General features: G+C 56.6%; 48 protein-coding genes (2 of these 48 cut by a window edge). 28 read left to right on the top strand and 20 right to left on the bottom strand.

Annotated elements, in window-relative coordinates; genetic code table 11:
* A protein-coding gene (gene citX / locus PGS10_RS20115) for a citrate lyase holo-[acyl-carrier protein] synthase (RefSeq protein WP_015368283.1) crosses the window boundary here: on the top strand, positions 1 to 173 show its 3' end. The gene continues 367 nt to the left of window position 1, outside the view; 173 of the gene's 540 nt are visible here — the last part of the coding sequence; its start codon lies off the left edge, out of view; it ends in the stop codon at positions 171 to 173.
* Positions 174 to 235: 62 nt separating this feature from the next.
* Here citX and rluA read toward each other — a convergent pair whose 3' ends face one another.
* From rluA to araB, 6 genes are all read right to left on the bottom strand, one after another.
* Positions 236 to 895 carry a bifunctional tRNA pseudouridine(32) synthase/23S rRNA pseudouridine(746) synthase RluA gene (gene rluA / locus PGS10_RS20110; protein ID WP_063413970.1) on the bottom strand — a complete coding sequence of 220 codons (660 nt, stop codon included), beginning with the start codon at positions 893 to 895 and terminating at the stop codon, positions 236 to 238.
* 12 nt (positions 896 to 907) lie between these two features.
* Positions 908 to 3,814 carry an RNA polymerase-associated protein RapA gene (gene rapA / locus PGS10_RS20105; protein ID WP_045376408.1) on the bottom strand — a complete coding sequence of 969 codons (2,907 nt, stop codon included), beginning with the start codon at positions 3,812 to 3,814 and terminating at the stop codon, positions 908 to 910.
* Positions 3,815 to 3,945: 131 nt separating this feature from the next.
* Positions 3,946 to 6,303: a DNA polymerase II gene (polB, locus tag PGS10_RS20100; RefSeq protein WP_316423387.1), complete on the bottom strand. Its 2,358-nt coding sequence runs from the start codon at positions 6,301 to 6,303 to the stop codon at positions 3,946 to 3,948.
* Positions 6,304 to 6,840: 537 nt separating this feature from the next.
* Positions 6,841 to 7,536, bottom strand: coding sequence for an L-ribulose-5-phosphate 4-epimerase (araD, locus tag PGS10_RS20095; protein WP_047047443.1), 696 nt, complete (start codon positions 7,534 to 7,536; stop codon positions 6,841 to 6,843).
* Between the two features lie 242 nt (positions 7,537 to 7,778).
* Entirely contained in the window at positions 7,779 to 9,281 is a 1,503-nt protein-coding gene (gene araA / locus PGS10_RS20090; protein WP_063447207.1) for an L-arabinose isomerase, read from the bottom strand.
* A gap of 10 nt (positions 9,282 to 9,291) precedes the next feature.
* The gene (gene araB, locus PGS10_RS20085; RefSeq protein WP_316423386.1) at positions 9,292 to 11,001 is read right to left on the bottom strand and encodes a ribulokinase; all 1,710 of its coding nucleotides are present in this window, start codon (positions 10,999 to 11,001) and stop codon (positions 9,292 to 9,294) included.
* Positions 11,002 to 11,337: 336 nt separating this feature from the next.
* Between araB and araC the strand changes: the two genes are divergently transcribed.
* Together araC and PGS10_RS20075 are read left to right on the top strand one after the other, a co-directional pair.
* Entirely contained in the window at positions 11,338 to 12,183 is an 846-nt protein-coding gene (gene araC, locus PGS10_RS20080; RefSeq protein WP_316423385.1) for an arabinose operon transcriptional regulator AraC, read from the top strand.
* Positions 12,184 to 12,311: 128 nt separating this feature from the next.
* The gene (locus tag PGS10_RS20075; protein ID WP_316423384.1) at positions 12,312 to 13,079 is read left to right on the top strand and encodes a DedA family protein; all 768 of its coding nucleotides are present in this window, start codon (positions 12,312 to 12,314) and stop codon (positions 13,077 to 13,079) included.
* Here PGS10_RS20075 and thiQ read toward each other — a convergent pair.
* From thiQ to sgrR, 4 genes are all read right to left on the bottom strand, one after another.
* Complete coding sequence (thiQ, locus tag PGS10_RS20070) at positions 13,066 to 13,767, bottom strand: thiamine ABC transporter ATP-binding protein ThiQ (RefSeq protein WP_047078145.1); 702 nt, start codon at positions 13,765 to 13,767, stop codon at positions 13,066 to 13,068. The two genes, PGS10_RS20075 and thiQ, sit on opposite strands and share 14 nt — an antisense overlap.
* Positions 13,751 to 15,361: a thiamine/thiamine pyrophosphate ABC transporter permease ThiP gene (gene thiP, locus PGS10_RS20065; protein WP_316423383.1), complete on the bottom strand. Its 1,611-nt coding sequence runs from the start codon at positions 15,359 to 15,361 to the stop codon at positions 13,751 to 13,753. Before thiP ends, thiQ begins: the two co-directional genes overlap by 17 nt.
* Positions 15,337 to 16,320: a thiamine ABC transporter substrate binding subunit gene (gene thiB / locus PGS10_RS20060; RefSeq protein WP_316423382.1), complete on the bottom strand. Its 984-nt coding sequence runs from the start codon at positions 16,318 to 16,320 to the stop codon at positions 15,337 to 15,339. Before thiB ends, thiP begins: the two co-directional genes overlap by 25 nt.
* Positions 16,321 to 16,608: 288 nt before the next feature.
* A complete protein-coding gene (sgrR, locus tag PGS10_RS20055) occupies positions 16,609 to 18,264 on the bottom strand; it encodes an HTH-type transcriptional regulator SgrR (RefSeq protein ID WP_047042714.1) in 1,656 nt (551 codons plus the stop codon).
* A gap of 87 nt (positions 18,265 to 18,351) precedes the next feature.
* Here sgrR and sgrT point away from each other — a divergent pair, with 87 nt between their 5' ends.
* Together sgrT and PGS10_RS20045 are read left to right on the top strand one after the other, a co-directional pair.
* A complete protein-coding gene (sgrT, locus tag PGS10_RS20050) occupies positions 18,352 to 18,504 on the top strand; it encodes a glucose uptake inhibitor SgrT (RefSeq protein ID WP_015704385.1) in 153 nt (50 codons plus the stop codon).
* 163 nt (positions 18,505 to 18,667) lie between these two features.
* Entirely contained in the window at positions 18,668 to 19,852 is a 1,185-nt protein-coding gene (locus PGS10_RS20045; RefSeq protein ID WP_047078144.1) for a sugar efflux transporter, read from the top strand.
* A gap of 45 nt (positions 19,853 to 19,897) precedes the next feature.
* Here PGS10_RS20045 and PGS10_RS20040 read toward each other — a convergent pair whose 3' ends face one another.
* Entirely contained in the window at positions 19,898 to 21,208 is a 1,311-nt protein-coding gene (locus PGS10_RS20040) for an MFS transporter (RefSeq protein ID WP_047042710.1), read from the bottom strand.
* A gap of 230 nt (positions 21,209 to 21,438) precedes the next feature.
* Here PGS10_RS20040 and PGS10_RS20035 point away from each other — a divergent pair, with 230 nt between their 5' ends.
* A complete protein-coding gene (locus tag PGS10_RS20035; protein WP_045389984.1) occupies positions 21,439 to 22,335 on the top strand; it encodes a LysR family transcriptional regulator in 897 nt (298 codons plus the stop codon).
* Positions 22,336 to 22,372: 37 nt separating this feature from the next.
* Here PGS10_RS20035 and aroD read toward each other — a convergent pair whose 3' ends face one another.
* The 9 genes from aroD to leuL form a co-directional block, all read right to left on the bottom strand.
* On the bottom strand, positions 22,373 to 23,128 hold the full coding sequence (gene aroD, locus PGS10_RS20030; RefSeq protein WP_045389987.1) for a type I 3-dehydroquinate dehydratase: 756 nt from the start codon (positions 23,126 to 23,128) through the stop codon (positions 22,373 to 22,375).
* A 30-nt stretch (positions 23,129 to 23,158) separates the two neighbouring features.
* A complete protein-coding gene (locus PGS10_RS20025) occupies positions 23,159 to 24,373 on the bottom strand; it encodes an MFS transporter (RefSeq protein ID WP_316423379.1) in 1,215 nt (404 codons plus the stop codon).
* Positions 24,374 to 24,383: 10 nt separating this feature from the next.
* A complete protein-coding gene (locus PGS10_RS20020; RefSeq protein ID WP_047042700.1) occupies positions 24,384 to 25,247 on the bottom strand; it encodes a shikimate dehydrogenase in 864 nt (287 codons plus the stop codon).
* A gap of 11 nt (positions 25,248 to 25,258) precedes the next feature.
* Positions 25,259 to 27,292: an FAD-dependent oxidoreductase gene (locus PGS10_RS20015; RefSeq protein ID WP_063413976.1), complete on the bottom strand. Its 2,034-nt coding sequence runs from the start codon at positions 27,290 to 27,292 to the stop codon at positions 25,259 to 25,261.
* A gap of 369 nt (positions 27,293 to 27,661) precedes the next feature.
* A complete protein-coding gene (gene leuD, locus PGS10_RS20010) occupies positions 27,662 to 28,267 on the bottom strand; it encodes a 3-isopropylmalate dehydratase small subunit (protein WP_045389996.1) in 606 nt (201 codons plus the stop codon).
* 10 nt (positions 28,268 to 28,277) lie between these two features.
* Positions 28,278 to 29,678 carry a 3-isopropylmalate dehydratase large subunit gene (gene leuC, locus PGS10_RS20005; protein WP_047078141.1) on the bottom strand — a complete coding sequence of 467 codons (1,401 nt, stop codon included), beginning with the start codon at positions 29,676 to 29,678 and terminating at the stop codon, positions 28,278 to 28,280.
* Positions 29,679 to 29,680: 2 nt separating this feature from the next.
* A complete protein-coding gene (gene leuB / locus PGS10_RS20000) occupies positions 29,681 to 30,772 on the bottom strand; it encodes a 3-isopropylmalate dehydrogenase (protein ID WP_015368262.1) in 1,092 nt (363 codons plus the stop codon).
* Complete coding sequence (gene leuA, locus PGS10_RS19995; RefSeq protein ID WP_015368261.1) at positions 30,772 to 32,343, bottom strand: 2-isopropylmalate synthase; 1,572 nt, start codon at positions 32,341 to 32,343, stop codon at positions 30,772 to 30,774. Before leuA ends, leuB begins: the two co-directional genes overlap by 1 nt.
* 93 nt (positions 32,344 to 32,436) lie before the next feature.
* Complete coding sequence (gene leuL, locus PGS10_RS19990; protein ID WP_020079614.1) at positions 32,437 to 32,523, bottom strand: leu operon leader peptide; 87 nt, start codon at positions 32,521 to 32,523, stop codon at positions 32,437 to 32,439.
* Between the two features lie 603 nt (positions 32,524 to 33,126).
* Here leuL and leuO point away from each other — a divergent pair.
* The 22 genes from leuO to secA form a co-directional block, all read left to right on the top strand.
* Positions 33,127 to 34,095 carry a transcriptional regulator LeuO gene (gene leuO / locus PGS10_RS19985; protein WP_015368259.1) on the top strand — a complete coding sequence of 323 codons (969 nt, stop codon included), beginning with the start codon at positions 33,127 to 33,129 and terminating at the stop codon, positions 34,093 to 34,095.
* Positions 34,096 to 34,484: 389 nt separating this feature from the next.
* A complete protein-coding gene (gene ilvI, locus PGS10_RS19980; protein ID WP_032706640.1) occupies positions 34,485 to 36,209 on the top strand; it encodes an acetolactate synthase 3 large subunit in 1,725 nt (574 codons plus the stop codon).
* A 2-nt stretch (positions 36,210 to 36,211) separates the two neighbouring features.
* Positions 36,212 to 36,703 carry an acetolactate synthase small subunit gene (gene ilvN, locus PGS10_RS19975; RefSeq protein WP_015368257.1) on the top strand — a complete coding sequence of 164 codons (492 nt, stop codon included), beginning with the start codon at positions 36,212 to 36,214 and terminating at the stop codon, positions 36,701 to 36,703.
* 197 nt (positions 36,704 to 36,900) lie between these two features.
* A complete protein-coding gene (cra, locus tag PGS10_RS19970; RefSeq protein WP_045390003.1) occupies positions 36,901 to 37,905 on the top strand; it encodes a catabolite repressor/activator in 1,005 nt (334 codons plus the stop codon).
* Between the two features lie 638 nt (positions 37,906 to 38,543).
* Positions 38,544 to 39,002 (top strand): division/cell wall cluster transcriptional repressor MraZ, encoded by a 459-nt coding sequence (mraZ, locus tag PGS10_RS19965; protein ID WP_015368255.1) that lies wholly within the window; start codon positions 38,544 to 38,546, stop codon positions 39,000 to 39,002.
* 1 nt (position 39,003) lies between these two features.
* Positions 39,004 to 39,945, top strand: a complete 942-nt coding sequence (gene rsmH / locus PGS10_RS19960) for a 16S rRNA (cytosine(1402)-N(4))-methyltransferase RsmH (protein ID WP_063413978.1) — start codon at positions 39,004 to 39,006, stop codon at positions 39,943 to 39,945.
* Complete coding sequence (gene ftsL, locus PGS10_RS19955) at positions 39,942 to 40,307, top strand: cell division protein FtsL (protein WP_015704398.1); 366 nt, start codon at positions 39,942 to 39,944, stop codon at positions 40,305 to 40,307. The genes rsmH and ftsL overlap by 4 nt, the downstream gene beginning before the upstream one ends.
* A gap of 15 nt (positions 40,308 to 40,322) precedes the next feature.
* The gene (locus tag PGS10_RS19950; RefSeq protein ID WP_045390005.1) at positions 40,323 to 42,089 is read left to right on the top strand and encodes a peptidoglycan glycosyltransferase FtsI; all 1,767 of its coding nucleotides are present in this window, start codon (positions 40,323 to 40,325) and stop codon (positions 42,087 to 42,089) included.
* Positions 42,076 to 43,563, top strand: coding sequence for a UDP-N-acetylmuramoyl-L-alanyl-D-glutamate--2,6-diaminopimelate ligase (gene murE, locus PGS10_RS19945; RefSeq protein WP_045376465.1), 1,488 nt, complete (start codon positions 42,076 to 42,078; stop codon positions 43,561 to 43,563). The genes PGS10_RS19950 and murE overlap by 14 nt, the downstream gene beginning before the upstream one ends.
* Positions 43,560 to 44,918 (top strand): UDP-N-acetylmuramoyl-tripeptide--D-alanyl-D-alanine ligase, encoded by a 1,359-nt coding sequence (gene murF / locus PGS10_RS19940; protein ID WP_063413982.1) that lies wholly within the window; start codon positions 43,560 to 43,562, stop codon positions 44,916 to 44,918. The genes murE and murF overlap by 4 nt, the downstream gene beginning before the upstream one ends.
* Complete coding sequence (gene mraY, locus PGS10_RS19935) at positions 44,912 to 45,994, top strand: phospho-N-acetylmuramoyl-pentapeptide-transferase (RefSeq protein ID WP_004204335.1); 1,083 nt, start codon at positions 44,912 to 44,914, stop codon at positions 45,992 to 45,994. The genes murF and mraY overlap by 7 nt, the downstream gene beginning before the upstream one ends.
* A gap of 2 nt (positions 45,995 to 45,996) precedes the next feature.
* On the top strand, positions 45,997 to 47,313 hold the full coding sequence (murD, locus tag PGS10_RS19930) for a UDP-N-acetylmuramoyl-L-alanine--D-glutamate ligase (protein ID WP_063413984.1): 1,317 nt from the start codon (positions 45,997 to 45,999) through the stop codon (positions 47,311 to 47,313).
* The gene (ftsW, locus tag PGS10_RS19925; RefSeq protein WP_045390013.1) at positions 47,313 to 48,587 is read left to right on the top strand and encodes a cell division protein FtsW; all 1,275 of its coding nucleotides are present in this window, start codon (positions 47,313 to 47,315) and stop codon (positions 48,585 to 48,587) included. The genes murD and ftsW overlap by 1 nt, the downstream gene beginning before the upstream one ends.
* Positions 48,584 to 49,654, top strand: coding sequence for an undecaprenyldiphospho-muramoylpentapeptide beta-N-acetylglucosaminyltransferase (murG, locus tag PGS10_RS19920; protein ID WP_049061606.1), 1,071 nt, complete (start codon positions 48,584 to 48,586; stop codon positions 49,652 to 49,654). The genes ftsW and murG overlap by 4 nt, the downstream gene beginning before the upstream one ends.
* A gap of 47 nt (positions 49,655 to 49,701) precedes the next feature.
* Positions 49,702 to 51,177, top strand: a complete 1,476-nt coding sequence (murC, locus tag PGS10_RS19915) for a UDP-N-acetylmuramate--L-alanine ligase (protein WP_063413986.1) — start codon at positions 49,702 to 49,704, stop codon at positions 51,175 to 51,177.
* Complete coding sequence (locus tag PGS10_RS19910; protein ID WP_316423377.1) at positions 51,170 to 52,090, top strand: D-alanine--D-alanine ligase; 921 nt, start codon at positions 51,170 to 51,172, stop codon at positions 52,088 to 52,090. Before murC ends, PGS10_RS19910 begins: the two co-directional genes overlap by 8 nt.
* A gap of 1 nt (position 52,091) precedes the next feature.
* The gene (gene ftsQ / locus PGS10_RS19905) at positions 52,092 to 52,925 is read left to right on the top strand and encodes a cell division protein FtsQ (RefSeq protein ID WP_015368242.1); all 834 of its coding nucleotides are present in this window, start codon (positions 52,092 to 52,094) and stop codon (positions 52,923 to 52,925) included.
* The gene (gene ftsA / locus PGS10_RS19900) at positions 52,922 to 54,184 is read left to right on the top strand and encodes a cell division protein FtsA (protein ID WP_002888625.1); all 1,263 of its coding nucleotides are present in this window, start codon (positions 52,922 to 52,924) and stop codon (positions 54,182 to 54,184) included. The genes ftsQ and ftsA overlap by 4 nt, the downstream gene beginning before the upstream one ends.
* A gap of 62 nt (positions 54,185 to 54,246) precedes the next feature.
* Positions 54,247 to 55,398 (top strand): cell division protein FtsZ, encoded by a 1,152-nt coding sequence (gene ftsZ / locus PGS10_RS19895; RefSeq protein WP_004857884.1) that lies wholly within the window; start codon positions 54,247 to 54,249, stop codon positions 55,396 to 55,398.
* A 100-nt stretch (positions 55,399 to 55,498) separates the two neighbouring features.
* Complete coding sequence (gene lpxC, locus PGS10_RS19890) at positions 55,499 to 56,416, top strand: UDP-3-O-acyl-N-acetylglucosamine deacetylase (protein ID WP_015368241.1); 918 nt, start codon at positions 55,499 to 55,501, stop codon at positions 56,414 to 56,416.
* Between the two features lie 322 nt (positions 56,417 to 56,738).
* A complete protein-coding gene (secM, locus tag PGS10_RS19885; protein WP_020079609.1) occupies positions 56,739 to 57,236 on the top strand; it encodes a secA translation cis-regulator SecM in 498 nt (165 codons plus the stop codon).
* Between the two features lie 60 nt (positions 57,237 to 57,296).
* Positions 57,297 to 57,671 carry the 5' portion of a preprotein translocase subunit SecA gene (secA, locus tag PGS10_RS19880; RefSeq protein WP_316423376.1) on the top strand. The gene runs 2,331 nt beyond the window's last position, so 375 of the gene's 2,706 nt are visible here — the first part of the coding sequence; the start codon lies at positions 57,297 to 57,299; the stop codon falls past the right edge of the window.

The following is a 57,671-nucleotide window of genomic DNA, read 5'->3' as shown; positions in this document are numbered from 1 at the left end:
TCATTTGTCCGCAAGCGGGGCTGATTAGCCGCCAGGCGCAGGGTGAAGCGATGCGCCGCTGCCTGCTGTGCGATGAGCCGGCCCACGCCTGCGCGCGCAGCCGTCGTCACGACACCGGGCTGGTGGTCGCTCGCGTTGAGCAGATGATCGATGCGTGGTTCGCCCGCGATTAATCGCGTCTGCGTTAGAGATTTCCCCGGCGGCGTAGCGCAACCGGGGGCGTCCGGGTAATGACTTAAAAGTCGATCGGCGCGCGGAAGGTCATCGCGTTGCCGTAGGCGGGATGAGTGATGGTTAACGTTTCGGCATGCAGTAGCAGGCGCGGGGCCATCGCCAGCGCCTCCGGCGTGGCGTAAAAGCGGTCGCCGAGGATCGGATGCCCTAACGCCAGCATATGCACGCGAAGCTGATGCGAGCGCCCGGTAATCGGCTTCAGGCGCACGCGGGCGGTGTTGTCCTCCGCGTACTCCAGCACTTCATATTCGGTTTGCGCCGCTTTGCCGGTTTCATAACACACCTTCTGCTTTGGCCGGTTCGGCCAGTCGCAAATCAGCGGTAAATCCACCAGACCTTCCGCAGGCTGCGGATGGCCCCAGACGCGGGCGATGTACTGCTTCTTCGGCTCGCGCTCGCGGAACTGACGCTTCAGTTCACGCTCGGCGGCCTTATTCAGCGCCACCACAATCACGCCGCTGGTGGCCATATCCAGGCGATGCACCGATTCGGCCTGCGGGAAATCGCGCTGGATACGCGTCATCACGCTATCCTTATGCTCTTCCAGCCTGCCGGGCACGGACAACAAGCCGCTCGGCTTGTTGACCACCATAATGTGCTCATCCTGATACAGAATCACCAGCCAGGGATCCTGCGGCGGATTGTAGTTTTCCATCGCCATTTTCGCGTTCCGTTACTGGTGAGTGACGACGATCAGACGCAGCGCGTCCAGACGCCATCCGGCCTGCGCCAGCGCATCCATCACCTGCTGGCGGTTGCTTTCGATCGCCGCCAGTTCGTCGTCACGGATGTTCGGGTTCACCGCCTTCAGCGCTTCGAGACGCGACAGTTCCGCCGTCAGTTTATCATCGGCTTCGTTACGCGCCGCGTCGATCAGCGCCTGCGCCGCTTTGGCGATCTGCGCTTCGCCCTGTTGCAGAATCGCGTGAACGTCCTGCTGCACCGCATTGACCAGCTTGCTACCAGTGTGGCGGTTGACCGCGCTCAACTGGCGGTTGAAGCTTTCGAACTCCACCTGCGCGGCGAGGTTGTTGCCGTTTTTATCCAGCAGCATGCGAACCGGGGTCGCCGGCAGGAAGCGGTTAAGCTGTAATTGCTTCGGCGCCTGCGCTTCGACGACGTAGATCAGCTCCAGCAGCAGCGTGCCGACCGGCAGCGCCTTGTTCTTCAGCAGCGAAATCGTGCTGCTGCCGGTATCGCCGGAGAGGATCAGATCCAGACCGTTGCGAATCAGCGGGTGTTCCCAGGTGATGAACTGCGCGTCTTCACGCGACAGCGCCACGTCACGCTCGAAGGTGATGGTGCAGCCATCTTCCGGCAGGCCCGGGAAATCCGGCACCAGCATATGATCGGACGGGGTCAGGACGATCAGGTTTTCGCCGCGGTCATCCTGGTTGATGCCGACGATATCGAACAGGTTCATCGAGAAGGCTATCAGGCTGGTATCGTCATCCTGCTCTTCGATGCTCTCAGCCAGAGCCTGCGCTTTTTCGCCGCCGTTGGAGTGGATCTCCAGCAGACGGTCGCGGCCCTGTTCCAGCTGCGCTTTCAGCGCTTCATGCTGCTGGCGGCAGGATTTGATCAGATCGTCGAAGCCATCGGTGGATTCCGGCGCGGCAAGGTAGTTAATCAGGTCGTCGTGAACGCTATCGTAGACGGTACGGCCGGTCGGGCAGGTATGTTCGAAGGCATCGAGGCCTTCGTGATACCAGCGCACCAGCACCGACTGCGCGGTTTTCTCCAGATACGGCACGTGGATCTGGATATCGTGCGCCTGGCCGATACGGTCGAGACGGCCGATACGCTGCTCCAGCAGATCCGGGTTAAACGGCAGGTCGAACATCACCAGGTTGCTGGCGAACTGGAAGTTACGCCCTTCGGAGCCGATTTCGGAACACAGCAGCACCTGCGCGCCGGTGTCTTCTTCGGCAAACCACGCTGCGGCGCGGTCGCGTTCGATAATCGACATGCCTTCATGGAATACCGCGGCGCGAATACCTTCGCGCTCGCGCAGCACCTGCTCCAGCTGCAGCGCGGTGGCGGCTTTGGCGCAAATCACCAGCACCTTCTGCGAGCGATGGCTGGTCAGGTAGCCCATCAGCCATTCGACGCGCGGGTCGAAGTTCCACCAGGTGCCGGTATCGCCTTCAAATTCCTGATAGATCTGCTCCGGATAGAGCATGTCGCGCGCGCGCTCTTCCGCGGTTTTGCGTGCGCCCATAATACCGGAGACCTTGATAGCCGTCTGGTACTGGGTCGGCAGCGGCAGGCGAATAGTGTGCAGCTCGCGTTTCGGGAAACCTTTCACGCCGTTACGGGTGTTACGGAACAGCACCCGGCTGGTGCCGTGGCGGTCCATCAGCATTGAAACCAGCTCCTGGCGCGCGGCCTGAGCATCTTCACGATCGCTGTTAGCGGCCTGCAGCAGCGGCTCGATATCCTGTTCGCCAATCAGATCGCCAAGGGTGTTGAGCTCATTATCGTTGAGCTTGTTGCCTGCCAGCAGCAGGGCGACGGCGTCGGCGACCGGGCGATAGTTTTGCTGTTCTTCAACAAACTGTTCAAAATCGTGGAAGCGGTTTGGATCCAGCAGACGCAGGCGCGCAAAGTGGCTCTCCATGCCCAGCTGTTCCGGCGTCGCGGTCAGCAACAGTATCCCCGGCACGCGTTCGGCGAGCTGTTCAATGGCCTGATATTCACGGCTCGGCGCCTCTTCGCTCCACACCAGGTGGTGCGCTTCATCGACCACCATCAGGTCCCATTCGGCGTCGCACAGGTGCTCCAGGCGCTGCTTGCTGCGGCGCACGAAGTCTAAGGAGCAGATAACCAGCTGTTCGGTTTCGAACGGGTTGTAGGCGTCGTGCTGCGCTTCGGCGTAGCGTTCGTCGTCGAAGAGCGAGAAACGCAGGTTGAAGCGGCGCAGCATTTCCACCAGCCACTGGTGCTGGAGGGTTTCCGGGACCACGATCAGCACGCGCTCGGCGGCGCCGGAGAGCAGCTGCTGGTGCAGGATCATCCCGGCTTCGATGGTTTTACCTAAGCCCACTTCATCGGCCAGCAGAACGCGCGGCGCGTGACGACGGCCCACGTCGTGGGCGATGTTCAACTGATGCGGGATCAGGCTGGTGCGCTGGCCGCGCAGGCCGCTCCACGGCATGCGGTACTGTTCGCTCTGGAACTTACGCGCGCGGTAGCGCAGGGCAAAGCGGTCCATCCGGTCGATTTGCCCCGCGAACAGGCGGTCCTGCGGCTTGCTGAAGGCCAGCTTGCTGTCGAGCAGGACTTCGCGCAGGGTAACATGTTCTTCTTGCGTATCCAGGCGGGTGCCGGTGTAGGACAGCAGCCCATTCTCTTCATTTACTTCGTCAACGTGGAGCTGCCAGCCTTCGTGGCTGGTAATGGTATCACCCGGGTTAAACATCACGCGGGTAATTGGGGAATCGTTGCGAGAGTACAGACGGTTTTCGCCGATGGCGGGGAAAAGGAGAGTGACCATGCGCGCATCCAGCGCTACCACTGTCCCTAGTCCTAGTTCGCTCTCTGTATCGCTAATCCAGCGTTGACCAAGTGTAAAAGGCATATGTGTTCGGCTCTTTGTTCTTTAATTGCAGGCAATAGTGCATCCTCAGCATAGTTATGCTGAGGAATCAAAATTGGGTCCAGGAATGGAAAGGGCGCTATGGTACTGGATGCCGAGGTGTTAGTCACCTGTCAAAATAGCCCCAGTTGCCCTGTCACTATTGTAGCAAAGTCGTCGTTGACGAAGGGAAGGATTCCTTCCGCCACCGGCTGCAATTGCTTTGACAGATAGTGATCGTAATCGAGCGGCGACTGCTGGTAATCCACCGGCTCCGGGCCGCCGGTAGTCCAGACGTATTTAATGGTGCCGCGCTGCTGATACTGCTGCGCCCGCCCAAGCTTCGCGTTGTGTTCATCGGCAAGCCTCGCGGCGCGCACGTGCGGCGGCACGTTACGCTGGTACTCCGCCAGCGGTCGGCGCAGGCGCTTGCGATAAACCAGCTGCTCGTCGAGCTCGCCGTTCATTAGTCTTGCGATAGTCTCCCGTACATAATCCTGATACGGCTGATGGCGGAAGATGCGCAGATACAGCTCCTGTTGAAACTGCTGGGCCAGCGGCGTCCAGTCGGTGCGTACCGTCTCCAGCCCCTTGAACACCATGCGCTGGGCATCGCCCTCCTGAATCATTCCGGCATAACGCTTTTTACTGCCGGTATCGGCGCCGCGGATCGTCGGCATTAAAAAGCGGCAAAAGTGGGTTTCATATTCCAGCTCCAGCGCGCTGGTCAGCTGGCTTTTGCCCAGTTCCTGCGCCCACCAGTCGTTAACATAGGCAACAAGTTTGCGGCCGATTTCCGCCGCCTGCGCTTCGCTATGCGGGCGTTTGAGCCAGACGAAGGTGGAGTCGGTATCGCCATAGATAACGTCATAGCCCTGGGCTTCAATCAGCGCTTTGGTCTGGCGCATGATCGCGTGGCCGCGCATGGTGATCGACGACGCCAGCCGTGGATCGAAAAAGCGGCAGGCGCTGGTCCCCAGCACGCCGTAAAAGGCGTTCATGATGATCTTCAGCGCCTGCGACAGCGGCTTATTATGCTGACGCTTAGCTTCATCGCGGCCGTGCCAGATCTGCCCGACGATGCCTGGCAGGCAGTGCTTTTCGCGCGAGAAGCGGGCGCCGAGAAACCCTTCGGTGCTGTGGCGGTCATCGGGCTGTGCCAGCCCTTCAACCAGACCGACCGGATCGATTAAAAAGGTGCGGATGATCGACGGATACAGGCTTTTGTAGTCCAGCACCAGCACTGAGTCATACAGGCCGGGGCGGGAGTCCATGACGTAGCCGCCGGGACTGGCCTGCGGGGGAACTTCGCCGAGATTCGGCGCCACGTAGCCCAGCCGGTGCATGCGCGGGAAATAGAGATGGCTGAAGGCGGCGACCGATCCGCCGTGGCGATCGGCGGGCAGGCCGTTGACCGTCGCCCGTTCGAGCAGAAACGGCATGATCTCTGTCTTATGAAAGATCCGCGTCACCAGCTCGCAATCCTGTAGGTTATAGGTGGCCAGCGCCGGTTTATCTTCATGGAAACGGCGATCGATTTCGTCCATCCGATCCCACGGGTTGTCGATAGCTTTACCTTCGCCGAGCAGTTCGCGGGCGACGGCCTCGAGTGAAAATGAGGAGAAGTTCCAGAACGCCGATTTTAGCGCTTCAATGCCGTCGATAATCAGCCGGCCGTTGGCCTGGGCGAAAAAGACGCCGTTCTTAAAACCGTGCTCGCGCCACTCCAGCTCGCTATTGCCGCGGCCGAGCTGCAGCGGGATGCGGTAGCGCTCGGCGTGTTTTTGCAGGACCCGCAGATCGAACTGCACCACGTTCCAGCCGATCAGCACGTCGGGATCGTGTTCGGCAAACCAGGCGTTGAGCTTTTCCAGCAACAGCGGGCGGCTTGCGACATAGACCAGGCTGAAGCCCACATCCGGCGGCGTAGCGGGCTCGGGGCCTAACATGTAGACCACCCGCTGGCCGCAGCCTTCCAGGCCGATGCAGTAGAGCTCGCCGTGGCGGCTGGTTTCGATATCCAACGAGACCCATTTCAGCGGCGGGCGGTAATCCGGATTAGGTTTCATGCGCGCGTTAACCAGCTGCGAACCGCGCGTTTCGCCTTCCACCCACACCGGGGCGGTGATAAAGCGCTCCATCAGGTAGCGCTCCGGCGGGCGGATATCGCCTTCGTAAACGGTGACGCCGTTTTCACGCAGCTTTTTTTCCAGCCGCATCAGCTGGCGATGGGCGCGGCAGTACAGGCCGAAAACCGGCTGGCGGTGGAAATCTTTTAACGCAAGCGGGGCCAGGCGATAGCCGTTTTCACCTTGCAATAGGCTTTCAGCCTGCTGCCGCTGCGCTTCGGGGATAAACGCGACGGATTCCTGCGGCGGCAGCGTGACCTGCAGCGGGCCGTTATCGGTCGCCAGCCAGAAGGCCAGTTCCGTTCCCTGCGGGGTATCCCGCCAGTGACGGGTGAGTAAAAATCCTGCTTGCGGCTGCGTCACGCGTGCTCTCAACGATAAAAAACCAGGCCTGATTATAGCCTGGTTTCACGATAGGTGCTGGGGTTTTATACAGGCATTCAGCGCCGCGGTTGCCCCGGATTTCTGCTTGCGCCTCATCCGGGCTACGGTTCGTGCCATTGTGAGCTTAAGGTCTCTACCTTGTACCTGTGGCTACTGAAACTGCCGGTGTTGGTGGCCTCAAAATCGCTGAGACGTTCCCGGAAGGCCGGGGCAGCCCGCATGGATGCGGGCTGAGGGCCGTGATTTGCAAGGACGCTGCCTCGGCCCGACCCGAAGCCTGCAGGGATAAGTCGAAGGCACCACGAAGTGGCGATTTTGGCGGCCAGAGCCGGGGAGTACAGAGGGCGGCGGCGACTGGCCGCCCTCTGTGCGCTCCCTGCGCCATGAGAGACATAACGCAGAAAAATTAATCGGGAGCGCAATATGCTCGGAATTAACACAAAACACACGTTTTTCCCGGACCAAAACAGTTGTAAACCGACAACAGTTTCTACAACTTGGCCCAACCAGCGGCCGTTACTGGCCGTAGTAGGCTTTGGCCCCGTGTTTACGCAGATAGTGTTTATCGAGCAGCGTCTGCTGCATAGCAGGCAGTTGCGGCGCCAGCTGGCGGCAGAAAATTCCCATATAGGCGATCTCCTCCAGCACGATGGCATTATGCACCGCGTCTTCGGCATTTTTTCCCCAGGCGAACGGGCCGTGGGAATGCACCAGCACGCCGGGCATTTGCGCCGGGTCGATGCCCTGCTGACGGAAGGTTTCGACAATCACGTTGCCGGTTTCCCACTCATATTCGCCGTTGATCTCCGCATCGGTCATCAACCGGGTGCAGGGGACCGGGCCATAAAAATAGTCAGCGTGGGTGGTGCCGGTCGCCGGGATAGATTGCCCGGCCTGCGCCCAGATGGTGGCGTGGCGCGAATGGGTATGCACAATCCCGCCAAGCGTCGGGAATGCCTGATACAGCAGGCGATGGGTCGGCGTATCGGAAGAGGGCTTCTTGTTGCCTTCCACCACTTCACCGGTCTCCAGACTGACGACGACCATGTCGTTAGCGGTCATCACTGCGTAATCCACGCCGGAGGGTTTAATAACCAATACCCCTTTGTCACGATCGACGGCGCTGACGTTGCCCCAGGTTAAGGTCACCAGATTATGCTGCGGTAGCGCTAAGTTGGCCTCCAGCACCTGGCGTTTGAGATCTTCTAACATAGTGTGCTCCGAATAGCAGGTGAGTTGGGTTCCCCTCACCCCGACCCTCTCCCAAAGGGAGAGGGAGAAAGATGACACCGCGCCGGTTGGTTCCTTCTCCCCACTCCTCTCCCAAAGGGAGGGGGAAGGTGACACCGCGCCGGGTCGGTTCCTTCTCCCAAAGGGAGTGGGATAAAGGCGACACCGCGCTCGTTCGGTTCCCTCTCCCCGCTGGGGAGAGGGTTAGGGTGAGGGGCGGCCTCTTAGCGTTTTGAACCGTAATAGACTTCATTCCAGCGCAGCGCGTCTTTGAACGACGGCAGGCGGGTATCGTTGTCGATGACGGTCAGCTCAATATCCTGCAGCTCGGCAAACTGGCGCATATCGTCGAGGGTTAGCGCATGGCTGAAGACGGTATGGTGCGCGCCGCCGGCGATGATCCAGGCTTCCGACGCGGTACGCAGATCCGGCTGTGCCTGCCACAGCGCGTTGGCCACCGGCAGCTTCGGCAGATCGTGCGGCGTCGCGACGGTTTCGATGGTGTTGACCAGCAGGCGGAAGCGATCGCCTAAATCAATCAGGCTGGCGACGATCGCCGGGCCGGTTTGGGTGTTGAAGATCAGACGCGCCGGATCGGCCTTACCGCCAATTCCCAGCGGCTGGACGTCGAGGATCGGTTTCTCGGCGGTAGCGATAGTCGGGCACACTTCCAGCATGTGCGAGCCCAGCACCAGATCGTTGCCGTTGTCGAAGTGATAGGTGTAATCCTCCATAAAAGAGGTGCCGCCCTGCAGACCGGTCGACATCACTTTCATGATGCGTAGCAGAGCGGCGGTTTTCCAGTCGCCTTCGCCGGCAAAGCCATAACCCTGCTGCATCAGGCGCTGTACGGCGAGACCCGGCAGCTGCTTCAGGCCGTGAAGGTCTTCAAAGGTGGTGGTAAAGGCGTGGAAACCGCCTTGCTCAAGGAAGCGCCTCATCCCCAGTTCGATGCGCGCGGCGTCCAGTACGTTCTGGCGTTTATCGCCGTGCACCTGCGCCGCTGGCGTCAGGCGGTAGCTGCTTTCATACTCATCGACCAGCGCGTTGATATCGCCGTCGCTGATGCTATTCACCACCTGCACCAGATCGCCGACCGCCCAGGTGTTGACCGAGAAGCCGAACTTAATCTGCGCCGCCACTTTATCGCCATCGGTTACCGCCACTTCGCGCATGTTATCGCCGAAGCGGCACACTTTCAGATGACGGGTATCCTGCTTCGAAACCGCCTGACGCATCCACGCGCCGATGCGCTGGTGCGCTTCTTTATCCTGCCAGTGGCCGGTGACGACGCTGTGCTGCTGGCGCATGCGCGCGCCGATAAAGCCGAATTCGCGGCCGCCGTGCGCGGTCTGGTTGAGGTTCATAAAGTCCATATCAATGCTGTCCCACGGCAGGGAGGCGTTGAATTGGGTATGGAATTGCAGCAGAGGCTTGTTGAGGAGCGTCAGGCCGTTAATCCACATTTTCGCCGGTGAGAAGGTATGCAGCCAGACCACTAATCCGGCGCATTTATCATCGTAGTTGGCGTCGCGGCAAATATGCGTGATTTCATCCGGCGTGGTGCCGAGCGGTTTCAGCACCAGCTTGCACGGCAGTTTTGCTTCCGCATTCAGGCTATTCACCACATGTTCGGCATGTTTCGTCACCTGGCGTAGGGTCTCCTGGCCATACAGGTGCTGGCTGCCAATTACGAACCACACTTCATAGTTATCAAAAATCGTCATTTTCGTATCCTTAATGGGTGAGCGCTGCCTGAGATTGCGGGTCGTTTTCCGCCTTTGCAGCCGAAGGGAGATAGTGTTGTTCCGCGCTGGCCGACCACTGCTGGTAGCGCTGATACAGTTGTTCGAAACGTTGCGCCTGCTGCGCGCGCGGCTGCAGGGTGTTTTCCACCTCGCTTGCCATGTTGCGTTGCGCGGCAGGGATATCCGGATAGACGCCAGCGGCGACGGCGGCGAAGATGGCGGCGCCCAACGCGCAGCACTGATCGGAGGCGACAATCTGCAGCGGGCGGTTCAGGACGTCGCAGCAGGCCTGCATGATGACCTGGTTCTTACGCGCAATGCCGCCGAGCGCCATCACGTTATTGACCGGAATGCCCTGATCGGTGAAGCACTCCATAATGGCGCGGGCGCCGAAGGCGGTGGCGGCAATGAGCCCGCCAAACAGCGCCGGGGCGTCGGTGGCCAGATTTAAATCGGTAATAACGCCTTTCAGCCGCTGGTTGGCGTTCGGCGTGCGGCGGCCGTTGAACCAGTCCAGCACCACCGGCAGGTGATCGAGGGACGGATTGTTGGCCCAGGCTTCGGTGAGCGCAGGCAGCAGCTGTTTTTGACTGGCTTTGATTGGCTCGCGCAATTCAGGGTGCTGTTGGGCCAGCTGTTCCAGCGGCCAGCCGAGGATACGGCCAAACCAGGCATAGATATCGCCGAAGGCGGACTGACCGGCCTCCATACCGATGAAATCCGGCACCACGCTGCCGTCCACCTGGCCGCAGATACCTTTCACCGTGCGGTTGCCCACGCTCTGTTTATCGGCGATCAGGATGTCGCAGGTGGAGGTGCCGATAACTTTAACCAATGCGTTAGGCTGTGCGCCGGCGCCGACCGCGCCCATATGGCAATCGAAGGCGCCGCCGGAAATCACCACTGTCTCCGGCAGGCCGAGGCGCTGCGCCCATTCGGCGGTCAGGTTGCCGACGGGGAGATCCGCAGTCCAGGTGTCGCGGAATAGCGGCCAGGCAAGGTGGCGGTTGATAATCGGGTCGAGTTCGTCGAAGAAGCTGGCGGGCGGCAGTCCGCCCCAGCTCTCGTGCCACAACGATTTGTGCCCGGCGCTGCAGCGACCGCGGCGGATATCCTGCGGGCGGGTGGTGCCGGAAAGCAGGGCGGGCACCCAGTCACAAAGCTCAATCCACGATGCCGCGGCCTGCGCGACGGCGCTATCTTCGCGAGTGACGTGGAGGATCTTGGCCCAGAACCATTCGCTGGAGTAGATGCCGCCGATATAGCGCGAGTAATCTTCTTTACCCGGCGTGTGGCACAGGCGGGTGATGGCTTCCGCCTCTTCCACCGCGGTATGGTCTTTCCACAGTACGAACATGGCGTTCGGGTTGTCGGCGAACTCTTCGCGCAGCGCCAGCACGTTACCGTCAGCATCAATCGGCGCCGGGGTTGAACCGGTGCTGTCGACGCCGATACCGACCACCATCGCTCGTTGTTCTGCGCTTAATGCCGCCAGGACGCTTTTCAGCGCCGATTCCATCGATTCAATATAATCGCGCGGGTGATGGCGGAAGCGGTTATTCGGCCCATCGCAGAACAGCCCTTCCTGCCAGCGTGGATACCACTCTACGCTCGCGGCCAGCTCCGCGCCGGTAGCGCATTCCACCGCCAGCGCGCGTACTGAGTCACTACCAAAATCGAGGCCAATCGCAATTGCCATCTTGTTACTCCATGCTGAAATCATTCATGCAGCAACAGTAGATATCCCCGGCCAAATCCGTCAGGCCGTATTCGCTAATCTTATGGACTATATTGCTGTCACCTCGCAAAGTGTGACGCCGTGCAAATATTCGATGTGGACTTTCCTGCCGTATTTATAGACACTTTTGTTATGCGCTGGATCAACGCGAAATGCGTGCTGGTAGCGCTTTTTTCGCTCACCGTGCGGGTTTTTGTCTAAATTCCCACCGGTATCGCAGTCGCAACGGCGCGGATGGCGATAAAATGATGAATATGGACAATTGGTGTCAAAAATACCTCGTGGAGAACGACGCTTATGGCCGAAACGCAAAACGATCCGCTGCTGCCGGGCTATTCCTTTAACGCTCATCTGGTCACCGGCCTGACGCCGATTGAGGCGCAGGGTTATCTCGATTTCTTTATCGACCGCCCGCTGGGCATGAAAGGCTATATTCTCAACCTGACGATCCGCGGCGAGGGGGTGATTAACAACCACGACGAACAGTTCGTTTGTCGCCCCGGCGATATGCTGCTGTTTCCGCCGGGGGAGATTCATCACTATGGCCGCCATCCCGACGCCAGCGAGTGGTATCACCAGTGGGTCTATTTCCGTCCGCGCGCCTACTGGCACGAATGGCTCAACTGGCCGACGATCTTCGCCCAGACCGGTTTCTTCCGCCCGGATGAACAGTGGCAGGCGCGGTTTGGCGAGCTCTTCGGGCAGATTGTCGATGCCGGTCAGGGGGCGGGACGTTATTCCGAACTGTTGGCGATTAACCTGCTGGAACAGTTGCTACTGCGGCGCATGGAGGCGATTAACGAATCGCTGCATCCGCCGCTGGATAACCGGGTGCGCGATGCCTGCCAGTACATCAGCGACCATCTGGCGGACAGCCATTTTGATATCGCCAGCGTCGCTCAACATGTCTGCCTGTCGCCTTCGCGTCTGTCGCACCTGTTTCGCCAGCAGTTGGGGATAAGCGTACTTGGCTGGCGGGAAGATCAGCGAATTAGCCAGGCCAAACTGCTGTTGAGTACCACCCGGATGCCAATTGCCAGCGTCGGCCGCAACGTTGGCTTCGAAGATCAGCTCTATTTTTCGCGGGTCTTTAAAAAATGTACCGGGGCCAGCCCCAGTGAATTTCGCGCAGGATGTGAATAAAAAGTAAAGAAAGTGAAATGATGACCCGCTTAAATGTCACAGCCAGTAAACTATTAAGACAATTGGTGGCTTGACGACGACGTGACGGCTCCGGAGAATCCGGGCTTCGTTTTTTAACCGGGTACATTATGCAGGCATTGCTGGAACACTTTATCACCCAATCCACGGTCTACTCGTTGATAGCCGTGATGCTGGTGGCATTTCTTGAGTCGCTGGCGCTGGTGGGGCTTATTTTACCCGGCACGGTCATGATGGCTGGCCTGGGGGCGCTCATCGGCAGCGGCGAAGTTAACTTCTGGCAGGCGTGGCTGGCGGGGATTGTCGGCTGCCTGTTGGGAGACTGGATCTCATTCTGGCTCGGCTGGCGCTTTAAAAAGCCGTTACACCGCTGGTCGTTTATGAAAAAAAATCGCGCGCTGCTGGAGAAAACCGAACACGCGCTGCACCAGCACAGCATGGTGACGATTCTGATTGGCCGCTTTGTCGGGCCGACGCGGCCATTGGTGCCAATGGTCGCCGGGATGCTCGACCTGCCGGTGGCGAAGTTCGTGCTGCCGAATATTATTGGCTGCCTGCTCTGGCCACCGCTCTATTTCCTCCCCGGTATTCTGGCGGGGGCGGCGATTGATATTCCTGCCGATGAAAACAGCGCCAGCTTCAAATGGCTGCTGCTGGGCGCGGCGCTGCTGGCGTGGCTGGCGGGCTGGCTGTGCTGGCGGCTGTGGCGGAGCGCGAAAACCTCCGGCGATCGCCTGACCCGTTGGTTACCGCGCGGACGCCTGCTGTGGCTGGCGTCGTTGATGGCGGCGCTGGCGGTAGCGGCGCTAACATTTGTTTTCTGCCATCCCCTGATGCCGGTCTACCTTGAGATCCTGCATAAGGTCATTTCGCGCTAATTCCCAACAGCGCCGAGGCGCTGCTGTTGCCGCTCAACAGATCGTCAGTGGCGCCGTCCCAGGCAATGCGCCCTTCGGCCACTACGATGGAACGAGGCGCAATGCGCGCCGCATCCTCCACGCTGTGCGATACCATCAACAGCGTCAACTGTTGCCGCTGACAGACATCGGCGACCAGCGTCAGCATCTCCTGACGCAGCGCCGGATCGAGCGCCGAGAAGGGTTCATCAAGCAGCAGCACCGGCTGTTGGCGTATCAGACAGCGGGCCAGCGCCGCTCGCTGCCGCTGACCGCCGGAAAGCTCGCCCGGTAGACGATCCAGCAGCGTATCCATTCCCATCTGCCCGGCTATCGCCGTGACCTGCGCGTGCTGCTCGCGGTTCAGCTTCAGGCCGGGGTGGATGCCGAGGCCAATATTCTGCCGGACGGTGAGATGGTTAAACAGGTTGTTCTCCTGAAACAGCATGGAAACCGGACGCTGCGCCGGCGGCGTGGCGTTATGCTTCTCGCCGTCGATCAGCAGGCTGCCGCTGGCCGGCGGCAGAAAACCGGCGATCAGATTCAGCAGCGTGCTTTTGCCGGCGCCGCTGGGACCGAGCACGGCGATGCGTTCTCCGCGCTCGACGCTGAGCGTAAAGCGCATCGGCAAATGCTGATACAGCCAGGTGACATCATTGAGTTTTAGCATCGCGTCCCGGTAGTTTCTCGATCAAAGTAAAAAGGATAAAGCACAGCAACAGTAGCAGGAGCGCGGTGACCGCGCCGTCCTGGCTGCGGTAGGAGCCTATTTGTTGATACAAATAGAAAGGCAGCGTGCGGAAGGATTCATTGCCGAACAGCGCCACCACGCCGAAGTCGCCGATAGACAGCACGCAGGCGAAAGCCAAAGCCTGCGCCAGCGGCCGTTTCAGCGCCCGTAGCTCCACTACCCGCAGCCGGTTAAAACCTTGTAGCCCCAACGACTGACACAAAGCGCCATAGCGGGCGGCAATATCGCGCATCGGGTTTTCCAGCACCTTCAGGGCATAGGGGATTGCCATCAGCGCGTTGGTAAAGATGACGATGCCGTCGGCGGATTCCGGCAGGCCGACGCTGTTATTGAGCAGCAGGAAAAATCCGGTTGCCAGCACAATCCCCGGCATAGCGAGGATGAGCATGCCGCTGAGCTCCAGCGTCTGCCCGGCCAGCGGCAGATTGCGGGCCCGCAGTTCGCGGCTGCTCCATAGCAGCATCATGGTCAGGATAACGCTAAGCAGACCGGCGGCGAGGGCGATACGCAGTGAGGTCCACAGCGCCTGCCATAGCGCGGCTTGGCCGAGCACCTTCGGCAGATTGACGTTGAGGCCATCGACGATTACCGCTAACAGCGGCGGCAGCAACAACAATAGAGCAAGCGCGATCAGCGCGAAATCGCACAGGCGGCTATGCAGACGGTCATCGGGGTCGCGCCAGCCCTGCAGTTGGTTGGCGCCGATCGCCACGGCTTTGCTCAGGCGCTGGCTCAGCAGCACCAGCCCAAGACAGCAGACCATTTGAATAATCGCTAATAGCGCCGCCCGCGCCGGGTCGTAATCAAAGCTTAGCGCCTGATAGATAGCCAGCTCAATGGTGGTGGCCCGCGGCCCGCCGCCAAGTGACAGCACGGTGGCGAAGCTTGCGAAGCACAACATAAAAATCAGCGTAGCCACCGGCAGGATCTGCCGACGCAGCCACGGCCATTCCACCAGCCGGAAGAAGACGAAACCGCGCATGCCGAGCTGTGCGGCGATCTGCCGCTGTTCGCCGGGAATGTTTTCCAGCGCCTGCAGCAGCAGGCGGGTCGCCATCGGCATATTAAAAAACACATGGGCCAACAGGATGCCCTGTAAGCCGTATGGCGAGAAATCCCATTGCCAGCCGAGGGCGTGGAACAGCGCGGCGAGCCACCCCTGGCGGCCATAGACGCTGAGGATGCCGAACACCGCCACCAGTACCGGCAGGATTAACGTCATCGCGCACAGGCGCAGCAACAGCGTGCGCCCCGGAAAGCGGCGGCGATACAGGGCGCGGGCGAGGAATATCGCCGGCACCACCGAAAATAGCGCCGACAAAAAAGCCTGCCAGAAAGAGAAACGAACGACGTGCCAGAGATAGCTATCGCTGAGGATCGTCTGCCAGGGGGCCTGCGGCGCTTCCAGCCACAGCGCCAGAAACGCCGCCAGCGCCACGATGACCAGTAAGCAGGCCGCCGCGGTGCCGGGGATCAGCCAGCCGAAACTTAGCGGCTGACGGCGCGTTGCCATGAACCGATCCAGTTTTGACGTTCAGCGGCGACCTGCTGCGGGGGGAACTGCAGCGTGGTTTGCGGTTTGGTTAGCGTGTTGAAGCCGGCCGGCAGCGCCACCTGAGTTACCGGGTACATCCAGTTGCCGGTGGGGATCGCGTTCTGGAAGCCAGGCGAGACCATAAATTTCAGGAACTTCTCCGCCAGTTCCGGCTGCTTGCTGGCGGCGGTACGCGCGGCGACTTCAACCTGCAGATAGTGGCCTTCGGTAAAGTCCGCCGCGGCGTAATTATCTTTTTTCTCTTCGATGAGGTGATAAGCCGGCGAGGTGGTATAGCTCAACACCAGGTCGCTTTCGCCTTTCAGGAACAGGCCGTAGGCTTCGCTCCAGCCCTTGGTGACGGTGACGGTTTTGGCCGCCAGCTTCTGCCAGGCTTCCGGCGCCTTATCGCCATACACCTTTTGCATCCACAGCAGCAGGCCGAGCCCCGGCGTACTGGTGCGCGGGTCTTCATAAATCACGCGCCATTTCTGCGGGCTCTCGACCAGCTCTTTCAGGCTTTTCGGCGGGTTTTTCAGCTTGTTTTTGTCATACACGAAGGCGAAGTAGCCGTAGTCGTAAGGCACGAAGGTGTCGTTATCCCAGCCGCCAGGTACGGTGACCGCGCTGCCCGGAACGCCGCTTTTGGCAAACAGTTTGCTCTGCGCCGCGGCTGCCAGCAGATTGTTATCAAGGCCGAGCACGACATCAGCTTTGCTGTTTTTGCCTTCCATTCGCAACCGGTTAAGCAGCGATACGCCATCTTCGAGGGCGACGTATTTCAGCTCGCAGCCGCAGTCGGCCTCGAAGGCTTTTTTCACCGCCGGGCCAGGACCCCAATCGGCGGAGAACGAATCGTAGGTGTAAACGGTGAGGACCGGTTTAGCAAAGACCGGGGCGGCGACCAGCGCCAGCAGGGGAAGCAGTTTTTTCAACACTTTGCACCTCAGTATATGGGGAGGCAAAGGATTTTGAGTAGGCCTCAAATCCCTTCGCCGGCGTTATCCGGATCAGGTTCGACGGGTATTTTCTCAGCCCATACGCTTCATCCTTCAAGCCGCATCTGCGTTAGCTTCGCGCGTTCACCCCAGTCACATAGTTATCTATGCTCCAGGGGATTCACCCGCTTGCTGCCTTGATGCAACTTGAATGATATTGCGTATGTTTATTAGCACCCCGTTGAGAACGGCGATAGTGTAATGATTTTGTTAGTTGACGCAAAGCATTCAGGGCTCCGGCGGGGCGAACCAGGCCGATTTAAAGTCAAACCAGCCGAGGGTGTTCATGCGCACGCCGCGCATACTGCGCTGGCCCTGAATCATCAGCCAGTGGTGGATCAGCGGGACAATATGCTGCTTCTCCAGCAGTTGCTGGCTCCAGGTCGCCGGGTTGAACTCCCCTGCGCGCCAGCGGTTGGCGTCTGCCTCCCAGTCGATGGGAATGCAGTGATGCATCAGCGGCACTTCATATAAATAGGCGAACAGGGAAAAATCGATCGGCAACGTGAAATTGACGCTGTTGAGCCAGATATCGCTCACCGTTTCGCCGCGATGCCAGTCATCGTACTCCAGCTCCTGAATGTTCAGCTTTACCTGATGTTCCGCCAGCAGCGCCCGCATGATCCCGCCAATGACCCGATGTTCCACATGATCGCGGTAGTAGGTGAGGGTGACTGACTCGAGGCCGGCTGGTTTTTCACAGGCATGGCTGCGGGCGTGGTGCCAGCGCGGCAGCAGACCGTAGGCCGGAAACCAGTTGCCTTGATAGTGTTCGCCGGCGTGATACAGCAGGTTGGCGGGCTGGAACAGATAACTTAACCAGCGGCGCACGTCATCATTACCGCCCAGCGGGCTGCGGCTATCAAAGAGCAGGTAATAGCACCCCTCTTCCAGGCGGCTCTCTACGGCTTTTTCGCTTTCGGTATTCCCCTGCAGGGTTAAACCGCCGTTGGGTTCTTCGCTAATTTCCGGTAGCACCCAGACGTTAACCTCATCGATTAGCGCCCGGTAGCCGAAGTATTCTTCGAAGGCATGGATTTTCAACTGATTTTGATTATTGCGCGCGACCGCGTAAGGGCCGGTACCGATGGGCATACTGGAAAAATTATCCATCGTGCGCCATTCCTGCGGCAGCACCATTGCCGGGACCTGCCCTAACAGCCAGGGCAGCCAGCGGTCCGGCTGGCTGAGGTGAATATCCAGCGTCCAGGCGGTCGGCGAGACGATGCGCTCAATATGGGAAAATAGCGGCAGTTCGCTGCTGCGCTGTAGCGAAGAGATAACGTCGGCCATCTCCAGCTCGCGGCCATGATGGAAATGAATGCCGGGACGCAGGAAAAAGCGCCAGTGATTAGGCGAAATTTGTTGCCAGTGGTGGGCAATATCGGCCTCCAGTTCCCCATTTTCCTCATTTACCCGCGTCAAAGCGCTAAAAATTTGCCGCGCGATATGGGTCTCCGAACGGCGCAACGCGCTGCCGGGCAGCAGATTTTTCATCGGCCGATAGTAGAGCACGCGCAGGATGTGGCGCCCCTGGCGGAAGCTGCGTCCCAGATGGGAGATCAACATTTGCCTGACCGCCGTTTTATCACCTACCAGTTGTACCAGCTGATCGATGCGATCCTGCTCCAGCAGATCTTCGGCGCGCTGCTGCTGTAGCGCCAGACCGGTATAAAGGAAGGTCAACCTGGAGCGCTTGCCACGCCCGGCTTCAGATTCCCACGCCAGCCAGCCGCGCGCTTCCATCAGATTGAGCAAGGTGCGCATATGGCGGCGCGAACAGCTGAGCATTTCCGCCAGTTCGTTGAGGGTGGTCTGCTGCGACCTGCCATCGCAGCATTGCCACAGGCGGATGAACTGTTGTTGCAGACGGCTGGAAGGCATAAAAGAGGAACTCCTGACGAAAACTCAGCAATTTATGAGTTCCTATATTAAGCCAATAATGAACCTCGATGAAGTAAGGAGATGAATATGACGAGGTCAACCACTAAGCAGTTCTATCAACGGTACTTTTCTGCGACGCAGGGCGCGTCCTGGCTGGCCCGCCAGTTAGCAGGAAGGCAGCAGAAAATGCTGGAGGAATTGATGCAGTGGGGAGTTACGTCGCCGACCTCCGATCGTTGACTTGCCGACATCATGTGTGACTGAGTATTGGTGTTATACTCGCCGTCTTTCAGGCTGCAAGCGCATTGGCTGCAACTCGAAATCCACAGAGTATAGAATCACCCGCCAGCAGATTGCTTCTGCTGGCTTTTTTCGTTTACTTCGCGTGTGTTAAGGATATTTCATGCTGTGGTTGATGACGATGGGGCGACGGTTAAACGGCGTCTACGCCGCCTTTATGCTGGTGGCTTTTATGATGGGCGTGGCCGGGGCGCTGCAGGCGCCGACGCTCAGTCTATTTCTTAGTCGTGAAGTCGGCGCGCAGCCGTTCTGGGTCGGCCTGTTTTATACGGTGAATGCGATTGCCGGTATCCTGGTGAGCCTGGCGCTGGCCAAACGATCCGATAGCCGCGGCGATCGTCGGCGGTTAATTATGTTCTGCTGCCTGATGGCGGTGGGTAACGCGCTGCTATTCGCTTTCAACCGCCATTATCTGACGCTTATCACCTGTGGCGTGATGCTGGCGTCGGTCGCCAATGCGGCAATGCCGCAGCTGTTTGCTCTTGCCCGCGAATACGCTGATAGCTCTGCTCGCGAAGTGGTGATGTTCAGCTCGGTGATGCGCGCCCAGCTGTCGCTGGCGTGGGTCATTGGCCCGCCGCTGGCTTTTATGCTGGCGTTAAATTATGGCTTTACGACCATGTTTTCCATCGCCGCCGGGATTTTTGTCATCAGCCTGGCGCTGATTGCCTTTAAGCTGCCTTCGGTGGCGCGAGTGACGCAACTGCAGGAAGGCAGCAGCCTGCCGGAACTGGAAGGCGGCTGGCGCGATAAAAACGTCCGCATGCTATTTATCGCCTCAACGCTGATGTGGACCTGCAACACCATGTATATCATCGATATGCCGTTGTGGATCAGTAGCGATCTTGGCCTGCCGGATAGCCTGGCGGGGATACTGATGGGCACGGCCGCCGGTCTTGAAATTCCGGCGATGATCCTGGCCGGCTACTACGTTAAGCGTTGGGGTAAACGCAAAATGATGGCGGCGGCAGTCGCCGCCGGCGTGTTGTTCTATGTGGGGCTGATTATGTTCCATGGCCGCACGGCGCTGCTGGCGCTGCAGCTATTCAACGCCATCTTTATTGGTATCATCGCGGGGATCGGCATGTTGTGGTTCCAGGACCTGATGCCGGGGCGCGCCGGGGCGGCGACCACGCTGTTTACCAACAGTATCTCCACCGGGGTTATTCTGGCCGGGGTGATTCAGGGGGCGCTGTCGCAAAGCTATGGTCACGCCAGCGTCTACTGGACAATCGCGGCGATTTCGCTGCTGACGCTGTTTTTGACCAGCCGGGTGAAAGATATTTAAGTCAATCTTCCGCGCCGGCCATGCTGGCCCGGCGCGGAGAGAGCGTTACTTCAGTACGATTCGCTTGATGTCGCCGATGATAAAGATGTAGGCAATCACCCCGATCAGGGCGGTCACTCCAACGTAAATGAGGGCGTAAAAGAAGTTACCGGTGGCTGATATAATCACGCCAATGATGAGTGGCGCGATAATTGATGCCAGGTTGGCGCAGAAATTAAATATACCGCCGGTCAACCCAGCCATATTATCCGGGGCAATATCAGATATTAACGTCCAGCCCAGACCAACCATTCCCTGACCAAAGAAAGCGATCGACATAATAATAATTACCGTCGAATTCGCGCTCACCCAATTGGCGGCGATAATGCAACTGGAAAGCAATAATCCAGAAATTATTGGAAGTTTTCGGCTTATATTGGCTGAGCCCGTACGCTTAAGTAGCCTATCGGAAAGCCAGCCGCCGAAGATGATGCCAACCGCGGCGGCCAGGAATGGCCAGGTGGCGAAAAAGCCCACGTGAAGCCACGGCAAGTGGCGTTCGTTGGCCAGATAAGTCGGGAACCAGGTAAGGAAAAAGACCAGCGTAGTGTTACCAGCAAACTGCCCCAGACTGGCGCCGATAATTTGCCGACAGCAGAGTAATCGTTTGGCATCACGCCAGTTAAATGGAATATTTTCACTCTTATTGGCAACCTGGTCGGCGCCAATATAATCCAGTTCTGCTTTATTTGCCGTTTTCGATTCATGCGGCTCATGATAAAAACGCCACCATACGAAAGTGAATAAAATTCCTAGCCCGCCGGTTAGAAAAAATAAGGTGCGCCAGCCATGATGTTCCAGGATTAAAAATAACAATGGCGAGAAGGCGGCTAACCCAATATATTCGCCTACTGTATAGGTAGCGGTGGCTCTGGCCCGTTCATGCTGGGGGAACCATTTGCTGACGATGCGGCTATTGGCCGGAAAGCAGGGTGCCTCGCTGACGCCTAGCCCCAGACGCAGAAGGAGCAATGATTTCAGCCCCAGCGAGAAGCTTTGCAGCAGGGTAAACAGCGACCAAAAGAAGATGGACAGGGCGTAGGTCAATTTATTACCGAAACGGTCTAAAAACATGCCGCCAGGAATTTGCGCCAGCGCATAAGTCCAGGCAAAAGCGGAAAAAACAATGCCCATCATCGCCGGGTCGATATGGATTTCAGTGGTTAATTTTGGAGCAACGATTCCAAGAATGGTACGATCGAGATAATTAATCATCGTACCCAGCGATAAGAGCGATAAAATAAAAATACGCGTTCTGCTTCTTTTTAGCGCGCCGGGCGATGACGCCAGGCTACCCTGAGAGTCAGGTATACACATATAGATTTCCTTTAAAGTTTAAAATATTTTTGCATGTATTAATGCATGCAGAAATACTCTAATGATTCATAGACTGTGTCTATGAATGGCAACGCCTTGTTACGCACAAAAGAAAATATCAAATAATATTTGATGGGAATCTGATATTGGCTCGTTGTAGCGTATTATCCACCTGCCGCATGGTATATTAGGCGCAGTGGTTTTATTCTTATATTATACGGACAAAAATAATGAACCTGAAGCAACTTTATTATTTTAAGCGATTGAGCGAGACGGAACATTACACCGAGGCGGCATCCAGCCTGTTCATCACTCAACCCTCGTTAAGCCACGCCATATCTGAGCTGGAGAAGGAGTTGGGTGTGGCGCTGTTCGCCAGAAAAGGCCGCAACGTCAAAATTACGCAAAGCGGTAAACGTTTTTTACCCTATGTGGAAGATGCGCTCGCTTCTTTAGAGAATGGGCGCCTGACGCTGCAAAACAATGATAGTGAAAAGAAAGAGAATATTCGTATCGCCTTTATTTATACGATGGGTGAATTTGTTGTTCCGCAGTTAATTAATAAATACACTAATTCACCATCCAGTCACAAGGTGACTTTTTCCTTCACGCAAGGCACTTCACTTTCGTTATTACAAGCATTAAAGGCAGGAAAAACCGATCTGGCGATTTGCTCATATATTGCCGATGAACCAGACATCGATTTTATTCCCATCATTCAGCAGGAGCTGGTGGTGGTGACGGCGAAAGATCACCCGCTTGCCCGATTGTATGAAAATGAGGTCGATTTGGTTGAGACGATTCACTATCCCTATATCTACTTCTCAGAAAACAGCGGTCTGCGGCCTTTTATTGATAATGTCTTCATGCAGCAAAAACTGGTGCCGGATATCGCCTGCTACGTCGATGAAGATACCGCGATGGCGGGGTTAGTTAGCATCGATTATGGCATTGCGATTATGCCGAGGATCTCCGCGCTGGCAAATTATAACGTGCACATTCTGAAAATAAAAAATGAGATTCCCCCTCGTTATATCTACCTGGCAACGATGAAGGAAAGGGTACTTTCCTCAGCGATTCAATCATTTAAAAACGTCATTATTAATGATAGCCAGAGAATCAACTGAGTAAGCGCCCGGAGACTGGCTCCGGGCGGCATGGTTATCAGGACAGTATGTCCATCAGCTCACGCAGCTTTGCAATGGCAATCTGGCCCGGCGCGGAGGCCTGGCCGACGGTGCCAAAGGTCATCGCTGAACCGAACAAGCGACCGGTTACCCGGCTCACGCCGCCGGATTTGCCCATCGACATGGTGATCAGCGGGCGCGTCGCATATTTCTCTTTCATGGTCAGCGTGGCGGAAAGCAGAGTGAGTACGTCCTGAGGCGACTGCGGCATCACCGCGATCTTCGGCAGATCGGCACCCAGATCCTGCATTCGACGCAGGCGATAGATAATATCTTCCTGTGCCGGCGTTTTATGGAAATCATGGTTGCTCATGATCACTTTTACGCCGGCCTGATGGGCGTCGTTCACCAGCGCGCGAATTTGCGCTTCATCGTTAAACAGCTCGATGTCGATAACATCGGCGAATCCGCTTAGCGCCGCCTGGCGGTTAAGTTCAAAGTACGCTTCGTCACTGATTTCCGTTTCGCCGCCTTCTTTCTTACTGCGGAAGGTGAACAGCAGCGGCAGAGCTTTCAGCGTATGGCGGATTTCCGCCAGCGCGGCCAGCACCTGGGGGATTTCCCGGACGTGGGTAAAATGGTCAACGCGCCATTCGATAATATCAGCGCCGGCGTCAACCAGGCCCTGAGCATTAGTCAGCAGCTCATCCAGCGTTTTTCCGATCAGCGGTACGCAAATTAAGGTTTCGCCTTCCTTGAAGGTGATGTTCTTTACGGTTACTGCAGTTGTCATGTAGGTATCCATTATTGTTGTCGTTGAACCTCAGGCGGTGACGGTGGTGCGGGACACTCTTTGCGCCGCGCGCGCCTGAAGTTGACGATAGCCGATGTACAGGGCGATCACAAAGCCGATGACGGCGATCAGGAAATCAAACCACATAATGCTGGCAATGCTAATCTGCGAAAGCCTGGCGGTGATAAGCGGGATCGTGAAGCTCGCGATGCTGCCAGCGGTGTAGAAGATCCCCGTCGCCTTGCCTTTGCCATTCGGAAAGCTCATCGCCATGATGGTCGCTCCCAACTGCAGTACCCCGCCGGCAGCGGCAAAGCCGATGACGAAGGCGAAGCCGGTCACCATCACCGGTGTCGGGAACAGGCACACTAACAGCAGCGAGACCATCGACAGACAGGTATAGATGATCATGGCCACCGCTGAGCTGAACACCTCTTTGACAAAGGCGGCGGTCACGAAGACGCAGACCAGCGAACCGACGGTGTAGATGCTCAGCAGCTTGATCGCCGAGGCATAAGGCATGCCGACCACTAACTGACCATATTGCGCCAGCCATTGACTGACCAGGTAAAAGGTTGCCATGCCGATATAGCCGTACAGGGTAAAGACAACCATATCCAGTTTGTTGGCTTGCGGCTTAGCGGAAGCTTCTGTCTGCGCCGTTGGAGTCTCTTCCTTTTTGGCCGCCTGGCTGTCGGGGAACGGCATCTTGAGCAGATAAATTGCGCTCAGTACAAACAGAGCCGCCGCGATCACAAACGACCAACCGAACCACAGATTCGCCCATATCAGCAGGCTGATAATGAACGGCAGCAGGAACTGCCCTGCGGAAACGAAGGCTTTGATGAGTACGTTAGCGCGGCTGGCGGAGTGCGGGAACGACTCCATCAGCGCCGGATAGGTTCCGGAGTCGAGGAAGCTGTTCGCCAGACCGGCCATGATGCCAAACACGTAGGCCAGATAGATATTTTTGGTCAGCAGAATGCCGACGAAAAAGATCAGGTAGCTGAGGATCCCAAGATAGATAAAGGGCTTACGACCAAAGCGATCCGACAAAAAGCCGGTCACGATCGTCGCCAGCTTACCGATACCTAATGAGGAGATAACGATCGATACGCCAGCGGCGTCTGTTCCCCACTGTTCCTGAAGATGGGCCATGTTGAGGGTGATTAAAAGCACCCCCATGCCGTGGATCAGGTAGTTGAGATACAGCCCTGCCGCAGTAGGGATGTATTTGTTTTTCATCTCTTGCCTCTTAGAACAGAATGCTCTTGACGTAGTCAACCGGCATCTCTTTGCCCGTCCAAATTTCGAACGCGCGCGCGCCTTGCCACAGCATCATTCCCAGGCCGTTGAGGGTCCGGCAGCCTTTTTTCTCCGCCACTTCCAGCAGATGGGTTTTACGCGGGTTATAGACGACGTCGGAGACAATCAGGTCCGGGCGCAGGAAGCTGTCGTTTGGCAGCAGCATCTGGCCTTCGAATGGTTTCATACCGACGCCGGTGGCGTTGGTGAGGATCACGCTGCTGTCGATTTCGGCGTGCAGCTTGTCATGATCGTCGAGATCGAAGAGATGGATCTCGCAGTCGGTGTTGTCGCGGATCTTGGCGACGGTCTGCTCGGCATTGGCGAAGAACTTGTCTTTACGGTTGAAGATCGAGATGGCCTTCACGCCGTCGAGCGCGGCCTGTACGCTGATGGCGGTAGCCGCGCCGCCTGCGCCGAGGATGGTCATCTTCTTGCCAATGATATCGATACCGGCTTCTGACAGCGCGCGCATATAGCCGGTGCCGTCGGTAATGTGGCCGGTTAACACGCCATTATCGTTGACGACGGTATTGACCGCGCCGACCAGCTGCGCCGCCGGCGAAAGCTTGTCGAGATACTGGCAAATTTCGGTTTTATTCGGCATCGAGACGTTGTAACCACGCAGTTTTAGCGCGCGGAAACCCTGCACGACATCTTTTAGCTCCTGGTTATCGACCTCGAACGCCAGGTAGGCGTAATCGAGGCCAAGATGGGCAAAGGCTTCGTTGTGCATGGTCGGCGACATGCTGTGACGAATCGGGGTAGCGATTAGGCCAATCAGTTCGGTATGACCGGTAAGACGTTCTGCCATGATTAATATCCTCAATATGTTAAAAATGGAATCTGTTGCGCTTCGCGATTGCCGAGTACGCCCATGTCTTCGAGTATCTCCAGCACGTTGCGGCCTTCGCGCACGCCGTCGATAATTCTCCGGGCCGACAGGCTGTCGCCGATATTCATGATTTTTACGTTGTTGGCGGCGGCCCACTGGGCGATATCGTCGAGACCTGCGCGGTTGGCGCGCATTCCCAGGCATACAAAGCCATAGTCGAAGGGAATGTCGAACGTGCCGTTGACGGTATTAACGGTGAAATGGTCTGGAGCGACGGCGGTTAATCGGGTCTGCATGTGTTGCTCCACCTGGTGTTCTTCCAGCATGGTCAACATCGCGTTTTTGGTAATAATGTCGAGGTCCTGTCCCGGCGCGTCCTGCATTTCAATCAGCACCGTCTCGGCGCCGCGCGCTGAGAAGTATTCAATGACGTCCAGGCCGACGGCGCCGCCGCCAACCACGACGATGCGTTTACCTGCGGCATCGGCAAAGGCGTCAAGGTGTTCAATCATGCCGGTTATTGAAAACAGGCGGCCACCTTCGGCGTCAATGTTCTCGCGCAGGCCTTCGATAGGCGGCAGCAGAGGAACCGAGCCGGTGGCGTTGACGATGAGCTGTGGATGCAGCGCGGCGACTGAAGCGACATCGGCGCGTTTACCGACCTGCAGCATCAGATTACTGAGCCCGGAAAGGCGGTTTTTCATAAACTGCGGGAAATCGGCGATGCGCTTTTTCTCCGGCAGCAGCGCAATGGTGCTGGCCAGTCCGCCGACGTGGCTTTTCTCTTCCAGCAGCCAGGTGTTACAGCCGACTTCCGCGGCGGTGCAGGCGGCTTCCATTCCTGCAGTGCCGGCGCCGATTACCACAACGTTGGTTTCGCGCGAAACACGCTGCTGCTTGTAAGCGTCGCCGTGGATGATGTCCGGGTTGATCGAGCAGCGCAGCGGACGAGAACGGGCGATGCGGTGATCCGCGCAGCCGATATTGCAGGAGATGCATTTACGCATCAGACGCTCATTGCCGCTTTGTACTTTCTGTACCCATTCAGGCTCGGCAATCAAACCACGACCAATGGCGATCAGATCGGCATCGCCGCTGGCGAGGATATCTTCGGCGATTTTTGGCGAACGAATGTTGCCGGCGATGACCGTCGGCTTATGGAATTTATCGCGTACCGCGCGAGAGAGGTAGCGCTTCCAGCCGTCTTCCAGCGACATCTGGTCGATTTGTAAATTCAGGTTATCGTTCTGCGCGGCAGAGACGTTAATAATGTCGACCTTATCCTGGCACAGCTCGAGGATGCGCAGCGAATCTTCCAGCGTGTTGCCGCCCTTTAAGAAATCGTCGGCGCTGATGCGCAGGCTTATCGGGAAACGTGGTCCAACGCAGGCGCGAACCTTATCGATAATCAGGCTTAATATGCGGGTGCGGTTTTCGATACTGCCGCCGAATTCGTCGGTACGTTTATTAAATAGCGGCGACAAAAACTGGCTAATTAAATAGGAATGGCCGCCATGAATTTCTACGCAGTCAAAACCGGCGCGGCGTACGCGCTCAGCGGCGTCGCCAAATTTGTCTACCGCGTGATAAATTTCCTCGTGAGTCATTGGCCGCGGAATATTACCGTGCTTTTTCGACGGCGTGCTGGATGCCGAAAGCGGCGTCTGCCCATTCAGGCGATAAGCATAAGCCGAAGCGCCCGCGTGATTCAGCTGAATCGCTACGCAGGCGCCGTGTTTATGGAGGGTTTCGGTTAATTTAAACAGGCGCGGAATATATTGATCGTTATCGATACGTAACTGCGTCGTGCCATTGGAGGCGAAGGGAAAATCAATGCAGATATTTTCCACGGTAATGAGCCCGGTGCCGCCTTTCGCCCGCAGTTCGTAGTATTCAAGCTGCTCCTGCGAGACTTCGCCATTCAGAGTGGCCATATTGGTACCCATCGGCGGCATGATAATGCGATTTTTTATGGTCATCCCGTTGATGGTTAGCGGGCTGAATAGATGAGGATAGTGGCTCATTTAGGCTCTCCACAAGAACGGCAGGCGGCCCACGATGTGAGGCAGGCGACGTGACGTATCTAAAGTTAATATTTCTCTGTCAGGAAAGATAACGAGCCGGGGAGGGGAAAAATAATGCTTTTTTTTGTGCTGAGCTATAGGGGTTTTCTATGGAGTTAACTGTTAATTCACATATTAGGCGGTTTGTTTTAAATACTTCTGCTGATTATTTACTTGTCATTGTGGATATAAACAAAAATAGCCCGCTTACGCCGGTATAAATGCATGATAAAGGACGGGAAGAATAAATTTATCTATAAATTATACGTAGTCATGTGCGCCAGAGAGGAGCACAAAGAGAAAGCCCGGCTTGCTCGCCGGGCTTAAAGGTTAGTTCATAAAGGCGGGCTGTTGACGCTCGTAGGCGGAAATCGCCTCTTCATGCTGCAGCGTCAGGCCGATGCTATCCAGACCGTTGAGCATGCAGTGGCGGCGGAAGTCGTCGATTTTAAAGCTGTAGGTTTTATCCCCGGCTTTAACCACCTGCGCTTCAAGATCTACTTCAAAGCTGATGCCCGGGCTCGCCTGTACCAGCTTGAACAGCTCGTCCACCTGCTCATCGCTGAGCGTCACCGGCAGCAGTTGGTTATTAAAGCTGTTGCCGTAAAAGATATCGGCAAAGCTTGGCGCAATCACCACTTTGAAACCGTAATCGGTCAACGCCCACGGCGCGTGCTCGCGCGAGGAGCCGCAGCCGAAGTTTTCACGCGCCAGCAGGATAGACGCCCCTTTATATTGCGGGAAGTTCAGCACGAACTCCGGGTTCGGTTGCTGCCCCTGGTCGTCGAGGAAACGCCAGTCGTTAAACAGGTGCGCGCCAAAGCCGGTACGCGTCACTTTCTGCAGGAACTGCTTAGGAATGATCGCATCGGTATCGACGTTTGCGGCATCCAGCGGAACCACCAGGCCAGTATGTTGGGTAAATTTCTCTGCCATGATGGTCTCCTTATTTCAAGTTACGGATATCGGCGAAATGGCCGGTCACCGCTGCCGCCGCGGCCATCGCCGGGCTGACTAAATGGGTGCGTCCACCGCGGCCTTGACGGCCTTCAAAGTTACGGTTGCTGGTAGAGGCGCAACGTTCGCCGGGATTCAGGCGGTCGTTGTTCATCGCCAGGCACATGGAGCAGCCCGGTAAGCGCCATTCAAAACCGGCGTCGATGAAAATCTTATCCAGACCTTCGGCTTCCGCCTGCGCTTTCACCGGGCCGGAGCCGGGAACCACCAGCGCCTGTACGCCCGGCGCCACTTTACGCCCTTTGGCGATTTCCGCCGCCGCGCGTAAATCTTCGATTCGCGAGTTAGTGCAGGAACCGATAAAGACTTTATCGATCGCGACCTCGGTCAACGGCACGCCGGATTTCAGCCCCATATAGGTCAGCGCTTTCTCGGCGCTGGCGCGTTCGACCGGATCGCTGAACGATGCCGGATCCGGGATAATATCGGTGACCGAGATGACCTGGCCTGGATTGGTGCCCCAGGTAACCTGCGGCGCAATCTCTTCCGCCTGCAGCGTGACTACGGTATCGAAGGTGGCGTCATCGTCGGTTTTCAGCGTTTTCCAGTATTCCACCGCGTCGGCGAAATCCTGGCCCTTCGGCGCGTGCAGGCGGCCCTGCACGTAATTGAAGGTCGTCTCGTCCGGTGCGACCAGACCCGCTTTGGCGCCCATTTCGATTGCCATATTGCACAGGGTCATACGGCCTTCCATGCTCAGATCGCGAATGGCTTCGCCGCAGAATTCGACCACGTGACCGGTACCGCCGGCGCTACCGGTTTTGCCGATGATCGCCAGCACAATGTCTTTGGCGGTAATGCCCGGCGCCGCTTTGCCACGAACCTCGATTTTCATGGTCTTCGCGCGACCCTGTTTCAGGGTCTGGGTTGCCAAGACGTGTTCCACTTCGGATGTGCCGATACCGAACGCCAGCGCGCCGAATGCGCCGTGTGTGGCGGTATGGGAATCGCCGCACACGATGGTCATCCCCGGCAGGGTGACGCCCTGTTCCGGGCCCATGACGTGTACGATGCCCTGGAACGGGTGATTTAAGTCATACAGCTCAACGCCAAACTCTTTGCAGTTCTTAATCAGCTCCTGCATCTGAATACGGGCCATTTCGCCGGAGGCGTTGATATCTTTGGTCTGCGTTGAGACGTTGTGATCCATGGTGGCGAACGTTTTGCCCGGCTGGCGCACCGGACGACCGTGCGCGCGCAGGCCGTCAAACGCCTGCGGAGAGGTGACTTCGTGCACCAGATGGCGGTCAATATACAGCAGCGGGGTTTCGTTCTGCGCTTCGTATACCACATGCGCATCAAACAATTTTTCGTATAACGTCTTCGCCATGATTACACCCCTTCCGCGACATAGCGGGCAATGATATCGCCCATTTCATCTGTACTGACCGCCGCCGTACCGCGCGCTAAGTCGCCGGTACGAATGCCTTCTTCTAACGCGCGGTTGATAGCGCGTTCAATGGCGCTCGCCGCGTCGCCGGCATCCAGGCTATAGCGCAGCAGCAGCGCCAGCGACAGGATTTGCGCAATCGGGTTGGCGATATTTTTGCCCGCGATGTCCGGCGCCGAGCCGCCCGCTGGTTCATACAGGCCAAAACCTTGCTCGTTGAGGCTGGCGGACGGCAACATGCCCATAGAGCCGGTGATCATCGCGCACTCGTCGGACAGGATGTCGCCAAACAGGTTCGAGCACAGCAGGACGTCGAACTGCGACGGATCTTTGATAAGCTGCATGGTGGCATTATCGATATACATATGCGCCAGCTCGACATCCGGATACTCTTTGCCAATCTCGTTGACGATTTCGCGCCACAAGATAGAAGACTGCAGGACGTTGGCTTTATCGATTGACGTCACTTTATGACGACGCTTGCGCGCTGATTCAAAGGCAATACGCGCGATACGCTCGATTTCAAAGCGGTGGTATACCTCAGTATCGAAAGCTTTTTCATGCTGGCCGCTGCCTTCGCGGCCCTTCGGCTGACCGAAGTAGATGCCGCCGGTCAGTTCGCGCACGCACAGAATGTCGAAGCCGTTGGCGGCGATATCGGCGCGCAGCGGGCAGAACGCTTCCAGCCCCTGATACAGTTTAGCCGGGCGCAGGTTGCTGAATAATTTGAAGTGCTTACGCAGCGGCAGCAGCGCGCCGCGTTCCGGCTGTTCGGCCGGCGGCAGATGTTCCCACTTCGGACCGCCGACGGAACCGAACAGAATCGCGTCTGCCTGCTCGCAGCCATCAACGGTGGCTTGCGGCAGCGGCATGCCCTGACGGTCGATGGCGATGCCGCCAACGTCGTACTGGCTGGTGGTGATACGCATTGAAAAACGGTTACGAACGGCTTCCAGTACTTTCATCGCCTGGTTCATCACTTCCGGGCCAATTCCATCACCCGGCAAAACGGCAATATGATAATTCTTCGACATTACACGGTTTCCTTGTTGTTCTCTTTATTCTGAGCTTGGCGTTGCAATTCTTTTTCGACTTCGGCGGCGCGCCAGATGTTGTTCAGCACGTGTACCATCGCTTTTGCTGACGATTCGACGATATCGGTCGCCAGGCCGACGCCGTGGAAGCGGCGACCGTTGTATTCCACGACGATATCAACCTGACCCAGCGCATCTTTGCCGTGACCTTTGGCGCTTAAGCCATACTTCACTAAGTCGATGTTGTAGTCCGTCACGCGGTTAATAGCCTGGTAGATAGCGTCAACCGGGCCGTTGCCGTTGGCGGCTTCGGTTTTGATGTCATCACCGCATGCCAGCTTGATAGAGGCGGTAGCGATATCGCTCGAGCCAGACTGGACGCTGAAGTAGTCGAGACGGAAATGCTCTGGCTCTTCCTGCTGCTTATTGATGAACGCCAGCGCTTCCAGGTCGTAGTCGAAGACCTGGCCTTTTTTATCCGCCAGCTTCAGGAACGCGTCATACAGATGATCCAGGTTGTAGTCGCTCTCTTTATAGCCCATCTCTTCCATACGGTGTTTCACCGCCGCGCGACCGGAGCGTGAAGTCAGGTTCAGCTGTACCTGGTTCAGGCCGATGGATTCCGGGGTCATGATTTCGTAGTTTTCGCGGTTCTTCAGCACGCCATCCTGATGAATACCGGAAGAGTGGGCGAAGGCGCCGGTGCCGACGATGGCTTTGTTAGCCGGGATAGGCATATTGCAGATTTGGCTGACGGTCTGGCTGGTACGCCAGATTTCGTGGTGATTGATGTTGGTGTGCACGTTCATAATGTCTTTGCGCACTTTGATCGCCATGATCACCTCTTCCAGCGCGCAGTTACCGGCGCGTTCGCCGATACCGTTCATCGCGCCTTCTACCTGACGCGCGCCAGCGTGGACGGCGGCGAGGGCGTTACCGACGGCGATGCCTAAATCATCATGGGTGTGGACTGAAATAATCGCTTTATCAATGTTTGGTACGCGTTCATACAGACCGCTGATGATGTTGGCGTATTCGAACGGCATGGTGTAGCCGACGGTATCCGGGATATTAATAGTCGTGGCGCCGGCGCGGATAGCCGCTTCGACGACGCGAGCCAGATCGTCGATCGGCGTACGACCTGCGTCTTCACAGGAAAATTCGACGTCATCGGTATAGTTACGTGCGCGTTTCACCATGTAAATAGCGCGCTCAATGACTTCATCCAGCGTACTGCGCAACTTGGTGGCGATATGCATCGGAGACGTTGCGATGAAGGTGTGGATGCGGAACGCTTCGGCCACTTTTAAGGATTCCGCCGCCACGTCGATATCTTTCTCAACGCAGCGAGCCAGCGCGCACACGCGGCTATTTTTGATGGTGCGCGCGATGGTCTGCACCGATTCAAAATCGCCTGGGGAAGAAACCGGGAAACCGACTTCCATCACATCGACGCCCATACGTTCGAGGGCCATGGCTATCTGCAGCTTCTCTTTCACGCTCAGGCTGGCCTGTAACGCTTGTTCCCCATCACGTAAGGTCGTATCGAAAATAATGACTTGCTGGCTCATGGTTTAGATCCTTAATCTGTTGCCTGGCGCCTTGCTTCGAGCATAAAAAAACCCGCGCAATGGCGCGGGTTTAGTGTCTTGCTGGAAGATGACTTAACGCTGAACGTCGCCCAACAGCCTACCGCGCACAATGGATGCGTTTAGTAGTAGTAGGCTGGTGAAACGAGTGGTGCGAATCATGCGTCATACTCCAGTTGAAATCGATATGCTTTTAGAGTTACTGGATAGCGGTTTTGATGTCAACCCCAGGCAAGATAAAAACTGTTTTTCACCAGCCTGGTGAATTAGCTAATTGTGCTGGATTATCCCTTGTTTTACCGACGATCCTATTTGAGACATTCATATGCCCCTGGAAAAATAAAACAATTAGAAAAATTTTTTATCATAAAGGGGATGAAAAATATGAGAGAGGGTTCCATTGTTATCTTAATGAAAGATAAGAGATTAATGGTATTCTCATCGCTGATTTTGAGGGGTTTAGACAAAAGGAAGGATAACAAAGTGTTAATTAATCGCAGGGATAAACTAGATAGTTAATTGATACTTAAATTGCAATTAACTAATAGTGGTGTTGTTTATTCCTGTGATCTATGGGTACACTTTATATCATCAAGTAAATGATATGTTTTAGGCGGGTTCCGGTGATGTCCTGTGAGGTTTTTCGTCGCTACTCATAACCTTGATATATTCCTAAAATTCCATTTTGCCCTTTTGCAGATTTAATATGCATGATAAATGATATTGTCTTAATTAATTACTGCACTTTGGTAAAAGGAATTTAGCGTGACGGTGGAGTTAGATATGTTAATTGAAAATACTGAATATAAATCAGCCCCGGGACAGGAAGTCGTTAAACCACAACTGCGGATGGTGGATCTCAACCTGCTGACCGTGTTTGATGCGGTGATGCAGGAACAAAATATTACCCGTGCGGCCCACACTCTCGGGATGTCCCAACCGGCGGTGAGTAACGCGGTCTCTCGCCTTAAGGTGATGTTTAATGATGAACTGTTTGTTCGCTATGGGCGCGGCATTCAGCCAACGGCGCGGGCCTATCAGCTGTTCGGCTCGGTACGCCAGGCATTGCAACTGGTGCAAAATGAGCTGCCGGGTTCCGGCTTTGAACCGCTGAGCAGCGAGCGCGTATTTAACCTCTGCGTTTGTAGCCCATTGGATAATTACTTAACCTCGCTAATATTTAATAAAGTTGGTGAAATCGCGCCAAATATTCATCTGGTCTTTAAATCAGCGCTACATCAAAACACCGAACATCAGCTGCGTTATCAGGAAATTGAATTTGTTATCGGCTATGAAGAGTTCCGTCGTCCGGAGTTCGCCTGCATACCTTTATTCAAAGATGAAATGGTTTTGGTTGCCAGCCGTAAACATCCGCGTATTTCCGGGCCGTTAACGGAAGCGGATATTTATCAGGAAGAGCACGCGGTCGTCGCATTGGATCGTTATGCTTCATTTAGCCAGCCGTGGTATGACTCCGTGGATAAACAATCCTGCATTGCCTATCAGGGTAATGCCATGGTTAGCGTATTAAACGTGGTTTCGCAAACCCACATGGTGGCGATAGCGCCACGCTGGTTAGCCAATGAATTCGCGGATAAATTAGACCTGCAGATATTACCGCTGCCGCTGAAGGTAAATAGCCGCACCTGCTTCCTTTCATGGCACGAAGCGGCCGGTCGTGATAAAGGCCATCAATGGATGGAAGAGTTACTGGCGAATATCTGCCAGCGCTAATTGTCCTCATCCACAAAGGGGAGCGGAAGTTCCATCTTATCTGAGTAAACATTAAAAAGCAGAATATTATTCTGTTTATCACCGCGGGTTCTCGCAACCCGACGGTGAAAAATGGATGATTTTCTGCCGTAAGCCATTTTCCCCGAGTATTGGCTGTCTCATTTTTCTATTCCTGAAGCAATCCTCCATATATTTCTCCATATGCTTTCTTTTCTGCTTTTGAGACGCGCTCCAGACGCCGCCAGGCGAATTGCCTGCCTGTTGGCGAGCAGTTATGGTAATGCACAGCAAGTTGTTCACTTCAATGCGCTGCCGATGGCGGCGCATCATACGACGCGCGCGGAAAATGACTTCCGCCGTCGTGAAAACAAAAAGCCTGGAGGCAAACCATGGAGATGTTGTCAGGAGCCGAGATGGTCGTCCAATCGCTTGTCGATCAGGGCGTCAAGCAAGTATTCGGCTATCCCGGAGGCGCGGTCCTCGATATCTACGATGCATTACATACCCTCGGCGGCATAGACCATGTGCTGGTGCGCCATGAGCAGGCGGCGGTGCATATGGCTGACGGGCTGGCGCGCGCGACCGGCGAAGTCGGGGTGGTGTTGGTGACCTCCGGCCCGGGAGCGACTAACGCTATTACCGGTATCGCAACGGCTTACATGGATTCTATTCCGCTGGTCATTCTTTCCGGGCAGGTCGCCACCTCGCTGATTGGCTACGATGCCTTCCAGGAGTGCGATATGGTCGGTATCTCGCGCCCGGTGGTCAAACACAGCTTCCTGGTGAAACAGACTGAAGATATTCCCGGCATTTTAAAGAAAGCGTTCTGGCTGGCGGCCAGCGGCCGACCGGGGCCCGTGGTAGTCGATTTGCCGAAGGATATTCTTAATCCGGCGAAAAAGCTGCCTTACGTTTGGCCGGATGCGGTCAGCATGCGTTCTTACAACCCGACAACCAGCGGTCATAAAGGGCAGATCAAACGTGCGTTGCAAACGCTGGTGGCGGCGAAAAAACCGGTCGTATACGTCGGTGGCGGGGCGATCAATTCGCAGTGCGAAGCACAGCTGCGTACCTTGGTCGAAAAGCTGAAGTTACCGGTAGTCTCTTCATTAATGGGCTTAGGCGCTTTTCCGGCGACTCATCAGCAGGCGCTTGGCATGCTGGGGATGCACGGCACCTATGAAGCCAACATGACCATGCATCATTCCGACGTTATTTTTGCAGTCGGCGTACGCTTTGACGATCGCACCACCAACAATTTGGCTAAGTATTGCCCGAACGCCACGGTGCTGCATATTGATATCGATCCTACGTCGATCTCCAAGACCGTCCCTGCGGATGTGCCGATCGTTGGCGACGCGCGGCAGGTGCTCGACCAGATGTTTGATCTGCTTGAGCAGGAAGAGAGCCAGCAGCCGCTGGATGAGATCCGCGACTGGTGGCAGCAGATCGAACAGTGGCGTTCCCGTCATTGTCTGCAATACGACACGCAAAGCGGCAAGATTAAACCACAGGCGGTAATTGAGGCTATCTGGCGCCTGACCAACGGTGATGCTTACGTGACCTCCGACGTTGGCCAGCATCAAATGTTCGCCGCGCTCTATTATCCATTCGATAAACCAAGACGTTGGATTAATTCCGGCGGCCTCGGCACGATGGGCTTTGGCCTGCCTGCGGCGCTGGGCGTGAAGATGGCGCTACCGCAAGAAACCGTCATCTGCGTGACCGGGGACGGCAGCATCCAGATGAACATTCAGGAGCTTTCCACCGCCCTGCAGTATGAACTACCTGTGCTGGTGTTGAACCTGAATAACCGTTACCTCGGGATGGTGAAGCAGTGGCAGGATATGCTCTATTCCGGCCGCCATTCGCAGTCCTACATGGAATCGCTGCCAGACTTCGTGCGCGTCGCCGAGGCGTATGGCCACGTCGGTATTCGCATCAGCGAGCCGCAAGAGCTGGAAGCTAAACTGGCGGAAGCGCTGGAGCAGGTACGTAATAACCGTCTGGTGTTCGTTGATGTTACGGTTGATGGTAGCGAGCATGTTTACCCCATGCAGATCCGCGGCGGCGGCATGGACGAAATGTGGTTGAGCAAAACGGAGAGAACCTGATTATGCGCCGGATATTATCTGTATTACTGGAGAACGAATCGGGGGCATTATCCCGGGTGATCGGCCTGTTTTCCCAACGCGGCTACAATATTGAAAGCCTGACGGTAGCGCCAACCGACGATCCGACGCTGTCCCGCATGACCATCCAGACGGTGGGCGACGAGAAAGCGATTGAGCAGATCGAAAAGCAGTTACATAAGCTGGTGGATGTGCTGCGGGTCAGCGAACTGGGCCAGGGCTCCCACGTCGAGCGTGAAATCATGCTGGTTAAAGTGCAGGCCAGCGGTTATGGCCGTGAAGAGGTGAAACGCAACACCGAGATATTTCGCGGGCAGATTATTGATGTGACGCCTTCTATCTATACCGTGCAGCTGGCAGGAACCAGCGATAAGCTGGATGCCTTCCTGGCCTCATTGCGCGACGTCGCGCGCATTGTTGAAGTGGCGCGCTCCGGTGTCGTCGGCCTGTCGCGTGGCGATAAAATTATGCGCTAAACGCTGAAAAAATGACGTAAAAATAGCCCGACACAAACTGTCGGGTTATTTTTTTGCGAATTCCGTAGGAACTGTGGACGAAAGCGGTTGCCGCGCTAACTATTCTGCGTTTAGATGTTATAAAAATGGATCTCTATACTCTAATGAGTATATCTATTTAATGGTTGTTTTTTGTACTTCTTACCCAAGGGGCAATTGTGAAACTGGATGAAATCGCCCGGCTGGCCGGTGTTTCAAGAACCACCGCGAGCTATGTGATTAATGGCAAAGCGAAGCAGTATCGCGTCAGCGATAAAACGGTCGAGAAGGTGATGGCGGTGGTGCGCGAGCATAACTACCACCCGAATGCGGTCGCTGCTGGCCTGCGCGCAGGACGCACGCGTTCAATTGGTCTGGTAATCCCGGATCTCGAAAATACCAGTTATACCCGTATTGCGAACTACCTGGAGCGTCAGGCGCGTCAGCGCGGCTACCAGTTGCTGATCGCCTGCTCGGAAGATCAGCCGGACAACGAAATGCGCTGCATTGAGCATCTGCTGCAGCGTCAGGTGGACGCGATTATTGTATCGACTTCGCTGCCGCCGGAGCACCCGTTTTATCAGCGCTGGGCGAACGATCCCTTCCCAATTGTCGCGCTTGACCGCGCGCTCGATCGTGAACACTTTACCAGCGTCGTCGGCGCCGATCAGGACGACGCCGAAATGCTCGCTGCCGAGCTGCGCAAATTCCCCGGCGACAATGTGCTGTATCTGGGAGCGCTGCCGGAGCTGTCGGTGAGTTTCCTGCGTGAGCAGGGGTTCCGTTCGGCGTGGAAGGATGACCCGCGGGAAGTGAACTTCCTGTATGCCAACAGCTACGAACGCGAAGCTGCAGCCCATCTTTTCGAGAAATGGCTGGAAACGCATCCGATGCCGCAACTGCTGTTCACCACCTCTTTCCCGCTGCTGCAGGGAGTGATGGACGTCACGCTGCGCCGTGAAGGCAAACTGCCATCCGAACTCGCCATCGCCACCTTCGGCGATAACGAACTGCTCGATTTCCTGCAGTGTCCGGTGCTGGCGGTCGCGCAGCGTCACCGCGACGTTGCCGAGCGTGTTTTAGAGATTGTACTGGCAAGCCTGGATGAACCGCGTAAGCCAAAACCAGGCTTAAGCCGTATTCGTCGTAACCTTTATCATCGCGGAAGTTTGAATCGCCGCTGATCCATTAGCGAAAAAAGGTTAAGATTCTTCGTAGGTTATTCGCCAGATGGATTAGCATCTGGCGATATTCCATACAATTTACGTAGAGATTCGTAAATCTATTCGCTTTCAGACAAATCCCTAAACTTCTTTACGCCTTATTTTGTTTTATTCCTGAGAAAGATTTTTTTGTATCCAAATGGTGCAAGAAAATGCGCAATACCCTTTGTTAGTATTATTTTGTTACATTCAGCGGAATAATTGCTGAATTAACAATCGCTTTATCCTGCCTTCATCGCATCTGAGAGCGTCAGGCCGCGGCACAAGTGCTTCTCCGTCCACAACAGGCACTGTTAACGGACATCAGAATGGCCTAAAATGCCGCTCGCGTCGCAAACTGACACTTTATATTTTCCCGCTGAAGATATTTTGTCGCTTTTAACTGTTACGAGTTTGTTGGTTATTTTCTTACACGTATTCATAACGTTAATTTGCCTCGTTTGTTGGTGATTTATTCATCAGGGCTAATATCGGCTGTAAATAATGGGTTTTTGCGCTCCGTTGGCATTAGTGCTGGCTTGACAAGCTTTTCCTCCGCTCCGTAAACTCCTTTAGGTGGGAATTTGTGGGGTAAAGTGGCGAAAAGGGGTGAGGCTGGCATGTTCCGTGGAGCAACGTTAGTCAATCTCGACAGTAAAGGCCGTTTGGCCGTACCGACGCGCTACCGCGACGGGCTGATCGAGGATGCTTCTGGTCAAATGGTGTGCACCATTGACATTCATCACCCGTGCCTGCTGCTTTATCCTTTGCCTGAATGGGAAATCATCGAGCAAAAATTGTCGCGTTTGTCGAGCATGAATCCCGTTGAGCGGCGCGTACAGCGCCTGCTTTTGGGGCATGCCAGCGAATGTCAGATGGATAGCGCCGGACGATTGCTAATCGCGCCGGTGCTGCGGCAACATGCCGGGCTGACAAAAGAAGTGATGCTGGTCGGACAGTTTAATAAATTTGAACTGTGGGATGAAACGACCTGGTATCAACGGGTCAAGGAAGATATCGACGCTGAGCAGTCCGCTACCGGTGAACTGTCGGAGCGCCTGCAGGATTTGTCTTTATAAAATGATGGAAAATTTTAAACACACTACGGTACTTCTGGATGAAGCCGTTAACGGCCTGAATATTCGTCCAAATGGTATCTACATTGATGGAACCTTTGGCCGCGGTGGTCACTCGCGTCTGATCCTCTCCCAACTGGGGGCGGAAGGGCGCCTGCTGGCAATCGATCGCGACCCGACGGCTATTGCCGTTGCGCAAACCATCGATGACCCACGCTTTTCCATCGTACATGGTCCTTTCTCGCAGCTGGCTGACTACGTCGCCGAGCGCAATCTTACCGGCAAGATCGACGGTATTCTTCTCGATCTTGGCGTTTCTTCACCGCAGCTGGACGACGCGGAACGCGGGTTCTCCTTTATGCGCGATGGTCCGCTGGACATGCGCATGGATCCGACTCGCGGTCAGTCCGCCGCCGAATGGTTACAGACTGCCGAAGAAGCCGATATCGCTTGGGTCATCAAAACCTTTGGCGAGGAGCGTTTCGGTAAACGTATCGCGCGCGCGATCGTTGAGCGTAACCGCATTGAGCCGATGACCCGTACCAAAGAGCTGGCGGAAGTTATCGCGGCGGCAACGCCGGTGAAAGATAAGCACAAACATCCCGCGACCCGTACCTTCCAGGCGGTGCGCATCTGGGTGAACAGTGAACTGGAGGAGATAGAGCAGGCGCTAAAAAGCTCGCTCGGCGTGCTGGCCCCCGGTGGTCGGCTGTCGATTATCAGTTTCCATTCGCTGGAAGACCGCATTGTGAAGCGTTTTATGCGTGAGCAAAGCCGCGGTCCGCAGGTTCCAGCAGGGATCCCGATGACTGAAGATCAGCTCAGGAAACTGGGCGGCCGTCAGTTGCGAGCACTAGGCAAGTTGATGCCGGGCGAAGAAGAGGTGGCAGAGAATCCACGCGCCCGTAGTTCAGTGCTGCGTATCGCAGAGAGGACGAACGCATGATCGGCAGAGTGACAGTAGCCTTAAGCAAAGTTAAAGGATCGTTAGGAAGCAACGAGCGCCATGCCTTGCCTGGCGTCATCGGGGACGATCTTCTGCGGTTTGGGAAGCTGCCACTCTGCCTGTTCATTTGCATCATCATAACGGCAGTGACCGTGGTGACGACGGCGCACCATACCCGTCTGTTAACCGCGCAGCGTGAACAATTAGTTCTGGAGCGTGACGCTCTGGATATTGAATGGCGCAACCTGATCCTCGAAGAGAACGCCCTTGGCGATCACAGTCGGGTTGAACGGATCGCGACAGAGAAGTTGCAGATGCAACACGTTGATCCATCACAAGAAAATATAGTGGTACAGAAATAAGGATTATTGCGACGCATGAAAGCAGCGCCGAAAACGCCAAAAGCAAAACGTCAGGAAGAACAGGCCAACTTTATCAGTTGGCGTTTTGCGTTGCTGTGCGGATGTATTTTAATCGCTCTCGCCTTCCTGCTTGGCCGCGTCGCGTGGCTGCAGGTTGTCAGCCCGGACATGCTGGTGCGTCAGGGGGATATGCGTTCCCTGCGCGTACAGGAAGTCTCCACCGCGCGCGGCATGATTACCGACCGCTCCGGCCGCCCGCTGGCGGTCAGCGTTCCGGTAAAAGCGATTTGGGCCGACCCGAAAGAGCTGCATGATGCGGGCGGTGTGACGCTCGATAACCGCTGGAAAGCGCTAGCCGATGCGCTGAACATGCCGCTGGATCAGCTGGCATCGCGCATCAACAGCAACCCGCGGATGCGTTTTATCTATCTGGCGCGTCAGGTGAACCCTGACATGGCCGACTACATCAGAAAACTGAAGCTGCCGGGGATCCATCTGCGCGAGGAGTCTCGCCGTTATTATCCGTCAGGCGAAGTAACCGCTCACCTCATTGGCTTCACCAACGTCGATAGCCAGGGGATTGAAGGGGTTGAGAAAAGCTTTGATAAATGGCTGACCGGTCAGCCGGGCGAACGTATCGTGCGTAAAGACCGCTATGGCCGCGTGATTGAAGACATTTCTTCCACCGACAGCCAGGCGGCGCATAACCTCGCGTTGAGCATCGACGAGCGCCTGCAGGCGCTGGTATATCGCGAACTGAATAATGCGGTGGCGTTCAACAAAGCGGAATCAGGCACCGCCGTTTTGGTTGACGTCAACACCGGTGAAGTGCTGGCGATGGCGAATAGCCCGTCGTACAACCCAAATAATTTCGCGGGTACCTCCAAAGATACCATGCGTAACCGCGCCATCACCGACGTATTTGAACCGGGTTCAACGGTGAAGCCGATGGTGGTGATGACGGCGCTGCAGCGCGGCATCGTCAATGAAAATACCGTGCTGAATACCATTCCATATCGAATTAACGGCCACGAAATCAAAGATGTGGCGCGCTACAGCGAATTGACCCTGACCGGGGTGCTACAGAAGTCGAGTAACGTCGGCGTTTCTAAGCTGGCGTTAGCGATGCCGTCCTCAGCGTTAGTAGATACTTACTCACGTTTTGGGCTTGGAAAGGCGACCAATTTGGGGTTGGTCGGAGAACGCAGTGGCTTATATCCTCAAAAACAACGGTGGTCTGACATAGAGAGGGCCACCTTTTCTTTCGGCTACGGGCTAATGGTAACACCGTTACAGTTAGCGCGAGTCTACGCAACGATTGGCAGCTATGGCATCTATCGCCCGCTGTCGATTACCAAAGTTGATCCACCGGTTCCGGGCGAGCGCGTGTTCCCGGACTCGCTCGTTCGTACCGTCGTTCACATGATGGAAAGCGTGGCGCTTCCCGGCGGCGGCGGCGTGAAAGCGGCGATTAAAGGCTATCGCATCGCCATTAAAACCGGTACGGCGAAAAAAGTGGGGCCGGATGGCCGCTACATCAACAAATATATTGCTTACACCGCAGGCGTTGCGCCCGCCAGCCACCCGCGTTTCGCGCTGGTGGTGGTGATCAACGACCCGCAGGCAGGTAAATACTACGGTGGCGCCGTTTCCGCGCCGGTATTCGGTGCCATCATGGGCGGCGTACTGCGCACCATGAACATCGAACCGGATGCGCTGGCAACGGGCGAAAAAAGTGAATTTGTGATTAATCAAGGCGAGGGAACAGGTGGCAGATCGTAATTTGCGCGACCTTCTCGCTCCGTGGGTGCCAAATGCGCCGGAGCGAATTCTGCGAGAGATGACGCTGGACAGCCGCGTGGCGGCGTCCGGCGACCTCTTTGTCGCGGTACAGGGTCATCAGGCGGACGGGCGTCGTTATATCCCGCAGGCGATAGCGCAAGGTGTTGCTGCCATTATTGCTGAGGCGCAGGGCGAGGCCGCAGACGGCGAAGTTCGCGAGATGCACGGCGTGCCGGTCATCTACCTTAGCCAACTGAACGAGCGGTTATCCGCGCTGGCCGGGCGTTTTTATCATCAACCTTCGCAGCAGATGCGCCTGGTGGGCGTTACCGGCACTAACGGTAAAACCACCACGACTCAACTGCTTGCGCAGTGGGCGAAACTGCTCGGCGAAACCAGCGCGGTGATGGGTACCGTCGGTAACGGCCTGCTGGATAAAGTGGTGCCAACCGAAAACACCACCGGCTCTGCGGTTGATGTTCAGCACGTGCTTTCCGGTCTGGTAGGGCAGGGGGCGACTTTCGGCGCGATGGAAGTCTCTTCTCACGGGCTGGTTCAGCACCGCGTGGCGGCGCTGCAGTTTGCCGCCTCGGTGTTTACCAACCTGAGCCGTGACCACCTCGACTACCATGGCGACATGGAACATTACGAAGCGGCGAAATGGCTGCTCTATTCCACCCACCATTGCGGCCAGGCCATCGTCAACGCCGACGATGAAGTGGGGCGTCGCTGGCTGGCGAAACTGCCGGATGCGGTGGCGGTGTCGATGGAAGATCATATCAATCCGAACTGCCACGGCCGCTGGCTGAAGGCGACCGCGGTCAACTATCACGACAGCGGCGCGACCATTCAGTTTGACTCGAGCTGGGGCAAGGGCGAAATCGAAAGCCGCCTGATGGGCGCCTTTAACGTCAGCAACCTGCTGCTGGCGCTGGCGACGCTGCTGGCGCTGGGCTATCCGCTGGCGGACCTATTGAAAACCTCTTCGCGTTTACAGCCGGTGTGCGGCCGCATGGAAGTGTTCAGCGCGCCGGGCAAACCGACCGTGGTGGTCGATTACGCCCATACGCCTGACGCGCTGGAAAAAGCGCTGCAGGCCGCGCGTCTGCACTGTAGCGGCAAGCTGTGGTGCGTCTTCGGCTGCGGCGGCGACCGCGACAAGGGCAAACGCCCGCTGATGGGCGCTATCGCGGAAGAGTTTGCCGATATCGTGGTCGTTACCGACGATAACCCGCGTACCGAAGAGCCGCGGGCGATTATTAACGACATTCTGGCCGGCATGCTTGATGCCGGGCAGGTGAAGGTGATGGAAGGCCGCGCGGAAGCGGTGACCAGCGCGGTGATGCAGGCGAAAGCGAACGACGTTGTGCTGGTCGCGGGCAAAGGCCACGAAGACTATCAGATAGTCGGCAACCGCCGTCTGGATTACTCCGACCGCGTTACCGTCGCGCGTCTGCTGGGAGCGGTAGCATGATTCGCTTTACATTAAGCCAGCTCGCCGATATCACCCGCGGCGAACTGCAGGGTAGCGATATCGCTATCGATGACGTGACGTCCGATACCCGCAAAGTCACGGCGGGTTGCCTGTTTGTGGCGCTGAAAGGCGAGCGTTTCGACGCGCATGATTTTGCCGAACAAGCGAAAGCGGCGGGCGCAGGCGCCCTGCTGGTTAGCCGCCAACTGGCCTGCGATTTACCGCAGGTGGTGGTGAAAGATACCCGTCTGGCTTTTGGCGAGTTAGCGGCCTGGGTGCGTCAGCAGGTGCCGACCCGCGTCGTTGCGCTCACCGGTTCGTCCGGTAAGACCTCGGTCAAAGAGATGACCGCGGCGATCCTCAGCCAGTGCGGAAATACGCTGTATACCGCCGGTAACCTGAATAACGATATCGGGGTACCGATGACGCTGCTGCGTCTGAACAAAGATCACCAGTATGCGGTGATTGAACTTGGCGCCAACCACCAGGGCGAAATCGCCTGGACCGTCAGCCTGACGCGTCCGGAAGCGGCGCTGGTCAACAACCTCGCCGCCGCGCACCTCGAAGGCTTCGGCTCGCTGGCGGGCGTGGCAAAAGCCAAGGGCGAAATCTTCACCGGCCTGCCGCAAAACGGCATCGCGATTTTGAATGCCGACAATAACGACTGGCTGAACTGGCAGAGCGTGATTGGCGATCGCAAAGTGTGGCGCTTCTCGCCGAACGCGGCGAACAGCGACTTCAGGGCGACCAATGTTCATATCACCAGTCATGGCACCGAATTTACGCTGCAGACCCCGTTCGGCAACGTCGACGTACTGCTGCCGCTGCCGGGGCGCCATAACATCGCTAACGCGCTGGCGGCAACTTCGCTGGCGATGGCGGTAGGCGCCGATCTGGCCGCGGTGAAAGCTGGACTGGCGCAGCTGCAAGCGGTGCCGGGACGTCTGTTCCCGATCCAACTGGCGGAAAACCAGCTGCTGCTGGATGACTCCTACAACGCTAACGTCGGTTCGATGACCGCCGCGGTACAGGTGCTGGCGGAAATGCCGGGCTTCCGGGCGATGGTGGTCGGCGATATGGCTGAACTCGGCGCGGAAAGCGCGGCCTGTCATCGCGAAGTGGGCGAAGCGGCGAAAGCGGCGGGCCTGGATTGCGTGCTCAGCGTCGGTTCACTGAGCGCGGATATCAGCAGCGCCAGCGGCGTGGGCGAACATTTTAACGATAAAGCCGCCGTGGTAGCTCGCCTGCGCGAGCTGCTGGCAGAGCATAAAATCATGACCATTTTAGTGAAGGGTTCACGTAGTGCCGCTATGGAAGAGGTAGTACGCGCATTACAGGAGATTGCGACATGTTAGTATGGCTGGCCGAACATCTGGTCAAATATTATTCCGGCTTTAACGTCTTTTCCTATCTGACGTTTCGCGCCATCGTCAGCCTGCTGACCGCGCTGTTCATCTCGTTGTGGATGGGCCCGCGTATGATCGCCCGTCTGCAAAAACTGTCTTTCGGTCAGGTCGTTCGTAACGACGGCCCGGAGTCCCACTTCAGCAAACGCGGGACCCCGACCATGGGCGGGATTATGATCCTCACCGCGATTACCGTTTCCGTCCTGCTGTGGGCTTATCCGTCCAACCCATACGTCTGGTGCGTGCTGACGGTATTAATCGGCTACGGCATCATCGGGTTTGTCGATGATTACCGTAAAGTCGTGCGTAAAGACACCAAGGGCCTGATTGCCCGCTGGAAGTATTTCTGGATGTCGGTAATCGCGCTGGGCGTGGCGTTCGCGCTGTATCTGGCGGGGAAAGACACCCCGGCGACCGAGCTGGTAGTGCCGTTCTTTAAAGATGTGATGCCGCAGCTGGGACTGTTCTACATCCTGCTGGCTTACTTCGTTATCGTCGGTACCGGCAATGCGGTCAACCTCACCGACGGCCTCGACGGCCTGGCGATTATGCCGACCGTCTTCGTCGCCGCCGGCTTTGCGCTGGTAGCGTGGGCCACCGGTAACATGAACTTCGCCAACTACCTGCATATTCCTTATCTGCGTCACGCCGGCGAGCTGGTTATCGTCTGCACGGCGATTGTCGGCGCGGGCCTGGGTTTCCTGTGGTTTAACACCTACCCGGCGCAGGTCTTTATGGGTGACGTCGGTTCGCTGGCGCTCGGCGGCGCGCTGGGCATTATCGCCGTACTGCTGCGTCAGGAGTTCCTGCTGGTGATTATGGGCGGCGTTTTCGTCGTGGAAACCTTGTCGGTTATCCTGCAGGTCGGCTCGTTCAAGCTGCGCGGCCAGCGCATCTTCCGTATGGCGCCGATTCACCACCACTATGAACTGAAAGGCTGGCCGGAACCGCGCGTTATCGTGCGCTTCTGGATTATTTCGCTGATGCTGGTGCTGATTGGCCTGGCGACGCTGAAGGTACGTTAATCATGGCAGATTATCAGGGTAAAAAAGTCGTCATTATTGGGCTGGGCATGACCGGCCTGTCATGCGTGGACTTTTTCATGGCGCGCGGCGTAACCCCGCGCGTGATGGATACCCGCGTCGCCCCTGCCGGGCTTGATAAGCTGCCGGAAGCCGTTGAGCGCCACGTGGGCGGCCTTAACGACGACTGGCTGCTGGCGGCGGATCTGATTGTCGCAAGCCCGGGGATTGCTCTGGCGCACCCTTCACTGAGCGCGGCGGCGGATGCCGGAGTGGAAATCGTCGGCGATATCGAGCTGTTTTGCCGCGAGGCGCAGGCGCCGATTATCGCCATTACCGGCTCTAACGGAAAAAGCACCGTTACCACCCTGGTGGGCGAAATGGCGAAGGCGGCGGGCGTAAACGTCGGCGTTGGCGGCAATATCGGCCTGCCGGCGCTGATGCTGCTGGATCCGGCGCGCGAACTGTACGTGCTTGAACTTTCCAGCTTCCAGCTGGAGACCACCTCCAGCCTGAAGGCCGTCGCGGCCACCATCCTCAACGTGACTGAGGATCATATGGACCGCTATCCGCTTGGGCTGCAGCAGTACCGCGCGGCGAAACTGCGGGTCTATGAAAATGCTAAAACCTGCGTGGTGAATGCCGATGATGCGCTGACCATGCCGGTACGCGGCGCTGACGAACGCTGCGTCAGCTTCGGCGTCGATGTCGGCGACTATCACCTTAACCGCCAGCAGGGCGAAACCTGGCTGCGGGTGAAGGGTGAGAAAGTGCTGAACGTGAAAGAAATGACCATCAGCGGCCAGCACAACTACAGCAATGCCCTGGCGGCGCTGGCGCTGGCGGATGCCGCGGGCTTGCCGCGCGCCAGTAGCCTGAAGGCGCTGACTACCTTCACCGGCCTGGCGCACCGCTTCCAGCTGGCGCTGGAGCATAACGGCGTGCGTTGGATCAATGACTCCAAGGCGACCAACGTCGGCAGTACCGAGGCGGCGCTGAACGGCCTGCATCTCGACGGTACGCTGTATCTGCTGTTGGGCGGCGACGGTAAATCCGCCGACTTCACGCCGCTGAAACGCTATCTTGGCGGCGAGAACGTTCGTCTGTACTGCTTCGGCCGCGACGGCGCTCAACTGGCGTCGCTGCGTCCGGAAATCGCGGTACAAACCGAAACCATGGAACAGGCGATGCGGCAAATCGCTTCGCAGGTTAAAACAGGCGATATGGTCTTACTGTCGCCGGCCTGCGCGAGCCTGGACCAGTTTAAAAACTTTGAACAACGGGGTGATGTCTTTACCCGTCTGGCGAAGGAGTTAGGTTGATGCGTTTCTCTCTCCCACGCCTGAGAATGCCACAGCTGGGCCTGCCCCGGTTGAAGCTGCCGCGACTGCCGGGGATGTTTATTTTCGCCTGGCTGTTCGCCGCGCTGAAAGGTTGGGTGATGGGCTCGCGCCCGAAAGATAACGATAGCCTGGTCATGTATGACCGGATGCTGCTGTGGCTGACCTTCGGCCTGGCGGCTATCGGTTTTATCATGGTGACCTCGGCCTCGATGCCGGTCGGACAGCGCCTGGCGAACGATCCGTTCCTCTTTGCTAAGCGTGATGGTTTGTATATTGTGCTGGCTTTCGCGCTGGCGATGATTACGCTCCGTCTGCCGATGGAGTTCTGGCAGCGCCACAGTACCGCGATGCTGATCGCCTCGATTGTGATGCTGCTGATCGTACTGGTGGTGGGGAGCTCGGTTAACGGCGCCTCGCGTTGGATCGCGCTCGGGCCGCTGCGTATTCAGCCGGCGGAGTTTACCAAGCTATCGCTGTTCTGCTACATCGCCAACTATCTGGTGCGTAAAGCGGATGAGGTGCGTAACAACCTGCGCGGCTTCTTAAAGCCGATGGGCGTGATTTTCGTGCTGGCGATTCTGCTGCTGGCGCAGCCTGACCTCGGTACGGTGGTTGTACTGTTCGTGACTACGCTGGCGATGTTGTTCCTGGCCGGCGCGAAACTCTGGCAGTTCATCGCTATTATCGGCATGGGGATCTCGGCGGTGGTGCTGCTGATCCTCGCCGAACCGTATCGTATTCGCCGCGTCACCTCCTTCTGGAACCCGTGGGAAGACCCGTTTGGTAGCGGCTATCAGCTGACCCAATCGCTGATGGCCTTTGGCCGCGGCGAGATGTGGGGGCAGGGCCTCGGCAACTCGGTGCAGAAACTGGAGTATTTGCCGGAAGCGCACACCGACTTTATCTTCGCCATTATCGGCGAAGAACTCGGTTATATCGGTGTGGTACTCGCGCTTTTAATGGTATTCTTCGTCGCCTTTCGCGCCATGTCGATTGGCCGCAAAGCGCTGGAGATTGACCACCGCTTCTCCGGCTTTTTGGCCTGTGCTATCGGCGTGTGGTTTAGCTTCCAGGCGTTGGTTAACGTCGGGGCGGCGGCGGGAATGCTGCCGACCAAAGGTCTGACCCTGCCATTGATTAGTTATGGTGGTTCCAGTCTGCTGATTATGTCGACGGCCATTATGTTTTTATTGCGAATAGATTATGAAACGCGCCTCGAGAAAGCGCAGGCGTTTACACGGGGTGTTCGATGAGCGGTCAGGAAAAGCGGTTAATGGTGATGGCGGGCGGCACTGGCGGACATGTGTTCCCGGGGCTGGCGGTCGCGCACCATTTAATGGACCAGGGCTGGCAGGTTCGCTGGCTCGGCACCGCCGATCGTATGGAAGCGGATTTAGTGCCGAAACACGGCATTGATATCGATTTTATTCGCATCTCCGGCCTGCGCGGCAAAGGGATAAAAGCGCAACTGTTAGCGCCGGTGCGGATCTTCAACGCCTGGCGACAGGCGCGGGCGATCATGAAGCGTTTCCAGCCGGATGTGGTGCTGGGCATGGGCGGTTATGTTTCCGGGCCTGGCGGTCTGGCGGCATGGTCGCTCGGAATCCCTGTGGTGCTGCATGAACAAAACGGGATTGCCGGCCTGACCAATAAATGGCTGGCGAAGATTGCGAAGAAAGTGATGCAGGCGTTTCCCGGCGCCTTCCCGCACGCAGATGTCGTGGGGAATCCGGTGCGTACCGACGTTCTCGCGCTACCGCTGCCGGGACAGCGTCTGGTGGGCCGGCAGGGGCCGATTCGCGTGCTGGTGGTCGGCGGCTCTCAGGGCGCGCGCGTGCTGAACCAGACTATGCCGCAGGTGGCCGCGAAGCTCGGCGATACGGTGACCATCTGGCATCAGAGCGGGAAAGGCGGCATGGATACCGTGCGCCAGGCGTATGCCGCCGCCGGTCAGCCGCAGCATAAAGTGACTGAGTTTATTGATGATATGGCGGCAGCCTATGCGTGGGCCGATGTGGTTGTTTGTCGTTCCGGCGCGCTGACGGTCAGCGAAATCGCTGCCGCAGGTTTACCAGCATTGTTCGTCCCGTTCCAGCACAAAGATCGTCAGCAGTACTGGAATGCGCTGCCGCTGGAAAAAGCCGGCGCGGCGAAAATTCTCGAACAACCCGAGTTCACGGCGGATGCCGTGGCGGCCACTCTGGCCGGTTGGGATCGGGAAACCCTGATGGATATGGCGGAACGAGCGCGTGGCGCTTCGATTCCGGATGCTACCGAGCGGGTAGCGGAAGAGGTCAGCGCCGTAGCTTTGGCGCGCTAATCGCGGTGATTTTCACCGCCCGAATAAAGAAGTTGATGGCGTAAAGAATGAATACACAAGATTTGGCAAAACTGCGTTCCATAGTGCCCGAGATGCGTCGCGTCCGGCACATTCACTTTGTCGGCATCGGCGGTGCCGGTATGGGCGGTATTGCCGAAGTGTTGGCGAATGAAGGCTACCAGATTAGCGGCTCCGATCTTGCGCCGAATCCGGTGACTCAGCAGCTGTCGCAGCTTGGCGCCACCATTTATTTCAACCATCGCCCGGAAAACGTGCGCGATGCCAGCGTTGTCGTGGTGTCCAGCGCGATCTCCGTGGATAACCCGGAAATCGTCGCCGCGCACGAAGCGCGCATTCCGGTGATCCGCCGCGCGGAAATGCTGGCGGAACTCATGCGTTTCCGTCACGGGATTGCGATTGCCGGTACTCACGGCAAAACCACCACCACCGCGATGGTATCCAGCATTTACGCCGAGGCCGGCCTCGATCCGACCTTCGTCAACGGCGGGCTGGTGAAGGCGGCGGGCGTGCATGCCCGTCTTGGCCATAGCCGCTATCTGATTGCGGAAGCGGATGAGAGCGATGCGTCGTTCCTGCATCTGCAGCCGATGGTCGCCATTGTGACCAACATTGAAGCTGACCATATGGATACCTATCATGGCGACTTCGAGAATCTGAAGCAGACCTTTATTAATTTCCTGCACAACCTGCCGTTCTACGGGCGCGCGGTGATGTGCGTGGATGACCCGGTGATTCGTGAACTGCTGCCGCGCGTCGGCCGCCAAATCACCACCTATGGTTTTAGCGATGACGCCGACGTACGCATTGAAGAGTATCGTCAGGTCGGCGCGCAGGGCCATTTCCGCCTGGTACGCCAGGACAAAGAGGTCATGCAGGTGACGCTGAACGCGCCGGGTCGCCACAATGCGCTTAACGCTGCCGCGGCCGTTGCCGTCGCGACGGAAGAGGGCATTGAAGACGAGGCGATTCTGCGCGCGCTGGAAAGTTTCCAGGGCACCGGCCGCCGCTTCGACTTCCTTGGCGAATATCCGCTGGCGGAAGTCAACGGCAAGAGCGGTAGCGCGATGCTGATCGACGATTACGGTCATCACCCGACGGAAGTCGACGCCACTATCAAAGCGGCGCGTGCCGGCTGGCCGGATAAAAATCTGGTGATGGTATTCCAGCCGCACCGTTATACCCGTACTCGCGATCTGTACGATGATTTCGCCAACGTGCTGACCCAGGTCGATGCGCTGCTGATGCTGGATGTGTATCCGGCGGGCGAAGCGCCGATCCCTGGCGCCGATAGCCGCTCGCTGTGCCGTACGATCCGCGGTCGCGGCAAAGTTGACCCGATTCTGGTTTCCGATCCGGCGCAGGCCGCGGAGATGCTGGCGTCGGTATTGACCGGCGACGATCTGGTGCTGGTGCAGGGCGCCGGCAACATAGGAAAAATCGCACGTCACCTGGCTGAAATCAAACTGGTACCGCAAAAAACGGAGGAGGACCGCCATGGCTGATAAAATCGCGGTTCTCTTCGGCGGAACCTCCGCTGAACGTGAAGTCTCGCTGAATTCAGGCGCGGCGGTGTTGGCCGGGCTGCGTGAAGGCGGGGTGGATGCCCACCCGGTCGATCCGCGTGACGTTGATATCACCCAGTTGAAAAACATGGGCTTTCAGAAAGCGTTTATTGCCCTGCACGGGCGCGGCGGCGAAGATGGCACGCTGCAAGGCCTTCTTGAGCTCATTCAACTGCCGTACACCGGCAGCGGCGTAATGGCTTCCGCCATTTCGATGGATAAACTGCGCAGCAAATTACTGTGGCAGGGGGCGGGATTACCGGTCGCGCCATGGGTTGCATTGACCCGCGCCCAGTTCAACGCAGGACTTTCTGCTGGCGTTAGTGAGCAGATTGCGGCGCTGGGGCTGCCGGTTATCATCAAGCCGAGCCGCGAAGGGTCCAGCGTCGGCATGTCGAAAGTTAGCGAAAGTTGTGCAATGCAGGATGCATTGGCGCTGGCTTTTCAGCATGATGATGAAGTTCTGATTGAGAAATGGCTTAGTGGCCCGGAATTTACCGTCGCTATCGTCGGTGAAGAAATTTTACCGTCAATTCGTATCCAGGCGGCTGGAACCTTCTATGATTATGAGGCGAAGTATCTCTCTGATGAGACGCAATATTTCTGCCCTGGTTTTGAGGAATCTGCCCGCGAGACAGAAATCCAGAGCCTGGTGCTTAAAGCCTGGAATGTTCTGGGTTGCAAAGGATGGGGACGTATTGACGTGATGCTGGACAGCGATGGCCAGTTTTATCTGCTGGAAGCGAACACCTCACCGGGGATGACCAGCCATAGTCTGGTGCCGATGGCGGCCCGCCAGGCGGGGATGAGCTTCTCGCAGCTTGTTGTACGAATTCTGGACCTGGCGGGGTGATATGTCGCAGGCGGCGCTGAATACGCGGAACCAGGAAGAAGAGTCGATTGCTTCTTCGCGTCGGAATAATGGAACCCGGCTGGCAGGTATCGTTTTCCTGCTGGCAGTGTTGTGTACCGTGTTGGTCAGCGGATGGATGGTTCTTGGATGGATGGAAGATGCGCAGCGTCTGCCGTTGTCGAAAATGGTCGTCACCGGCGAACGTCACTACACGCGTAACGATGATATCCGTCAGGCTATTCTGGCGTTGGGCTCGCCGGGCACTTTTATGACTCAGGACGTCAATATCATCCAGAGTCAAATTGAGCGCCTGCCGTGGATTAAACAGGCGAGCGTAAGAAAACAATGGCCCGATGAATTGAAGATTCATCTGGTTGAATATGTGCCGATTGCGCGCTGGAATGATCAACATATGGTAGACGTCGAAGGAAATTCTTTCAGCGTGCCGGCGGATCGTACCAGCAAACAGAACTTACCGATGTTATACGGCCCTGAAGGCAGCGAAAATGAAGTGCTGCAGGGATACCGCGACATGGGGCAGGTGCTGGCAAAGAATAAGTTCACGTTGAAAGTGGCGGCAATGACCGCGCGTCGCTCCTGGCAGTTGACGCTTAATAACGATATTAAGCTCAACCTTGGCCGCGGCGACACCATGAAACGGCTTCAGCGCTTTATGGAACTCTACCCGGTTCTTCAGCAGCAGGCACAGACCGACGGCAAACGGATAAGCTACGTTGATTTGCGCTATGACTCGGGTGCGGCGGTAGGTTGGGTACCTGCTCCCGTAGAGGAAAATAATCAACAACAGAATCAGGCACAGGCAGAACAACGATGATCAAGGCGACGGACAGAAAACTGGTAGTTGGACTGGAGATTGGCACCGCGAAGGTTGCCGCTTTAGTAGGGGAAGTTCTGCCCGACGGTATGATTAATATCATTGGCGTGGGCAGTTGCCCATCGCGCGGCATGGATAAAGGCGGGGTGAATGACCTCGAGTCGGTAGTGAAATGCGTACAGCGCGCTATCGACCAGGCTGAACTGATGGCCGATTGCCAGATCTCATCAGTGTATCTGGCGCTTTCAGGCAAGCATATTAGCTGTCAAAATGAGATTGGCATGGTGCCTATCTCCGAAGAAGAGGTGACGCAGGATGACGTGGAAAACGTCGTTCATACCGCGAAATCGGTACGCGTACGCGACGAGCATCGCGTACTGCACGTCATCCCGCAGGAATACGCCATCGACTACCAGGAAGGTATTAAAAACCCGGTAGGGTTATCCGGCGTGCGTATGCAGGCGAAGGTACATCTGATTACCTGCCATAACGATATGGCGAAAAACATTGTTAAAGCGGTTGAACGTTGTGGTCTGAAAGTTGACCAACTTATTTTCGCCGGTTTAGCGGCCAGTTATTCCGTATTAACGGAAGACGAACGTGAGCTGGGTGTCTGCGTAGTGGACATCGGCGGTGGTACAATGGATATCGCCGTGTATACCGGCGGCGCGCTGCGTCACACCAAAGTGATCCCTTACGCGGGCAACGTGGTGACCAGCGACATCGCCTATGCCTTCGGTACGCCGCCGAGCGACGCCGAAGCCATCAAGGTTCGTCACGGTTGCGCATTAGGTTCAATCGTCGGTAAAGACGAAAACGTGGAAGTACCGAGCGTGGGCGGACGTCCGCCGCGTAGCCTGCAGCGTCAGACGCTGGCAGAGGTGATTGAACCGCGTTATACCGAACTGCTCAATCTGGTTAATGAAGAAATCCTGCAGCTGCAGGAACAGCTCCGTCAGCAAGGGGTCAAACACCATCTGGCGGCGGGGATTGTTTTAACCGGCGGCGCCGCGCAAATCGAAGGCCTGGCGGCCTGCGCGCAGCGCGTGTTCCATACGCAGGTACGCATTGGCGCGCCGCTGAACATTACCGGTTTAACGGATTACGCTCAGGAGCCGTATTATTCGACGGCGGTTGGGCTGCTGCACTACGGAAAAGAGTCACATCTCAGTGGTGAAGCAGAAGTCGAAAAACGCGTGACGGCGTCAGTGGGCTCGTGGATTAAGCGACTCAACAGCTGGCTGCGAAAAGAGTTTTAATTTTTTAAGAGAACGCAGACAATTAGCGTTCTCAGGCGACAGGCACAAGACGGAGAGAAACTATGTTTGAACCTATGGAACTGACCAACGACGCGGTGATTAAAGTCATCGGCGTCGGTGGCGGCGGCGGTAATGCCGTTGAACACATGGTGCGCGAGCGCATTGAGGGTGTTGAATTCTTCGCGGTGAACACCGATGCGCAGGCGCTGCGTAAAACGGCTGTTGGCCAGACTATCCAGATCGGTAGCGGTATTACCAAAGGTCTGGGTGCAGGCGCGAACCCGGAAGTTGGCCGTAATGCGGCTGACGAAGACCGTGAAGCGCTGCGCGCTGCGCTTGATGGCGCGGACATGGTCTTTATCGCGGCGGGTATGGGCGGCGGTACCGGTACCGGTGCGGCGCCAGTGGTCGCGGAAGTGGCGAAGGATCTGGGTATCCTGACCGTTGCGGTCGTCACTAAGCCATTTAATTTCGAAGGCAAGAAGCGCATGGCGTTTGCTGAGCAGGGGATCACCGAGCTGTCCAAGCACGTTGACTCACTGATCACCATCCCGAACGACAAGCTGCTGAAAGTACTGGGTCGCGGTATCTCTCTGCTCGACGCTTTTGGCGCGGCAAACGACGTACTGAAAGGCGCGGTGCAGGGTATTGCCGAACTGATTACCCGTCCGGGTCTGATGAACGTCGACTTCGCGGACGTTCGTACCGTGATGTCGGAAATGGGCTACGCAATGATGGGCTCCGGCGTGGCGAGCGGTGAAGACCGTGCGGAAGAAGCGGCTGAAATGGCTATCTCTTCTCCGCTGCTGGAAGATATCGATCTGTCCGGCGCGCGTGGCGTACTGGTCAACATCACCGCTGGCTTCGACCTGCGTCTGGATGAGTTCGAGACCGTCGGTAACACTATCCGCGCCTTTGCTTCGGATAACGCGACCGTGGTTATCGGTACCTCTCTGGACCCGGATATGAACGATGAACTGCGTGTAACCGTTGTTGCCACCGGTATCGGTATGGACAAGCGTCCGGAAATTACCCTGGTGACCAACAAACAGGTACAGCAGCCGGTAATGGATCGCTACCAGCAGCACGGTATGGCTCCATTAACTCAAGAGCAGAAACCGGTCGCGAAAGTGGTGAACGACAATACGCCGCAAACCGCGAAAGAGCCGGATTATCTGGATATTCCAGCTTTCCTGCGTAAGCAAGCCGATTAAGAATTGGCTGGAAGTTGGGCATCTGCGCTCTTTGTGCTAAACTGCCCTGCCGAATGTATAGTACACTTCGGTTGGATAGGTAACTTGGCGAGATTATACGATGATCAAACAAAGGACTCTTAAACGTATTGTTCAGGCGACTGGTGTCGGTTTGCATACCGGCAAGAAAGTCACGCTGACTTTACGCCCTGCGCCGGCAAATACCGGGGTCATCTATCGTCGCACCGACTTGAATCCACCGGTTGATTTTCCGGCTGATGCCAAATCTGTGCGTGATACCATGCTCTGTACTTGCCTGGTGAACGAGCATGACGTGCGGATTTCTACAGTCGAGCACTTAAATGCTGCACTGGCTGGCTTGGGCATCGACAACATTATTGTTGAAGTCGATGCGCCGGAAATCCCGATTATGGACGGTAGCGCCGCTCCGTTCGTTTATCTGTTGCTGGATGCCGGCATCGATGAACTGAACAGCGCCAAGAAATTTGTGCGTATCAAAGAGACGGTTCGCGTTGAAGATGGCGACAAATGGGCTGAGTTTAAGCCGTACAATGGTTTTTCGTTGGACTTTACCATCGACTTTAACCATCCGGCGATTGACTCAAGCACCCAACGCTATGCGCTGAACTTCTCGGCCGATGCGTTCATGCGTCAGATTAGCCGTGCTCGTACTTTCGGTTTCATGCGTGATATCGAATATCTGCAGTCCCGTGGCCTGTGCCTGGGCGGCAGCTTCGATTGTGCCATCGTTGTTGACGATTATCGCGTACTGAACGAAGACGGTCTGCGCTTTGAAGATGAGTTTGTACGCCACAAAATGCTGGATGCGATCGGTGACCTGTTTATGTGTGGTCACAACATTATCGGCGCATTCACGGCGTTCAAATCCGGTCACGCGTTAAATAACAAACTGCTGCAGGCTGTTCTGGCAAAACAGGAAGCCTGGGAGTATGTGACCTTCGAAGACGACGCAAAACTGCCGCTGGCATTCCGCGCACCGTCAATGGTTCTGGCGTAAGCCTGACCATTCAGTAAATTCGACTGGTAACCTGGTACTCTCTCCGTCCAGGGAACCAGTCGTTTTTCTTTTTAGCCTCCCCAAACCGCTTTTCACTGCGTTTCGCTGGCAATAACCTGTGCGCGTTCGCTGCTTTATTAAGCGTTTTACCGCAGCATTAGCGTTCATTCCTGCTGTCTCGGCGCGGTATTAATGTTAGTATTTGGGCGCAAAATTTTTCTCTGGGTTGCTTTATCCTGTCGATTTCAGGCTGTACTGCGAAGACCGCCAATAAAATGGACCGCCTGAAAGGACGCAGGAATACCAACTAAAGGTAAAGAAAGTGAGTGGATTGCTGACGCGTTGGCGACAGTTTGGCAGACGGTATTTTTGGCCGCATCTCCTGTTGGGGATGGTCGCGGCTAGCCTCGGCCTGCCTGCGCTTAACAACAGCCACGAAACCACTACGCCGGCGAAAGCCACGGCCAGCAACCATAACCCGAATAAAGTTAACTTCTCCCAGCTGGCGCTGCTGGAGGCCAACCGTCGGCCGAACTTTACCGTCGATTACTGGCATCAGCATGCGATTCGCACCGTTATTCGCCATCTGTCGTTCGCGATGGCGCCGCAGGCTTTGCCGGTGGCGGAAGAATCGTCGCCGCTTCAGGCTCAGCATCTGGCCCTGCTCGATACGCTCAGCGCGCTGCTGACCCAGGACAGCAGACCGCCGGTGGTTATCCGCCAGGCAGCTTATATCCCTTCCTCTTATTCTGTCTTCCGCGTCAGCGCCTGGATAAGCCAGGTAGCGGGGATCCGCGCAGGGCCTCAACGTCTCAGCTGAAAATAAACACGGACCATCCTATTTTTTTACTCCGCACTGCGGGGCGTTTGAGATTTTATTATGCTAATTAAAATGTTAACTAAGGTGTTCGGTAGCCGTAACGACCGTACGCTGCGTCGTATGCGCAAAGTCGTCAATATCATCAACGGTATGGAACCGGCGATGGAAAAGCTCTCTGATGACGAGCTGAAAGCCAAAACCGGAGAATTCCGCGCGCGTCTGGAGAAAGGTGAAAGCCTGGAAAGCCTGATCCCGGAAGCTTTTGCCGTGGTGCGCGAAGCGAGTAAACGCGTCTTCGGTATGCGCCACTTCGACGTGCAGCTGCTGGGCGGTATGGTACTGAACGACCGCTGCATTGCGGAAATGCGTACTGGTGAAGGTAAAACCCTGACCGCGACCCTGCCGGCCTACCTTAACGCGCTGACCGGTAAAGGC

The organism is Klebsiella sp. 141153, assembly GCF_032601995.1.
Classification (GTDB): Bacteria; Pseudomonadota; Gammaproteobacteria; order Enterobacterales; family Enterobacteriaceae; genus Klebsiella; species Klebsiella aerogenes.
This window is presented reverse-complemented; position numbering and strand designations above follow the sequence as displayed.

What these genes read in the sequence shown, in the direction of transcription:
- rluA (WP_063413970.1), bottom strand. Translation starts at nt 895, where the DNA reads ATGGCGATGGAAAACTACAATCCGCCGCAGGATCCCTGGCTGGTGATT.
- rapA (WP_045376408.1), bottom strand. Translation starts at nt 3,814, where the DNA reads ATGCCTTTTACACTTGGTCAACGCTGGATTAGCGATACAGAGAGCGAA.
- araD (WP_047047443.1), bottom strand. Translation starts at nt 7,536, where the DNA reads ATGTTAGAAGATCTCAAACGCCAGGTGCTGGAGGCCAACTTAGCGCTA.
- araA (WP_063447207.1), bottom strand. Translation starts at nt 9,281, where the DNA reads ATGACGATTTTTGATAACTATGAAGTGTGGTTCGTAATTGGCAGCCAG.
- araB (WP_316423386.1), bottom strand. Translation starts at nt 11,001, where the DNA reads ATGGCAATTGCGATTGGCCTCGATTTTGGTAGTGACTCAGTACGCGCG.
- araC (WP_316423385.1), top strand. Translation starts at nt 11,338, where the DNA reads ATGGCCGAAACGCAAAACGATCCGCTGCTGCCGGGCTATTCCTTTAAC.
- PGS10_RS20075 (WP_316423384.1), top strand. Translation starts at nt 12,312, where the DNA reads ATGCAGGCATTGCTGGAACACTTTATCACCCAATCCACGGTCTACTCG.
- thiQ (WP_047078145.1), bottom strand. Translation starts at nt 13,767, where the DNA reads ATGCTAAAACTCAATGATGTCACCTGGCTGTATCAGCATTTGCCGATG.
- thiP (WP_316423383.1), bottom strand. Translation starts at nt 15,361, where the DNA reads ATGGCAACGCGCCGTCAGCCGCTAAGTTTCGGCTGGCTGATCCCCGGC.
- sgrR (WP_047042714.1), bottom strand. Translation starts at nt 18,264, where the DNA reads ATGCCTTCCAGCCGTCTGCAACAACAGTTCATCCGCCTGTGGCAATGC.
- sgrT (WP_015704385.1), top strand. Translation starts at nt 18,352, where the DNA reads ATGACGAGGTCAACCACTAAGCAGTTCTATCAACGGTACTTTTCTGCG.
- PGS10_RS20045 (WP_047078144.1), top strand. Translation starts at nt 18,668, where the DNA reads ATGCTGTGGTTGATGACGATGGGGCGACGGTTAAACGGCGTCTACGCC.
- PGS10_RS20040 (WP_047042710.1), bottom strand. Translation starts at nt 21,208, where the DNA reads ATGTGTATACCTGACTCTCAGGGTAGCCTGGCGTCATCGCCCGGCGCG.
- PGS10_RS20035 (WP_045389984.1), top strand. Translation starts at nt 21,439, where the DNA reads ATGAACCTGAAGCAACTTTATTATTTTAAGCGATTGAGCGAGACGGAA.
- aroD (WP_045389987.1), bottom strand. Translation starts at nt 23,128, where the DNA reads ATGACAACTGCAGTAACCGTAAAGAACATCACCTTCAAGGAAGGCGAA.
- PGS10_RS20025 (WP_316423379.1), bottom strand. Translation starts at nt 24,373, where the DNA reads ATGAAAAACAAATACATCCCTACTGCGGCAGGGCTGTATCTCAACTAC.
- PGS10_RS20020 (WP_047042700.1), bottom strand. Translation starts at nt 25,247, where the DNA reads ATGGCAGAACGTCTTACCGGTCATACCGAACTGATTGGCCTAATCGCT.
- PGS10_RS20015 (WP_063413976.1), bottom strand. Translation starts at nt 27,292, where the DNA reads ATGAGCCACTATCCTCATCTATTCAGCCCGCTAACCATCAACGGGATG.
- leuD (WP_045389996.1), bottom strand. Translation starts at nt 28,267, where the DNA reads ATGGCAGAGAAATTTACCCAACATACTGGCCTGGTGGTTCCGCTGGAT.
- leuC (WP_047078141.1), bottom strand. Translation starts at nt 29,678, where the DNA reads ATGGCGAAGACGTTATACGAAAAATTGTTTGATGCGCATGTGGTATAC.
- leuB (WP_015368262.1), bottom strand. Translation starts at nt 30,772, where the DNA reads ATGTCGAAGAATTATCATATTGCCGTTTTGCCGGGTGATGGAATTGGC.
- leuA (WP_015368261.1), bottom strand. Translation starts at nt 32,343, where the DNA reads ATGAGCCAGCAAGTCATTATTTTCGATACGACCTTACGTGATGGGGAA.
- leuL (WP_020079614.1), bottom strand. Translation starts at nt 32,523, where the DNA reads ATGATTCGCACCACTCGTTTCACCAGCCTACTACTACTAAACGCATCC.
- ilvI (WP_032706640.1), top strand. Translation starts at nt 34,485, where the DNA reads ATGGAGATGTTGTCAGGAGCCGAGATGGTCGTCCAATCGCTTGTCGAT.
- ilvN (WP_015368257.1), top strand. Translation starts at nt 36,212, where the DNA reads ATGCGCCGGATATTATCTGTATTACTGGAGAACGAATCGGGGGCATTA.
- mraZ (WP_015368255.1), top strand. Translation starts at nt 38,544, where the DNA reads ATGTTCCGTGGAGCAACGTTAGTCAATCTCGACAGTAAAGGCCGTTTG.
- rsmH (WP_063413978.1), top strand. Translation starts at nt 39,004, where the DNA reads ATGATGGAAAATTTTAAACACACTACGGTACTTCTGGATGAAGCCGTT.
- ftsL (WP_015704398.1), top strand. Translation starts at nt 39,942, where the DNA reads ATGATCGGCAGAGTGACAGTAGCCTTAAGCAAAGTTAAAGGATCGTTA.
- PGS10_RS19950 (WP_045390005.1), top strand. Translation starts at nt 40,323, where the DNA reads ATGAAAGCAGCGCCGAAAACGCCAAAAGCAAAACGTCAGGAAGAACAG.
- murF (WP_063413982.1), top strand. Translation starts at nt 43,560, where the DNA reads ATGATTCGCTTTACATTAAGCCAGCTCGCCGATATCACCCGCGGCGAA.
- mraY (WP_004204335.1), top strand. Translation starts at nt 44,912, where the DNA reads ATGTTAGTATGGCTGGCCGAACATCTGGTCAAATATTATTCCGGCTTT.
- murD (WP_063413984.1), top strand. Translation starts at nt 45,997, where the DNA reads ATGGCAGATTATCAGGGTAAAAAAGTCGTCATTATTGGGCTGGGCATG.
- ftsW (WP_045390013.1), top strand. Translation starts at nt 47,313, where the DNA reads ATGCGTTTCTCTCTCCCACGCCTGAGAATGCCACAGCTGGGCCTGCCC.
- murG (WP_049061606.1), top strand. Translation starts at nt 48,584, where the DNA reads ATGAGCGGTCAGGAAAAGCGGTTAATGGTGATGGCGGGCGGCACTGGC.
- murC (WP_063413986.1), top strand. Translation starts at nt 49,702, where the DNA reads ATGAATACACAAGATTTGGCAAAACTGCGTTCCATAGTGCCCGAGATG.
- PGS10_RS19910 (WP_316423377.1), top strand. Translation starts at nt 51,170, where the DNA reads ATGGCTGATAAAATCGCGGTTCTCTTCGGCGGAACCTCCGCTGAACGT.
- ftsQ (WP_015368242.1), top strand. Translation starts at nt 52,092, where the DNA reads ATGTCGCAGGCGGCGCTGAATACGCGGAACCAGGAAGAAGAGTCGATT.
- ftsA (WP_002888625.1), top strand. Translation starts at nt 52,922, where the DNA reads ATGATCAAGGCGACGGACAGAAAACTGGTAGTTGGACTGGAGATTGGC.
- ftsZ (WP_004857884.1), top strand. Translation starts at nt 54,247, where the DNA reads ATGTTTGAACCTATGGAACTGACCAACGACGCGGTGATTAAAGTCATC.
- lpxC (WP_015368241.1), top strand. Translation starts at nt 55,499, where the DNA reads ATGATCAAACAAAGGACTCTTAAACGTATTGTTCAGGCGACTGGTGTC.